49 protein-coding genes, 1 other RNA gene, 11 pseudogenes and 1 riboswitch (1 of these 62 only partly in view) are annotated in these 56,196 nt (G+C 70.6%); of the genes and pseudogenes, 32 read left to right on the top strand and 29 right to left on the bottom strand.

Annotated features, from left to right (window positions below):
• The 7 genes and pseudogenes from ABZU99_RS31860 to ABZU99_RS31830 form a co-directional block, all read right to left on the bottom strand.
• Positions 1-751 carry the 5' portion of an ATP-binding cassette domain-containing protein gene (locus ABZU99_RS31860; RefSeq protein ID WP_356048460.1) on the bottom strand. Its footprint begins 875 nt before the window's first position, so the window shows 751 of its 1,626 coding nt (coding positions 1-751); the start codon lies at positions 749-751; the stop codon falls past the left edge of the window.
• Positions 748-2,106 carry an energy-coupling factor transporter transmembrane protein EcfT gene (locus ABZU99_RS31855; RefSeq protein ID WP_356048458.1) on the bottom strand — a complete coding sequence of 453 codons (1,359 nt, stop codon included), beginning with the start codon at positions 2,104-2,106 and terminating at the stop codon, positions 748-750. Before ABZU99_RS31855 ends, ABZU99_RS31860 begins: the two co-directional genes overlap by 4 nt.
• Positions 2,103-2,783 carry an SCO2322 family protein gene (locus tag ABZU99_RS31850; protein ID WP_355951347.1) on the bottom strand — a complete coding sequence of 227 codons (681 nt, stop codon included), beginning with the start codon at positions 2,781-2,783 and terminating at the stop codon, positions 2,103-2,105. The genes ABZU99_RS31855 and ABZU99_RS31850 overlap by 4 nt, the downstream gene beginning before the upstream one ends.
• Positions 2,783-4,057: a prenyltransferase/squalene oxidase repeat-containing protein gene (locus tag ABZU99_RS31845; protein WP_355951344.1), complete on the bottom strand. Its 1,275-nt coding sequence runs from the start codon at positions 4,055-4,057 to the stop codon at positions 2,783-2,785. The genes ABZU99_RS31850 and ABZU99_RS31845 overlap by 1 nt, the downstream gene beginning before the upstream one ends.
• Before the next feature lie 170 nt (positions 4,058-4,227).
• Positions 4,228-4,352: riboswitch (cobalamin riboswitch) on the bottom strand.
• A gap of 4 nt (positions 4,353-4,356) precedes the next feature.
• Positions 4,357-5,640 (bottom strand): cytochrome P450, encoded by a 1,284-nt coding sequence (locus ABZU99_RS31840; RefSeq protein WP_356048456.1) that lies wholly within the window; start codon positions 5,638-5,640, stop codon positions 4,357-4,359.
• 123 nt (positions 5,641-5,763) lie between these two features.
• A pseudogene (locus ABZU99_RS31835) lies at positions 5,764-5,991 on the bottom strand (MBL fold metallo-hydrolase); the annotation flags it as partial.
• Positions 5,992-6,151: 160 nt separating this feature from the next.
• Positions 6,152-6,300: pseudogene (locus ABZU99_RS31830) on the bottom strand (IS5/IS1182 family transposase); the annotation flags it as partial.
• Between the two features lie 275 nt (positions 6,301-6,575).
• On the opposite strand from ABZU99_RS31830, the gene ABZU99_RS31825 reads away from it, so the two are divergent.
• The 3 genes from ABZU99_RS31825 to ABZU99_RS31815 all read left to right on the top strand — a co-directional run bounded on the left by ABZU99_RS31825 (position 6,576) and on the right by ABZU99_RS31815 (position 9,275).
• A complete protein-coding gene (locus tag ABZU99_RS31825; RefSeq protein WP_356048454.1) occupies positions 6,576-7,310 on the top strand; it encodes a glycosyltransferase in 735 nt (244 codons plus the stop codon).
• A gap of 256 nt (positions 7,311-7,566) precedes the next feature.
• Positions 7,567-9,021 carry an aldehyde dehydrogenase gene (locus ABZU99_RS31820; protein WP_356048452.1) on the top strand — a complete coding sequence of 485 codons (1,455 nt, stop codon included), beginning with the start codon at positions 7,567-7,569 and terminating at the stop codon, positions 9,019-9,021.
• Positions 9,021-9,275, top strand: a complete 255-nt coding sequence (locus ABZU99_RS31815) for a ferredoxin (RefSeq protein ID WP_356048450.1) — start codon at positions 9,021-9,023, stop codon at positions 9,273-9,275. The genes ABZU99_RS31820 and ABZU99_RS31815 overlap by 1 nt, the downstream gene beginning before the upstream one ends.
• A 268-nt stretch (positions 9,276-9,543) precedes the next feature.
• Here ABZU99_RS31815 and ABZU99_RS31810 read toward each other — a convergent pair whose 3' ends face one another.
• Positions 9,544-10,164 carry a response regulator transcription factor gene (locus ABZU99_RS31810; protein WP_355951330.1) on the bottom strand — a complete coding sequence of 207 codons (621 nt, stop codon included), beginning with the start codon at positions 10,162-10,164 and terminating at the stop codon, positions 9,544-9,546.
• Positions 10,165-10,359: 195 nt separating this feature from the next.
• Positions 10,360-10,974, bottom strand: coding sequence for a TetR family transcriptional regulator (locus ABZU99_RS31805; RefSeq protein ID WP_355951327.1), 615 nt, complete (start codon positions 10,972-10,974; stop codon positions 10,360-10,362).
• 398 nt (positions 10,975-11,372) lie between these two features.
• On the opposite strand from ABZU99_RS31805, the gene ABZU99_RS31800 reads away from it, so the two are divergent.
• The 3 genes from ABZU99_RS31800 to ABZU99_RS31790 all read left to right on the top strand — a co-directional run bounded on the left by ABZU99_RS31800 (position 11,373) and on the right by ABZU99_RS31790 (position 14,566).
• Positions 11,373-12,656: a glycosyltransferase family 4 protein gene (locus tag ABZU99_RS31800; protein WP_356048509.1), complete on the top strand. Its 1,284-nt coding sequence runs from the start codon at positions 11,373-11,375 to the stop codon at positions 12,654-12,656.
• Positions 12,657-12,725: 69 nt separating this feature from the next.
• Positions 12,726-13,469: a class I SAM-dependent methyltransferase gene (locus ABZU99_RS31795; protein WP_356048447.1), complete on the top strand. Its 744-nt coding sequence runs from the start codon at positions 12,726-12,728 to the stop codon at positions 13,467-13,469.
• Positions 13,466-14,566 carry a prenyltransferase gene (locus ABZU99_RS31790; RefSeq protein WP_355951321.1) on the top strand — a complete coding sequence of 367 codons (1,101 nt, stop codon included), beginning with the start codon at positions 13,466-13,468 and terminating at the stop codon, positions 14,564-14,566. The genes ABZU99_RS31795 and ABZU99_RS31790 overlap by 4 nt, the downstream gene beginning before the upstream one ends.
• Before the next feature lie 51 nt (positions 14,567-14,617).
• Here the strand turns inward: ABZU99_RS31790 and ABZU99_RS31785 are convergent, their stop codons facing one another.
• The 5 genes and pseudogenes from ABZU99_RS31785 to ABZU99_RS31765 form a co-directional block, all read right to left on the bottom strand.
• Positions 14,618-14,911, bottom strand: coding sequence for a hypothetical protein (locus ABZU99_RS31785; RefSeq protein ID WP_355951319.1), 294 nt, complete (start codon positions 14,909-14,911; stop codon positions 14,618-14,620).
• 67 nt (positions 14,912-14,978) lie between these two features.
• Positions 14,979-15,194, bottom strand: a pseudogene (locus ABZU99_RS31780) (LLM class flavin-dependent oxidoreductase); the annotation flags it as partial.
• Positions 15,195-15,339: 145 nt separating this feature from the next.
• Entirely contained in the window at positions 15,340-16,164 is an 825-nt protein-coding gene (locus tag ABZU99_RS31775; RefSeq protein ID WP_355951316.1) for a hypothetical protein, read from the bottom strand.
• Between the two features lie 162 nt (positions 16,165-16,326).
• Positions 16,327-17,247: an N-acetylmuramoyl-L-alanine amidase gene (locus ABZU99_RS31770; protein ID WP_356048444.1), complete on the bottom strand. Its 921-nt coding sequence runs from the start codon at positions 17,245-17,247 to the stop codon at positions 16,327-16,329.
• Positions 17,248-17,279: 32 nt separating this feature from the next.
• Positions 17,280-17,894: a class I SAM-dependent methyltransferase gene (locus tag ABZU99_RS31765; RefSeq protein ID WP_356048507.1), complete on the bottom strand. Its 615-nt coding sequence runs from the start codon at positions 17,892-17,894 to the stop codon at positions 17,280-17,282.
• A 326-nt stretch (positions 17,895-18,220) separates the two neighbouring features.
• On the opposite strand from ABZU99_RS31765, the gene ABZU99_RS31760 reads away from it, so the two are divergent.
• The 3 genes and pseudogenes from ABZU99_RS31760 to ABZU99_RS31750 all read left to right on the top strand — a co-directional run.
• A complete protein-coding gene (locus ABZU99_RS31760; RefSeq protein ID WP_356048442.1) occupies positions 18,221-19,705 on the top strand; it encodes an MFS transporter in 1,485 nt (494 codons plus the stop codon).
• A 351-nt stretch (positions 19,706-20,056) separates the two neighbouring features.
• The gene (locus ABZU99_RS31755; RefSeq protein WP_355951308.1) at positions 20,057-20,635 is read left to right on the top strand and encodes a class I SAM-dependent methyltransferase; all 579 of its coding nucleotides are present in this window, start codon (positions 20,057-20,059) and stop codon (positions 20,633-20,635) included.
• A 197-nt stretch (positions 20,636-20,832) separates the two neighbouring features.
• Positions 20,833-21,079: pseudogene (locus ABZU99_RS31750) on the top strand (short chain dehydrogenase); the annotation flags it as partial.
• 87 nt (positions 21,080-21,166) lie between these two features.
• On the opposite strand, the gene ABZU99_RS31745 reads toward ABZU99_RS31750, so the two are convergent.
• Complete coding sequence (locus ABZU99_RS31745) at positions 21,167-21,337, bottom strand: hypothetical protein (protein WP_355951305.1); 171 nt, start codon at positions 21,335-21,337, stop codon at positions 21,167-21,169.
• 706 nt (positions 21,338-22,043) lie between these two features.
• Positions 22,044-23,063 (bottom strand): annotated as a pseudogene (locus ABZU99_RS31740) (hypothetical protein); the annotation flags it as partial.
• 381 nt (positions 23,064-23,444) lie between these two features.
• On the opposite strand from ABZU99_RS31740, the gene ABZU99_RS31735 reads away from it, so the two are divergent.
• From ABZU99_RS31735 to ABZU99_RS31715, 5 genes and pseudogenes are all read left to right on the top strand, one after another.
• The gene (locus ABZU99_RS31735) at positions 23,445-24,284 is read left to right on the top strand and encodes a Nif3-like dinuclear metal center hexameric protein (RefSeq protein ID WP_356048439.1); all 840 of its coding nucleotides are present in this window, start codon (positions 23,445-23,447) and stop codon (positions 24,282-24,284) included.
• A 36-nt stretch (positions 24,285-24,320) separates the two neighbouring features.
• Positions 24,321-25,064 (top strand): C4-type zinc ribbon domain-containing protein, encoded by a 744-nt coding sequence (locus ABZU99_RS31730; RefSeq protein ID WP_355951476.1) that lies wholly within the window; start codon positions 24,321-24,323, stop codon positions 25,062-25,064.
• Between the two features lie 3 nt (positions 25,065-25,067).
• Positions 25,068-26,243, top strand: coding sequence for a bifunctional RNase H/acid phosphatase (locus ABZU99_RS31725; protein WP_356048437.1), 1,176 nt, complete (start codon positions 25,068-25,070; stop codon positions 26,241-26,243).
• 9 nt (positions 26,244-26,252) lie between these two features.
• Positions 26,253-26,396, top strand: a pseudogene (locus ABZU99_RS31720) (bifunctional RNase H/acid phosphatase); the annotation flags it as partial.
• Between the two features lie 28 nt (positions 26,397-26,424).
• Positions 26,425-26,565 (top strand): annotated as a pseudogene (locus ABZU99_RS31715) (DNA-binding protein); the annotation flags it as partial.
• Between the two features lie 42 nt (positions 26,566-26,607).
• Here the strand turns inward: ABZU99_RS31715 and eda are convergent.
• From eda to ABZU99_RS31700, 3 genes are all read right to left on the bottom strand, one after another.
• Positions 26,608-27,249, bottom strand: a complete 642-nt coding sequence (gene eda / locus ABZU99_RS31710) for a bifunctional 4-hydroxy-2-oxoglutarate aldolase/2-dehydro-3-deoxy-phosphogluconate aldolase (RefSeq protein WP_355951298.1) — start codon at positions 27,247-27,249, stop codon at positions 26,608-26,610.
• Positions 27,250-27,321: 72 nt separating this feature from the next.
• A complete protein-coding gene (gene yaaA / locus ABZU99_RS31705) occupies positions 27,322-28,128 on the bottom strand; it encodes a peroxide stress protein YaaA (protein ID WP_356048435.1) in 807 nt (268 codons plus the stop codon).
• Between the two features lie 64 nt (positions 28,129-28,192).
• The gene (locus ABZU99_RS31700) at positions 28,193-29,848 is read right to left on the bottom strand and encodes a glycoside hydrolase family 13 protein (protein WP_356048433.1); all 1,656 of its coding nucleotides are present in this window, start codon (positions 29,846-29,848) and stop codon (positions 28,193-28,195) included.
• A gap of 387 nt (positions 29,849-30,235) precedes the next feature.
• On the opposite strand from ABZU99_RS31700, the gene ABZU99_RS31695 reads away from it, so the two are divergent.
• Entirely contained in the window at positions 30,236-31,333 is a 1,098-nt protein-coding gene (locus ABZU99_RS31695) for a LacI family DNA-binding transcriptional regulator (RefSeq protein ID WP_356048431.1), read from the top strand.
• Between the two features lie 329 nt (positions 31,334-31,662).
• Positions 31,663-32,068: RNase P RNA component class A (gene rnpB, locus ABZU99_RS31690), an RNA gene on the top strand.
• A gap of 290 nt (positions 32,069-32,358) precedes the next feature.
• Here rnpB and ABZU99_RS31685 read toward each other — a convergent pair.
• Positions 32,359-33,147, bottom strand: a complete 789-nt coding sequence (locus tag ABZU99_RS31685; protein ID WP_356048429.1) for a condensation domain-containing protein — start codon at positions 33,145-33,147, stop codon at positions 32,359-32,361.
• Between ABZU99_RS31685 and ABZU99_RS31680 the strand changes: the two genes are divergently transcribed.
• From ABZU99_RS31680 to ABZU99_RS31655, 6 genes are all read left to right on the top strand, one after another.
• Positions 33,137-33,466 (top strand): hypothetical protein, encoded by a 330-nt coding sequence (locus tag ABZU99_RS31680; RefSeq protein ID WP_356048427.1) that lies wholly within the window; start codon positions 33,137-33,139, stop codon positions 33,464-33,466. The two genes, ABZU99_RS31685 and ABZU99_RS31680, sit on opposite strands and share 11 nt — an antisense overlap.
• Before the next feature lie 511 nt (positions 33,467-33,977).
• Positions 33,978-34,373, top strand: coding sequence for a DUF2267 domain-containing protein (locus ABZU99_RS31675; protein WP_355951278.1), 396 nt, complete (start codon positions 33,978-33,980; stop codon positions 34,371-34,373).
• Positions 34,374-34,721: 348 nt separating this feature from the next.
• Positions 34,722-36,734: an erythromycin esterase family protein gene (locus ABZU99_RS31670; protein ID WP_355951276.1), complete on the top strand. Its 2,013-nt coding sequence runs from the start codon at positions 34,722-34,724 to the stop codon at positions 36,732-36,734.
• A gap of 61 nt (positions 36,735-36,795) precedes the next feature.
• Positions 36,796-37,224, top strand: coding sequence for a DUF2267 domain-containing protein (locus ABZU99_RS31665; protein WP_355951274.1), 429 nt, complete (start codon positions 36,796-36,798; stop codon positions 37,222-37,224).
• A 164-nt stretch (positions 37,225-37,388) separates the two neighbouring features.
• Entirely contained in the window at positions 37,389-37,907 is a 519-nt protein-coding gene (locus ABZU99_RS31660) for a tyrosine-type recombinase/integrase (RefSeq protein WP_356048424.1), read from the top strand.
• Between the two features lie 2 nt (positions 37,908-37,909).
• Complete coding sequence (locus tag ABZU99_RS31655; RefSeq protein ID WP_356048422.1) at positions 37,910-38,248, top strand: GNAT family N-acetyltransferase; 339 nt, start codon at positions 37,910-37,912, stop codon at positions 38,246-38,248.
• A 26-nt stretch (positions 38,249-38,274) separates the two neighbouring features.
• Here ABZU99_RS31655 and ABZU99_RS31650 read toward each other — a convergent pair whose 3' ends face one another.
• Complete coding sequence (locus tag ABZU99_RS31650) at positions 38,275-38,748, bottom strand: TrmO family methyltransferase (protein ID WP_356048420.1); 474 nt, start codon at positions 38,746-38,748, stop codon at positions 38,275-38,277.
• An 84-nt stretch (positions 38,749-38,832) separates the two neighbouring features.
• Here ABZU99_RS31650 and ABZU99_RS31645 point away from each other — a divergent pair, with 84 nt between their 5' ends.
• From ABZU99_RS31645 to ABZU99_RS31630, 4 genes are all read left to right on the top strand, one after another.
• Positions 38,833-38,967, top strand: a complete 135-nt coding sequence (locus ABZU99_RS31645) for a hypothetical protein (RefSeq protein ID WP_356048418.1) — start codon at positions 38,833-38,835, stop codon at positions 38,965-38,967.
• Between the two features lie 438 nt (positions 38,968-39,405).
• A complete protein-coding gene (gyrB, locus tag ABZU99_RS31640; protein WP_356048417.1) occupies positions 39,406-41,457 on the top strand; it encodes a DNA topoisomerase (ATP-hydrolyzing) subunit B in 2,052 nt (683 codons plus the stop codon).
• 80 nt (positions 41,458-41,537) lie between these two features.
• Positions 41,538-43,649: a DNA topoisomerase IV subunit B gene (locus tag ABZU99_RS31635; RefSeq protein WP_356048415.1), complete on the top strand. Its 2,112-nt coding sequence runs from the start codon at positions 41,538-41,540 to the stop codon at positions 43,647-43,649.
• A 241-nt stretch (positions 43,650-43,890) separates the two neighbouring features.
• On the top strand, positions 43,891-44,853 hold the full coding sequence (locus ABZU99_RS31630; protein WP_356048413.1) for an SDR family NAD(P)-dependent oxidoreductase: 963 nt from the start codon (positions 43,891-43,893) through the stop codon (positions 44,851-44,853).
• A gap of 385 nt (positions 44,854-45,238) precedes the next feature.
• On the opposite strand, the gene ABZU99_RS31625 is transcribed toward ABZU99_RS31630, so the two are convergent.
• Positions 45,239-45,505 carry a hypothetical protein gene (locus ABZU99_RS31625; RefSeq protein ID WP_356048411.1) on the bottom strand — a complete coding sequence of 89 codons (267 nt, stop codon included), beginning with the start codon at positions 45,503-45,505 and terminating at the stop codon, positions 45,239-45,241.
• A 246-nt stretch (positions 45,506-45,751) separates the two neighbouring features.
• Between ABZU99_RS31625 and ABZU99_RS31620 the strand changes: the two genes are divergently transcribed.
• Both ABZU99_RS31620 and ABZU99_RS31615 read left to right on the top strand, forming a co-directional pair.
• Positions 45,752-46,189 (top strand): peptidase inhibitor family I36 protein, encoded by a 438-nt coding sequence (locus ABZU99_RS31620; protein WP_356048409.1) that lies wholly within the window; start codon positions 45,752-45,754, stop codon positions 46,187-46,189.
• Between the two features lie 52 nt (positions 46,190-46,241).
• Positions 46,242-46,337: pseudogene (locus ABZU99_RS31615) on the top strand (hypothetical protein); the annotation flags it as partial.
• Between the two features lie 271 nt (positions 46,338-46,608).
• Here ABZU99_RS31615 and ABZU99_RS31610 read toward each other — a convergent pair.
• Positions 46,609-46,902: pseudogene (locus ABZU99_RS31610) on the bottom strand (transposase); the annotation flags it as partial.
• A gap of 444 nt (positions 46,903-47,346) precedes the next feature.
• On the opposite strand from ABZU99_RS31610, the pseudogene ABZU99_RS31605 reads away from it, so the two are divergent.
• Positions 47,347-48,587: pseudogene (locus ABZU99_RS31605) on the top strand (IS110 family transposase).
• 302 nt (positions 48,588-48,889) lie between these two features.
• On the opposite strand, the gene ABZU99_RS31600 reads toward ABZU99_RS31605, so the two are convergent.
• Positions 48,890-49,306: an IS5 family transposase gene (locus tag ABZU99_RS31600; RefSeq protein ID WP_356048407.1), complete on the bottom strand. Its 417-nt coding sequence runs from the start codon at positions 49,304-49,306 to the stop codon at positions 48,890-48,892.
• Between the two features lie 230 nt (positions 49,307-49,536).
• Between ABZU99_RS31600 and ABZU99_RS31595 the strand changes: the two genes are divergently transcribed.
• Together ABZU99_RS31595 and ABZU99_RS31590 are read left to right on the top strand one after the other, a co-directional pair.
• Positions 49,537-50,079 (top strand): nuclear transport factor 2 family protein, encoded by a 543-nt coding sequence (locus ABZU99_RS31595; protein ID WP_356048405.1) that lies wholly within the window; start codon positions 49,537-49,539, stop codon positions 50,077-50,079.
• Between the two features lie 337 nt (positions 50,080-50,416).
• A complete protein-coding gene (locus tag ABZU99_RS31590; RefSeq protein WP_356048403.1) occupies positions 50,417-50,626 on the top strand; it encodes a hypothetical protein in 210 nt (69 codons plus the stop codon).
• A gap of 34 nt (positions 50,627-50,660) precedes the next feature.
• Here ABZU99_RS31590 and ABZU99_RS31585 read toward each other — a convergent pair whose 3' ends face one another.
• From ABZU99_RS31585 to ABZU99_RS31570, 4 genes and pseudogenes are all read right to left on the bottom strand, one after another.
• The gene (locus ABZU99_RS31585; RefSeq protein WP_356048401.1) at positions 50,661-51,740 is read right to left on the bottom strand and encodes an LLM class flavin-dependent oxidoreductase; all 1,080 of its coding nucleotides are present in this window, start codon (positions 51,738-51,740) and stop codon (positions 50,661-50,663) included.
• A 1-nt stretch (position 51,741) separates the two neighbouring features.
• Positions 51,742-52,230 (bottom strand): annotated as a pseudogene (locus ABZU99_RS31580) (aldo/keto reductase); the annotation flags it as partial.
• Between the two features lie 61 nt (positions 52,231-52,291).
• Positions 52,292-52,720: a heme-binding protein gene (locus ABZU99_RS31575; RefSeq protein ID WP_356048399.1), complete on the bottom strand. Its 429-nt coding sequence runs from the start codon at positions 52,718-52,720 to the stop codon at positions 52,292-52,294.
• Between the two features lie 57 nt (positions 52,721-52,777).
• Positions 52,778-53,992 carry an MFS transporter gene (locus ABZU99_RS31570; RefSeq protein ID WP_356048397.1) on the bottom strand — a complete coding sequence of 405 codons (1,215 nt, stop codon included), beginning with the start codon at positions 53,990-53,992 and terminating at the stop codon, positions 52,778-52,780.
• A gap of 293 nt (positions 53,993-54,285) precedes the next feature.
• Here ABZU99_RS31570 and istB point away from each other — a divergent pair, with 293 nt between their 5' ends.
• A complete protein-coding gene (gene istB, locus ABZU99_RS31565; RefSeq protein WP_355954227.1) occupies positions 54,286-55,020 on the top strand; it encodes an IS21-like element helper ATPase IstB in 735 nt (244 codons plus the stop codon).
• A 143-nt stretch (positions 55,021-55,163) separates the two neighbouring features.
• Here istB and ABZU99_RS31560 read toward each other — a convergent pair whose 3' ends face one another.
• The gene (locus ABZU99_RS31560) at positions 55,164-55,598 is read right to left on the bottom strand and encodes a VOC family protein (RefSeq protein ID WP_355954230.1); all 435 of its coding nucleotides are present in this window, start codon (positions 55,596-55,598) and stop codon (positions 55,164-55,166) included.
• Positions 55,599-56,196: the final 598 nt, after the last annotated feature.

Raw genomic sequence — 56,196 nt, 5'->3', positions numbered from 1 at the left:
ACGGCCACCCGGCGAGCCCGCCGAGGGCCACCACGGGCGGCTGGACGGGGGAGCTGCGCATGATCTCGGCCGGCGCGCCGACCAGCGGGACGGCGCCGGGCGAGGGCAGCAGGATCACCTGGTCCGCGTACTGCACCACCCGCTCCAGGCGGTGTTCGGCCATCAGTACGGTCGTGCCGAGGTCGTGCACCAGCCGCTGGAGTACGGCCAGCACCTCCTCGGCCGCCGCCGGATCGAGCGCGGAGGTCGGCTCGTCGAGCACCAGGACCCGGGGGTGGGTGGTGAGCACCGAGCCGATCGCGACGCGCTGCCGCTGCCCGCCGGAGAGCGCGGCGAGGGGGCGGTCGCGCAGCTCGGCGAGGCCGAGGAGGTCCAGCGTCTCCTCGACCCGGCGGCGCATGGTGTCCGGGGCGATGCCCAGCGACTCCATGCCGTAGGCGAGTTCGTCCTCGACGGTGTCGGTGACGAAGTGCGCGAGCGGGTCCTGCCCCACGGTGCCGACCACATCGGCCAGTTCCCGGGGCCTGTGGGTGCGGGTGTCCCGGCCCGCGACCGTGACCCGGCCGTGGAGCGTGCCACCGGTGAAATGCGGTACGAGACCCGGGACGGTGCCCAGAAGTGTCGACTTGCCGACCCCGGACGGGCCGACGAGCAGACACAGCTCCCCCTCGGGGACGGTCAGATCCACCCCGGCCAGGGCGGGCCGCGCCGCGCCGTCGTAGGTGACGGACACCTGCTCGAAACGGATCACTGCGTGGCCTCCTCGGAGTCTGCGTCGGGTTGCCCGTCCGGCGCGGCATCGTGCGCCGGCCGTTCCGTGGCCGTGCGGCCGGGGCGCGGACCGGGCCCGGCACCCGAGGGTTCCGGGCGCCGCCGCCCCCGCCTGCGTCCCGGGGCGGCCGGCGCGGCCGGGGTTGGTGTCCGGCCCGGAGCCGAGGACCCGGCCGGAGCCGAGGACCCGGCCGGAGCCGAGGTCCCGGCCGGGGCCGGGGGCGCCGGAGCCACGAGCGCCGGGACCAGCCCGATCAGCACCGCCGCCGCCGGCCACAGCGGCAGCGCCGGCGCCGTGAGCGGGACGACGGACGGCTGCAGGGACTGCGGTACGGATGACCCGGCCCAGATCATCAGCGCCGCGACCGCCGCTCCCGACCCCGACACCAGCCACGCGCGTGCGCCCCACGGGTCCGGCCGGTGGCGGCTGCGCACCGAGCGGCGGCCGCCCAGCCACAGCCCGCCGAGCGCGGCGACGAGCCCGGCGAGCAGCAGCGGCAGCCCGTAGCCGGCGCCCTGCGCCGCCAGCAGCCCGTACGTACCGCAGCAGACGCCGAGCAGCCCGCTCAGGGTCAGGGCGGTGGTGGTGCGGCGTACGGCGGGCGGGACCCGCGCGGTGCGGCCGTAGCCGCGCGCGTCCATCGCCGCTGCCAGGGCCACCGACCGTTCCAGCGCGCCCTCCAGCACCGGCAGCCCGACCTGCAGCAGGGCCTTCGCCCCGCGGTCGGGCCGCCCGCGCAACCTGCGGGCCGCGCGCAGCCGCTGGACGTCCGTGACGAGGTGGGGGGCGAAGGTCATCGCCACGACGACCGCGACGCCCGCCTCGTACAGCGCGCCGGGCAGGGACTTGAGCAGCCGGGCCGGGCTGGCCAGGGCGTTCGCCGCGCCGACGCAGATCAGCAGGGTGGCCAGCTTCAGCCCGTCGTACAGCGCGAAGACCAGCCCCTCGGCCACGACCCGGCCGCCGATCCGCACCCCCCGCGCCCAGTCGGGAACCGGGACTTCGGGGAGCGTGAACAGCACGCGGGTGCCGGGGATCGGCGAGCCGAGGAACACCGCGAAGATCAGCCGGATCCCCAGCACCACCAGGCCGAGCTTGAGGAAGGCGGTGTACGAGCGGGCCCAGGGCGCGTCCGTGCGGCGCACCGCCACGACATAGCCCGCGACGGCGATGAGCAGCCCGAGCAGCAGCGGATTGGTGGTCCGGGACGCGGCCGTGGCCAGCCCGAGCGCCCACAGCCACCAGGCGCCGGCGTGCAGCGCGTTGCCCCGGGTCGGGGTGCGTGCCGTGACGCGGCGCGTGGCGTCGGCGGTCCGCGGTGCCGCCGTGCTCATGTCCGGCGGCGGCGCGTCTGCCACACCGCCGCGGCCCCGAGCCCGACGACGAGGGCCAGACCGCCGAGCAGCCCCGCCGACGGGCCGCCGCTGTCGCTCTTGTCGCCGCTCTCGCCGCTGTTCTTGCCCCCGCTGTTGCCGTCGGCCTTGCCGTCGCTCTCGCCGATCTGCTCGCCGCAGCCCGACGTCGGGTATCCGGCGATGGCGCACAGCAGCGCGGCGGAGTTGTAGCGCAGCGGCTTGGCGACGGCGGCCAGCGCGTCCCCGGCCGTCGCGCCCTCACCGACCCGCGCGCACTCCGTACGCGCCTTCGGCGGGGTCGCGCCACCCGGCGCGTCGGCCTTCGTGCCGAAGTCCAGGACAACCGCGACCCGCTTGGTGCCGCCCTTGGCGGGCGTATCGGTACAGATCGCCTTGAAGTCGGCCGAACCACGCGGCCGTACGGCGTCCTGGGAGTCCTCGCTGACCGCGAAGCGGAAGCCGATCATGTCGCCATCGTCCGGCCGCGCCGACGCGGGCCCCTGCGTGGCGTACGTCCAGCCGCCCCCGCCCCGCTGCCAGAACGACCAGTAGCGATACCCCTCGGCGGCCTGCGCGGGGGCCGCGCCCAAGGCGGCCAGCAGCAGCGCGGCGGGGAGCGACCGGGCCGCGCACCGCACGACGTGCCCGAGGATCATCAGAACTGCTGCTTCTTCCGGCCGCTGAGCAGGAAGCCGATGCCGATGCCCGCGGCCGCGCCGGCGCCCACGAACCACCAGACGTTGGTCATCCCGCCGTCGTCGTCCTTCTTGGCCTTGGTGCTCGACTCGGCCCCCGAGCCGCCGACCGCTTCGGGCTTCGGCCCCGTGGCGTTGAGCTGCCGCACCAGGTCGACGCCCCCGAAGCTCCGCGGATCGCTGCCGGTCGCGTATGCCGCGAGGATCAGCTTGCCGAGGGCCCCCGGGTCGCCCTTCGCCCACGCCACCGCGCCGCTGTTCTTCCGCCGCAGCCACTGGAGCGGCTTGCCCGCGGCGGCGCTGTGCTTCCCGGCGGCGAGCGCCATGACCGCGTCGGCGGTGGCGCCGAAGTCGGGCTGGTTCTTGGCGCCGGGCATCGTGGACATCAGGTGTCCGTCGTGCTCGGACAGGGCGGTGGAGAGATGGCCGAGGGCGGCCTCGGCCGCGTCCTCGGGCGTACCGGCCCCGCCGTCCCCGCCCTCGCAGTCCATCGGCTCCGGGCTCTTGCGGGTGTCGTCGCCGACGGGCTCGAAGACGAAGCCCTTGCCCTGGGCGGCCAGCGCGGCGCTCACGGTGGCCAGGGTGTTCGCGGCGAGCTTGGCGTTCTTCCCGGTGTTCCCGCTCTTGTCCGGCTGGTAGGCGAAGGCCCCGCGCTCTCCCGCCTTGGCCGCGCATCCCAGCTGCAGCCCGAGCAGGGCGTCGTACGGGCTCTTGCCGCCCTTCTCGGCGGTGATCTTCGACGGGTCCTTCACGGCAGCGGCGAAGGCGCCGACCGCGACCGAGGTGGAGTTCGCGTCGGTCGGCCCGCCGGGGTTCATGCCCCAGCCGCCGTCGTCGTTCTGGTTCCGCTTCAGCCAGCCGATGCCCTTCTCCACCGCGTCGGACTGCCCGCCCACCGCCGCCAGCGCCTGCACGGCCGCCGAGGTCGCGTCGGTGAACTCACCCTTCTTCGGCTCGCACGCCTTCGCGGTGTCCGCCCGGTAGGCCCCGAAGCCGCCGTCCGCGCACTGCTGACCGGCCAGCCAGTCGACAGCCGACTTCGCCGGGGTGACGCCCACCGCGTCCTGGGCGAGCAGCGCGAGCGACTGCCGCCACACGCCGTCGAACTTCGGGTCCTTGGCACCGTATAGCCCCTCCGGGCGCGCCGGGCCGTCGGCGAAGGCGGCGGGCGCGACGACTGCGCCGCACACGGCGGCGGAGACGGACAGAGCCGCCACACTGCGGCGTAGGTTCATGGCTGTGGTGCCTCTCGATCGTTGTCGCCGCGGTGGGACGGACCGCCTACGGGCGCGGCCGCGCACGGCTGACCACCCACGCGCGGAGCGATCCGCCCCGCCACGACACGATGACACCCGGCTCAGCTCCGCATCCCTCGACGGTGCCGCCCCGGTGCCCGGGACGACGGGAGCCTGCGTCGCGCCCGCCCTGGTGTTCCGGCTCATACGTCCCCGAGGGCCGTACTCACGGTTGCGGGTCAGCGTCGGATTCCCACCGACTTCCCCCGAACGGGCGCGAATGAAGTTTTACGGATACCTTATCCGGCGGCCGCCTGCCGCCCGCCCGCCCCCCTGTCCGCCTCCGCGCGCAGCAGCACCGGCAGGCTCCGGTGGCCGTTGGAGATGAAGGTCGGTGCGGGTTCGAGGGCCTGCGGCGGGACGGCGAGCTCCAGGTCAGGGAAGCGGTCGAACAGCGCGGGGAGTGCGATCCGGGCCTCCAGCCGGGCCAGCGGTGCGCCCAGGCAGTAGTGCATGCCGTAGCCGAAGGCCAGGTGCTCCTTGTCCGCCCGGGTGATGTCGAACCGGTCGGCGTCGGTGCCGTGCAGCCGGGGGTGGCGGTTGGCCGCCGCGTAGGACGCCAGGACCGCGTCGCCCTTCTTGATGACGACGCCCTCACCGGCGTCGACGTCCTCCACGGCGAAGCGCAGCGGCAGATGCGCCAGCGGGGGCTGTGCCCGCAGCGTCTCCTCGATCACGTCGTCCCAGGACGCCTTGCCCCGGCGGACCAGGGCGAACTGCTCCGGATGGGTCAGCATGGCGTGGATCGCGTTGTCGAGCAGTTGCACCGTCGTCTCGTAGCCGGCGGCGATGAGCAGCCCCACGGTGTCGGCGAGCTCCTGCTCGTTCAGCCGGGAGCCGTCCTTGTCGCGTGCGGCGATGAGATCGCTGACGATGTCGTCGGCGGGTGTGCGCCGCTTGAGCGCGACGAGCTCGCGCAGGATGCGCTGATGGCCCTCGTTGGCGGCGATGACCTCCTCCGGTGCCGCGTTCGTCCGGAACATGGTGTCCACGAACGCGCGCTCACGCTCGCGCATCTCGCCCTCGGGCAGGCCGATCAGCTCGCAGATGACCCCGATCGGGATCGGGTAGCAGTACGCGGCCTTCACATCCACCGCGTCCCCGGGCGCGGCGGCGGCCCGCTCCGCGAGGCCGTCCAGCAGATGTGCCACGAGGAGTTCGATACGCGGCCGGAGCACGGCGGTGCGGCGGCCGGTGAAGCCCTTCGCGACGAGCCTGCGGAGCCGGGTGTGGTCGGCGCCGTAGGCGGTGAACATGTTCTCCACGGCGACCCAGGTGATCAGCGGCCACGACAAAGGGATCTCACCCTTGATGAACCGCGGCCAGTGCCGGTGGGCGTCCTTCGATATGCGCGGGTCGGTCAACAGCTGTTTGAGGAGCTCGGGGTCGGTGACCGACCACGCCGTCACCCCTCCCGGGAGCTCCACCGGCGTCGCCGGGCCCCGTTCCCGGAGCCGGGCGCCTTCGCCGTGGATGTCGCGTCCTGTGGGGTCGAGAACGAAGGGCGGGAGCTGGGCTTCCATGCGTCGCCTCCATTGTTCGCGCCGTCCGTGGCGCCGTCTGCGCTGGGGGTGGGGTGGTTGTCCCGTCAAGTGATGTGCCACCCGGTGAAGTTGGCTATCCGGAAACCGCCGGAGATGTTCGTCTCAAGCGGCCGGAGTCAGGGCCCGATCCGCGACCGGGTCCGTGCCCGGGACCGGCTCCGCCCTGCCCAGCTTCACCAGACGGCGCAGATGCGCCTCCGCCTCGGAGACCGCGATGGTGCGGGAGCCGTAGGGGATCCGGTCCCAGGGGCGGTTCCACTCCATGGTCTCGGCGAGCCGCCAGGGGGTGAGCGGGGTGGTGAGGAGGGCGAGCAGACCGGTGAGGCGCTTCCCGTCTCCGCGGCCCCCGCGGGCCGGTGCGGCCATTGCCCATTATAGCGAGAACTGATTACCCATCAGGGATACCGGTGACGACTTCGCTCGACCTGCGCTGACCAGCCATCAAGGTGCCGTCACCGGCCGTTGTTGGCTGCCCTTGGGCCCCTCGGACCGGCCGCGGACGGTCCGACCGGATGCGTGGGCGGCGCAGGTGGTCGCGGATCGCGCGTGAGGAGGGTGTGCGCGGTCCGCGATCACGGCCTTTGGCCGGGTCCGGGGCCGTCCGAGACCGGTCCCGGGGACCCGGGCGCGGGCCATCAGGAGCGCCCGAGCGCGTGGTTGGCGGGTTCGGCCCGGCCGGGTGCCCATTTTTCGTGCTCGGCCGACGTCACGCAGGGCCGAAATTGAGCAACAGCTCCCACAGCAATCGCCTGCCGGGGCGTTCGTGAAGTGATGGACGATCAGGTATCGCGGTCCCCATGGCTCATCGGATGGCTCAGGGCCCATGGATGGCAAAAACACCAGTACATCTTTGGCCATTGCTGGTTATCGTGATCACTTGCGGCCCGAGCCGGCCTTTTGGAGAGGAACGCCCCGTGCCCACGATCAGCATCATCACCTCTGTACACAACGGCGGCCATCGCTACATTGACGAGACTTACGAATCCCTGCGCGAGCAGAAGCTTCCGGGCGGCTGGGAATGGCAATGGTGCGTCCAAGAGGACGGTCACCCCGGAATCACCGCCGACATCCTTCCCCAGGATCCCAGGATCTCGGTCGAATCCGGACTACGAGGGCGCGTGGCGGTGGCACGCACACATGCTCTCGCACGTGCGACAGGCGAGTTGATCCGGACCCTGGACGCCGATGACGTGTTGTTGCCAGGAGCCCTCGAACGCGACATCGAGACACTGGAGCGAGTTCCGTGGTGTGTTTCCGCGTGCCTTGACCTTCACGAAGACGGCGGCAGTACATCACCGGGACCCAACGACCCTCCGGGCGGCCCCGTCGAGCCTGGCAGGTTCTTCGACGAGGTGGTGGAAGGCCGTCTGTCCGTGCAGACGACAACGTTTGCCGCACACCGTCCTCTCGTGCTTGCACTCGGCGGTTGGCCTGCACTGACCGGCGCCGAAGGGGTGGCCCTGCTGCTTGCCGCGGAAGTAATCGCCCCCGGTGAGTTCATCGCGGAGCCGAGCATCCTTTACCGGAAACACCCCGACCAGACCACCGCGGCTCATCGCTACTGGGATCCGGCGGAGGCAGCCACTCGAATAGAAGCGGGCATACGGCGGGCCCGGGCAATGCGGGAGGTCGGTTGGGCATGGTCGTGAGATCCTCTGCGCTCGCGGAGCAGTGCGCCGCGCCTGCGGCGCACTGAGGAGATCTGACCGCGCGGGCCCGGTCACCGTTGTGGGGCGCAGGGCAGCTGCGAGTGGGCCCAAAGCTCCGGCGGTCGGGGTCAAAGCCACTGGTGGATCCCATTCCGTCACGAGACTGGCTTAGTTTGTCGAGAACTGGTATCAGTTCTGATGCGGCGTCAGGTGTACGGAGCGCTGGGATGGTGCTCCTGGGCGGGAGGCATCAGCGATGGGCGACCTCATCGAGCACGGGCAGCTCTTCATCGGCGGGGCGCCGGCCGAACCGGCGGGCACGGACACCATCGAGGTCGTCTCGCCCCACACCGAGGAGGTCATCGGACGGGTGCCGCACGCCTCGCGGGCGGATGTGGACCGGGCGGTGGCGGCGGCGCGTACGGCGTTCGACAGGGGGCCGTGGGCCCGTACGAGCCTGGACGAGCGGATCGTGGTGGTCACCCGCATCAAGGACGCCATCGCCGCACGGCATGAGGAGATCGCCCGGGTCATCAGCGCGCAGAACGGCTCTCCCTACTCCTGGAGCGTGCGCGCCCAGGCGCTCGGCGCGGTGATGGTCTGGGAGTCGGCGATCGCGGTCGCGCGCGACTTCCCGCACGAGGAGCGCCGGGCCGGGCTGGGGCCGCTGCTGGTGCGGCGTGAGCCGGTCGGGGTGGTCGCGGCCGTGGTGCCCTGGAACGTGCCGCAGTTCGCGGCCGCGGCGAAGCTGGCGCCCGCGCTGCTGGCGGGGTGCTCGGTGATCCTCAAGCCCTCGCCGGAGACCCCGCTGGACTCCTGCATCCTTGCCGAGATCGTGGCGGAGGCGGGGGTGCCGGAGGGGGTGGTGTCGATCCTTCCGGCGGGCCGCCACGTCAGCGAGTATCTGGTCGGGCACCCGGGGGTGGACAAGGTCTCGTTCACCGGGTCGGTGACGGCCGGAAAACGGGTGATGGAGGTCGCCTCGCGTCAACTGACCCGAATCACCTTGGAGTTAGGCGGCAAGTCCGCGGCGGTCATCCTGCCGGACGCCGATCTGGAGGCGGCGGTCGCCGGCATCGTGCCCATCGCGTGGATGAACAACGGGCAGGCCTGCGTGGCCCAGACCCGTGTCCTCGCGCCGCGCGCCCACTACGACGAGATCGCCGAGCGCCTCACGGCGGCCGCCTCCGCCCTGGTCGTCGGCGATCCGCTGGACCCCGCGACACAGGTCGGACCGCTGGTCGCGCGGCGGCAGCAGAAGCGGTCGCTGGACTACATCGCGCTCGGGCAGCGGGAGGGCGCCAAGGTGCTGACGGGCGGCGGGCGCCCGGCGGGGCGGGAGCAGGGCTGGTACGTCGAGCCGACGCTGTTCGGGGACGTCGACAACGCGATGCGGATCGCCCGTGAGGAGATCTTCGGCCCGGTGGTCTGTCTGCTGCCGTACGGGGACGAGGAGGAGGCGGCCCGTATCGCCGACGACTCCGAGTACGGCCTGTCCGGCAGTGTCTGGACGGCGGACGTCGGGCGCGGCGTCGAGTTCGCCCGGCGCATCCGCACCGGCACCTACTCCGTCAACACCTTCGGCCTCGATATGTCCGGGCCCTTCGGCGGCTACAAGAACAGCGGCATCGGGCGGGAGTTCGGGCCCGAGGGGTACTGCGCATACCTGGAGCACAAGACGATCCATCTGCCGCGGGGGTGGGACGGCTGATGGGGGACCGCTGGCGGATCGGGGTGGACGGCGGGGCGTGCGTCGGCTCGGGGATGTGCGTGTCCACCGCGCCCGGTGGGTTCCGGCTGGAGGGGGCGCGGCAGTCGTGGCCGGTCGCGACGGAGGCGGACGCGTCCGAGGCGGTGCCGGCGGCGGCCGAGGCGGTGCCGGCGGCGGCCGAGGGGTGTCCGGTGGAGGCGATCGCCATCCGGCTCCTGGGAAGCGGCGAACCGGTGTTTCCCCCGGACGAGTAGCTCCGCCCCCGGACGAGTAGCTCCGCCCTCGGACGGTCCGCGGGTCCTCTACCTTTCGGACCTGGCCCGTTGCGAATTATTCGTGCGCATTGCACGACCTCTTCATGACACTTGTGACTGTTCGGCTTCGCTCGTGGCGTGGAAGTCTTCGTGTACACCGCGAACCGGCGGTGCCCCCCGGGCCTTGACCGCCGATCCGGGCACCCGGTGCGCGGGCAGGTGCCGGCCGACCGCCGGCCCCGGCCCGCGCCTGTGTCTCACCCTGTCCTCAGACCCACCCCTCGCCCCGGGAGATCCGTATGGCGTCCACACGGTTGCGTGCCCCGGTCTTGCGCGTGATCGCGGCCAGATAGTTGCGGATCGTCCCGTTGGACAGATGCAGAGTCCGGGCGATCTCCGGGATCGAGGAGCCGTCGGCGGCCAGGGACAGTACGCCCAACTCACGGTCGGTCAGCGGGATTTCGGCGGCCTGGAGAAAGCCGTAGCCCAGCGAATCATCGACGAACCGTTTTTTCTTGGCCACCTGCCGAATGCCGTCCAGAAGACGCTGTGGCGGGGCGTTCTTGTCGATATAGCCGAGGGCCTGGGCCTCATGGGCGCGGCGCAACGGGCCGGGCCGTCCGGCGTGGGCCAGCACGAGCAGTCCGCACTCACCGTCCTCACTGGAGGCCAGGCTTACGATCTTCGCTAGATCACCCTTGCGCGCCACCCCGTCGGGACCCGCGGAGTCCGTGTCCACCACGCAGACATGCGGCTGCGAGGAACGGGCTCTGCTGCGCGCGTCACGCCAGGAGGACGCGACCACGTCGATGTCCGGCTCGGCCCGTAACAGTGATGCCAGCGCCGAGCGCAGCAGGCATGAATCGTGCACCAGAAGTACCCGGATCACGAACTTCTCCACCCCCATTGATGTCCTGCTTCCGTCGCACGCGGTTGTCGCTCTGTCGCGCGCCGTTCATGAATACCGGGATTGCCCATGCCGTGAACGCGGAATTCAAGCCAACGGGGGGCGTGCGGGCGCACAATCAACCGCTCCCGCGCTACATGGGGCGCGATGAGCGCCGCATGCGCCCCCGTGCGCCGGCTAGTGGGACGGAGCCGGAGCAGTGAGATCGATGAGGCGGCAGACCGTCTCGATGTCAATCTTGACCTGGGCAATCGAGGCGCGTCCCGAGAGCCAGGTGATCAGCGCCGAGTGCCAGGTGTGCTCGATGACGCGGACGGCGGAGAGCTGCTCGGCCGTCGGCGGGCCCTCCAGCCCCATCGCGTCGAGGATGATCGCGGTGGTGAGCCGGGAGACGGTGTCCACCTCCGGGCTGACCGATCGGTCGGCGAAGGTGAGCGCCCGCACCATCGCGTCCGCCAGATGGGGCTCGCGCTGCAGCGCGCGGAAGGCGCGCATCAGGGTCTGCGCGACCCGGGCGGCCGGGTCCTCCTCGGTCGGCGGGTGCTTGCGCAGCGTTTCGTGCATGTGCTGCAGCTGGTCCTGCATGGTCGCGACCAGCAGATGGACCTTGGACGGAAAGTAACGGTAGAGGGTGCCGAGCGCGACACTGGAGCTCTCCGCGACCTCGCGCATCTGGACCGCGTCGAAGCCGCCGCGGCTGGCCAACCGGGCGCTGGCGTGCAGGATGCGCCGGCGGCGCGCCTCCTGCCGCTCGGTCAGCTGCAGGGAGGCCGGCTTGACTTCTGCGGTCATGTGCCCCACTTCGGGTGTGTTGCGTCTGCGGGTCGTCGACAAGTGGACATCGTGCATGATGGCAGGGTCGGCCTGGTCGTGCGAGTTACTGAAACTCGTTCTAGGCTAGCGCGGCGGACGGCCGCCGCGCCCCTGTCTGCGCAGTTCGTAGCGGTATCGCCGCGGTCGCCGTACGGTCCCGGACCGGCCCCCGCTACCGAGTGGTAGGGATCACCCGTCCCGGCCCTGGAGCGGGCCGCCGGGGCGGGTATCTTCGATTCCTCTCGGGGGGATCCGATAGTGAAACTTGTTCTAGATAATCGGAAGCGGTTACGCTCCCGCTGAACTGCACCAAGGAGGGGGCGCGAGTGACCGCAGAGGCCGCGCAGGAGACCGGGGCCGACCACCTTCGAGGCCCGCTGCCGACGGCGCCCCCCGCCGACACCGACGGACCGCTGCGCATCGCACTGCTCAGCTACAAGGGGAACCCTTTCTGCGGGGGCCAGGGCGTCTATGTGCGCCATCTCTCCCGGGAACTCGCCCGGCTCGGCCACACCGTCGAGGTCATCGGCGCCCAGCCCTATCCGGTGCTCGACGCCGAGGCGGGCGTGACCCTCACCGAGCTGCCGAGCCTCGACCTCTACCGCCAGCCCGACCCGTTCCGCACGCCGGGGCGCGAGGAGTACCGGGACTGGATCGACGCGCTGGAGGTCTCCACCATGTGGACCGGCGGCTTCCCCGAGCCGCTCACCTTCAGTCTGCGCGCCCGCCGCCATCTGGCCGCCCGCCGCGAGCAGTTCGACGTGGTGCACGACAACCAGACCCTCGGCTACGGACTGCTCGGCCTGGAGCGGCTCGGCTTCCCCCTGGTCACCACCATCCACCACCCGGTCACCGTCGACCGGCAGCTGGAGCTGGACGCCGCGGACGGCTGGAAGCGCCGCGCCTCCGTGCGCCGCTGGTACGGCTTCACCCGCATGCAGAAGCGGGTGGCCCGGCGGCTGCCCTCGGTGCTCACCGTCTCCGGCTCCTCCCGCCGGGAGATCGTCGACCACCTCGGGGTACGGCCGGGACGGGTGCACGTGGTGCACATCGGCGCGGACACCCGGCTGTTCTCGCCCGACCCCGCCGTACCGCACATACCCGGCCGGATCGTCACGACATCGAGCGCCGATGTGCCGCTCAAGGGCCTGGTGTATCTCATCGAGGCGCTCGCGAAGGTCCGCACGGAGGCCCCCGAGGCGCACCTCGTGGTCGTCGGCAAGCGGCCGGAGGAGGGCCCGGTGGCCGCGGCCATGTCCCGCTACGGGCTCACGGGCGCCGTGGAGTTCGTCAAGGGCATCAGCGACGCCGAGCTGGTGGACCTGGTGCGCGGTGCCCAGATCGCCTGTGTGCCGTCGCTGTACGAGGGGTTCTCGCTGCCCGCCGCCGAGGCGATGGCCACCGGCACCCCGCTGGTCGCCACCACCGGTGGCGCCATCCCCGAGGTCGCGGGCCCCGACGGCGAGACGTGCCTCGCCGTCCCGCCCGGCGACGCCGGGGCGCTGGCCGCGGCCCTGTTGCGGCTGCTGAACGACCCGGACCTCCGGCGGCGGCTCGGCACGGCGGGCCGTGAGCGGGTGCTGCGGCGCTTCACCTGGGAACAGGCCGCCCGTGGCACCGTCGAGCACTACCGCGCGGCCATCGGCGCCCGGCGCCCCTGACCTCCCGATCCGCCTCGTCTCTCTGCCTCAACCCACCCCCACGATCCCGCCTGACGAAAGCAGACCCCCGTGCTGACCGTCGATTTCTCCCGCTTCCCGCTCGCCGCCGGCGATCGCGTTCTCGATCTGGGCTGTGGCGCCGGCCGGCATGCCTTCGAGTGCTACCGGCGCGGTGCCCACGTCGTCGCGCTGGACCGCAACGGCGAAGAGATACGCGAGGTCGCCAAGTGGTTCGCCGCCATGAAGGAGGCCGGCGAGGCCCCCGCCGGTGCCACGGCCACCGCCATGGAGGGGGACGCGCTCGCGCTGCCCTTCCCCGACGACAGCTTCGACGTCGTGATCATCTCCGAGGTGATGGAGCACATACCGAACGACAAGGGTGTGCTCGCCGAGATGGTGCGGGTGCTGCGCCCCGGCGGCCGGATCGCGGTCACCGTGCCGCGCTACGGCCCCGAGAAGGTCTGCTGGGCGCTGTCGGACGCGTACCACGAGGTCGAGGGCGGCCACATCCGGATCTACCGCGGCGATGAACTCCTGGAGCGGATGCGGGAGGCCGGGCTGCGGCCGTACGGCACCCACCACGCCCACGCCCTGCACAGCCCCTACTGGTGGCTGAAATGCGCCTTCGGAGTCGACAAGGACGGGGATGCGGCGCCGTTGCCGGTGCGCGCGTACCACAAGCTGCTGGTCTGGGACATCATGAAGAAGCCGTTGGCCACCCGGGCGGCCGAGCGGGCGCTGAACCCGCTGATCGGCAAGAGCTTCGTGGCGTACGCGACCAAGCCGAACGCGCCGCGCGAGGCCCGGGCGTGACGGCGTACGACCGCCGCCCCGGCCCCCGTACCGAACGGCTCGTCCTGCCCGGGGTCCTCACCGCCGAGGAGGCGCTGCGCACGGTCGAGGGCATCGCCGCCGTCCAGCGCGAGGACGGCGCCATCCCGTGGTTCCGCGGCCACCACCTCGATCCGTGGGACCACATCGAGGCCGCGATGGCCCTGGACACGGCGGGCGAGCACGAGCGCGCCGAGGCCGCCTACCGCTGGCTGGCCGACCACCAGAACCCCGACGGCTCCTGGTACGCGGCCTATCCCGACACGGCGAGCGGAGTGGCCGCCGCCGCGCCCACCGACCGCGCCCGCGAGACCAACTTCTGCGCGTACATCGCCGTCGGCGCCTGGCACCACTACCTGGCCACGGGCGACGACGCCTTCCTCGACCGGCTGTGGCCCACCGTCTACGCGGCCGTCGAGTTCGTGCTCGGCCTCCAGCAGAGCGGCGGCCAGGTCGGCTGGCGGCGCGCCGCGGACGGCACCGCGGACCCCGACGCCCTGCTGACCGGCTCGTCCTCCATCCACCAGGCGCTGCGCTGCGCGCTGGCCATCGCCGACCACCGCGAGGAGCCGCAGCCCGACTGGGAGCTGTCGACCGGGCTGCTCGGCCATGCCATACGGCACCACCCCGAGCGCTTTCTCGACAAGGGCCACTACTCGATGGACTGGTACTACCCGGTCCTCGGCGGCGCCCTCACCGGCGCCGCGGCCAAGGAGCGCATCGAGGCCGGCTGGGGCCGCTTCGTGGTGCCGGGGCTCGGGGTGCGCTGCGTGTCCACCAACCCCTGGATCACCGGGGGCGAGAGCTGCGAACTGGCGCTCGCGCTGTGGGCGATGGGCGAATCCGACCGCGCCGTGGACATCCTGCGGTGGATCCAGCCGCGGCTGCGCGCCGAGGACGGCATGTACTGGACGGGGTACGTCTACGAGGACGACGCGGTGTGGCCGGAGGAGCGGACGACCTGGACGGCCGGATCGCTGCTGCTGGCCGTGGCGGCGCTGGGCGGTGACGAGGCGACGACGGCCGTCTTCGGCGGCGAGCGCCTCCCGTTGGGGCTGGACTCGGACTGCTGCGGATAGGCCGGAGCTCCGCCCCGGAGCCCGGGGCGGAGCCGAGCGGGTTTCACGGGGTCAGCCCCGTCGGATGCGTCCGGCCAGAGCGTGTCCGATGAACAGGTAGACCAGCGCCGGCAGGCCATAGTTGAGAACCGTCCTCAGCCACTCGACGTCCATCGTGAACAGGTCGTACGACCAGCTCGCGAGCCAGCGCGCGGCGTCGTGGACGAAGTTCACGAGGTCGTTGGCGCGGTTCGCGTCGAGGAGCGAGAAGAGTATCCACAGGCCGAGGATGAATGCGGTGACGTCCGCGACGACCGCGACGACGGTCGCCGCCTGATTGTTTCTGTTGCGATAACTTGGCGACATGCCGCTCGTGTTGCCGCCCTGGACCGACCCAAACCGATAGGGTCCGGCCTCACGCGGTCCGGCCTCACGCGGTCGCGCGGGCGGCCATCTGCGCGACCGCCGTGCCGAGCCGGATGCGGCTGGTGTGGGCGGCGAGCCAGGTGAGCGGGGCGAAGGCGTCCGAGCCCCAGGGCTCGGCGGTCCACACGCAGTGGTAGCCCAACCGCTCGGCCTCCTAGGCGAGTTCGAGACGACGGGGGTCGGGGCCGCGGCCCCAGTAGCCGAGCGCCAGGCCGAGCCGCATGATGAGCCCCCCGCTCCTCGCCGGTCGGTGCGTGCGCGAACCCGGCCGGACTGTACGGGCGGGGTGCGGGAATGACAATGGCCCCTCCTCCGGCTCCGAAGAACCGGACGAGGGGCCGAACGACGTCAGGCGTCAGCTGTCGGCGTCAGCCGCGCTGAATCCCCGTGGTGTCCTGCAGCACGCCACGGCGGCCGTCCTGGGTCTGGGCGACCAGCGCCTGACCGCGCTGCTCGACAGCCAGGTACCAGGTGCCGGGGGCCAGTTCGGCGATGGTGCTCGACGAACCGTCCTCGGCGTACAGCGGCCGGGCCACCGGAACCGCGAACCAGAACGGGGCGAAGTCGCCGCCGCCCGCAGCCGGAGCCGCCGGGGCCGGCTGCTGGGCGCCGAAGGACTGCGGACCGGACTGGGGCTGGCCGGGCTGCGCACCGTATGGCGCCGGGGCGCCGGGCTGGGCGCCCGGACCCGGGTAGCCGTAACCCGGCTGCGGGGCCTGGCCGCCGTACGGGGCCGCGCCCGGACCGGTGGCGCTCATCAGCGGGGCCTTCAGGGCCGGGACGCGCTGGGTGAGCAGCGCGACGGCCGCCATCGCCAGGGTGGCGATCAGGCCGAGGATCTGCCCGACGCCCTTGTCGAGCTGGTCAGGGCCACCGATGATCGTCCACAGCGAGCTCCACGCCGCGAACACCGCGAGCGCGGTGCCCCACTGATCGAGCGTGAGCCCGAACAGATTGCGGCCCGCGGGCTGGAAGCGCGCGGAGACGATGAGCACCGCGGCGATCACACCGGCGAGGAAGATCGAGGGCAGTACGGGGAAGAAGTCGGACTTCCATCCGTTCTCGCCGGTGTTGTCAGGGCAGAAGTCACCGCTGCAATCGATGGTGTAGAAGTCGAGGAAGGAGGCGATGAACAGCAGCACCGCTGCTCCGATCACCACGCCGTCGCCTCGAGTGAGCGAGCGGATGTTCAACGTGAGGTCCTTTGTCGGTTTCGTCGGGTCTAGCGCTGCCGCCAGGCGCGTGGCGCGAAGGCGTCGGGGGTGGGCCCCATCGTACGGGTGAATCAAGAGGCGGAGACGGTGGGTGTCCCATCGGTATCCCGGTCGTGACCTCCCGTTCGGGTCGCCGGAGTGCTACTCGTTCAAGAAGTCCGTAATGCCCTGTGCGATACCGCCGGCCGCGCGCTCGCGCCACTTCGCGTCGGTCAGTTGCGCCGCGTCCTTCGCGTCCCGCATGTTGCCGCACTCGATGAACACCTTCGGCACGGTGGAGAGGTTGAGCCCGCCGAGGTCGCCGCGGACGTTCAACCCGCTGCCGTCGCCGATGTAGTCGGCCGGTTGGCTGCCGGTGGCCTTGGTGAACCGGCTGAGCAGCCGCTCTCCGAGACGACGGGACGGGGCGGCGATCGCCGAGGTGTCCGCGCCGCCGCCGTGCACCGACTTGGGCAGGATCACATGGAAGCCGCGCTCCCCGGCGGCCGCGCCGTCCGCGTGGATGGAGACCACCGCGTCGGCGTGTGCCGTGTTCCCGATCCGTGCCCGCTCGTCCACACACGGCCCGTACGGCCGGTCGCCGTCCTGGGTGAACGTCACCGTGGCCCCCCGCGCTTGGAGCAGGGCACGGGCGCGGCGTGCGACATCGAGCGTGAACGACGCCTCCGCGTAACCCGAGTCGGTGGCCGTGCCGGTGGTGTCGCACTCCTTCTTGCTGGTGCCGATGTCCACCAGGCGCCCGATCCGGGACGGGTGATCGCGGTTATGGGGGTTGTGGCCGGGGTCGAGCACCACGACCTGCCCCTTGAGGGGCTTGCCGGACGACGATCCTCGCGAGGTCGGCGAGGCCGGCGAGGCCGGCGACGACGGTGGCGGCGGGGACGAGGTCGAGGACATCGTGGGCCCGCCGGACGCTCCCCGGCCGCCGTCCTGCCCCTCGTCCCCGCCCGCCGAGCTCCACAGCAGCCAGCCGGCGAAGCCGACGGGTATCAGCGCGGCCAGGACGATGGCGAGAGTGCCGCCGCGGCGACCGGGCTCGGAGAAGAAGCTGCCGTTGGACACTCTGGCGATGGTAGCCGTGCGAGGGGCGCCGCTCAGGCGCCGGGACCCTTACCGGCGGTTGCCGTACCCCCCGTACGGCGCAGTACGCGCAGCGAGCGGACCGCGGAGACCTCGGCGAACGCACCCGAGGCGAGGGCGCGGCGGTAGATCCGGTACGGCGCCTGACCGCCGTCGGCCGGGTCGGGAAACACGTCGTGGATGACGAGCAGCCCGCCGGGCGCGACATGCGGCGCCCAGCCCTCGTAGTCGCCGCTCGCGTGCTCGTCGGTGTGCCCGCCGTCGATGAACACGAGCCCCACCGGGCGCCCCCAGACCGCCGCGACCTGCGGGGACCGCCCGACGGCGGCGATGACATGGTCCTCCAGACCGGCCCGGTGCAGGGTGCGCCGGAAGGTGGGCAGCGTGTCCATCCGCCCGACCTCGGGGTCGAACACATCCGGATCGTGGTACTCCCAGCCCGGCTGCTGCTCCTCGGAACCCCGGTGGTGGTCCACGGTGACGGCGACCGTCCCGGCGGCACGGGCGGCGTCGGCCAGCAGAATCGTCGACCGCCCGCAGTACGTGCCGACCTCCAGCAACGGCAGCCCGAGCCCGGCGGCCACCTCGCGGGCGGCGGCGTACAGGGCGAGCCCCTCGTCGAGCGGCATGAAGCCCTTCGCGGCCTCGAAGGCGGCGAGGGTCGCGGGGTCGGGGGTCTCGGAGGCCGTGCGGGCGGCGGCAGGCTGGGTCACCGGGCCATCGTGCCGCATGGCCTGGCCGGCCGGACTCGGGGGAGGGGCTTCGGCACGAGCGCCCCCGCCGCGCCCGCGCGCCCGCAGCCGCTTCTACGTACGGCACCCCTTTGTATTTCAGCGCGGCGCCGCGCCCGCGCGCCCGCAGCCGCTTCGGGCCGGAGTCCTACGCCCGGTGCGGTCCGTCGGATGCGCCGAAATGCCGATGCGGCGGGCAGGTCGCTGATGCGAGCATCATGAGCATGACCGCCCGCACTCCTTACCCCTCCCCGCCCGGTACGGAACCCGCCGCCGCCCCGCGCGGCGCGCCGCCCGCCTGGGCGGTGCTGCTGGCGGCCTGCTCCGGGCAGTTCCTCGTCGTGCTCGACATCTCCGTGGTCAATGTCGCGCTGGCGTCCATCCGCACCGACCTGGGGCTCGGCGAGACCGGGCTGCAGTGGGTGGTCAACGCGTACGCGATCACCCTGGCCGGGTTTCTGCTGCTCGGTGGGCGGGCGGCGGATCTCTTCGGGCGCAAGCGGGTCTTTCTCGTCGGGCTCGCCCTGTTCACCGCCGCCAGCCTGGCGGGCGGGCTCGCACAGCAGCCGTGGCAGCTGCTCGCGGCCCGTGCCGTGCAGGGGCTGGGCGCGGCCGTGCTCTCACCGGCCACGCTCACCATCCTCACCACCACCTTCCCGCACGGTGCGGCCCGCAACAGGGCCATCGGCACCTGGACGGCGGTCGGCGCGGGCGGGGGAGCGGCGGGCGCGCTCGTCGGCGGGCTGCTCACCGACTACCTCTCCTGGCGCTGGGTGCTGCTGGTCAATGTGCCCGTGGGCGCGCTGGTGCTGGTGGCCGCGGCGCTGTGGCTGACCGAGAGCCGGTCCGGGGCGGCGCGCCGCCTCGACGTGCCGGGCGCGGTGCTGGTCACGGCGGGCGTCGCGGCGCTCGCGTACGGCATCGTGCAGACCGAGCCGCACGGCTGGGGCGCCGCCGAAGCGCTCGTACCGCTGCTCGGTGGGGTGGCGCTGCTGGGTGGATTCCTGGCCGTCGAGGCCCGTACGCGGGAGCCGCTGATGCCGCTGCGGCTGTTCCGGATCCGGGCGGTCACGGCGGCGAACGCGGTGATGGTGGTGTGCGGCGGCGGTATGTTCGCGATGTGGTACTTCATGTCGCTGTATCTGCAGAACGTGCTGCACTACAGCCCCGTCAAGGCCGGTCTCGCCTTCCTCCCGCACAGCTTCTCGATCGTCCTCGGCTCGAAGCTCGCACCCCGGCTGATGGTGAGGTTCGACGGGAAGGCGCTGGCGATGGCGGGTGGGTCGCTGGCCGTCGTCGGCTACGCCTGGCAGAGCCGGATGGAGGCCGACGGGACCTTCCTGGGGACCGTTCTGGGCCCGGCGATCGTGATGTCGCTGGGGGCGGGTCTGATGATGACCCCACTGGCCGCGGCCGCCACCTCGGGCGCGGCCCCGTCCGAGGCCGGGCTGGTGGCGGGGCTCGTCAACACCTCCCGGCAGATCGGCGGCGCGCTCGGCCTCACCGTGCTGGCGACGGTCGCGGCCGAGCGGATCGCGGCCGGCACCCGTGGTGGTGCGCGGGCCGAGGAGGCGCTGGCGGCCGGCTACGGGCAGGCGTTCACCGTGGCCACGGGGATCATCGCGGGGGCGGTGCTGCTGATGGCGGCGCTGTTGCCGCGCACACCGCCCGGCGGCGCCGCGAGCGCCGACGACCGCTCCTCCTCATAGCCCTTGAGAAGCCGTATCCCAACCGAACATGATCCCTTGATTTCTGCGGTCAGGCATGGTTTCGCTGGTAGCGAGGGAGGCGTGTGGCGTCTTGTGTCCGCTTCGTGATCGAGGGGTGCGCGGTGGCGTCGGTGCTGGGAATGCTGGAGGAGCGGGAGGCGGCTGCCCGGGTGCGTGTGGGGGGGCTTGCGGGAGGTGCCCTGGGATCGGAAACACCACTAGCGTGGAGGGGTGGTCAGGCCGATGAAAGCGGATGAACGTAGGACGCGGGTCAGCGAGGTACGCCGTCGGCTCGCCCAGGAGGGGCCACCGTGGACGCGGGATGGTGAGGCAGACTTCGAGAGGGTCACCGTGCCCGAACGCGATTGCGACCTGCTGCGCGACCTGCTGGTATCCGAGGGCGCGCAGACGGTTGTCGAGGTCGGTCTCGCTTACGCCAGTTCCGCGCTCGCGATCGGTGAGGCGCTGGTCACCGTTAACCCGCCGCATCCCCGGCACGTCATCATCGACCCGTTTCAAGAACGTGTTTGGTCTAATGTCGGCTGGGACCTGCTGCGCTCCGCGGGGCTGGAATCGATCGCCTCGCTTGTGCTCGCTCCTTCGTCGATCGCGCTCCCGCAACTCCTCACCGAAGGTCTCTCCGCCGACGCGGCATTCGTGGACGGGAGTCACCGTTTCCATGAAGTCTTCGTCGATCTCTACTTCTTGCGCAAGATTGTCCGGCCCGGCGGACTGATCGTCCTCGATGACGCCTGGGCGCCGTCAGTGCTGAGCGCCGTCCACTACTACGAGCGAAACCTGGGGTGGACGGTGATTCCCGACGCCTTCCCGGCCGCTGATCCCCGGGCCAAACCAGTGACTCGCTGCAAGGCTATTCGCTTGCCCGACCCCTCGTTCGAGCCGTCCTTCGAGGAGTTCACCCCGTTCTGAGCTTCAGCTGAGAGGCGGGACGCGGCGCCGTTGACGAGAACGGGACTCAGGACACGATCCGCTGCCGGAGCAGCGCGTCTCTGGGGCTGAGCGGGGGGCGACTTGCCGGTGGCAGGCCGCCCCCGGCCGCTGCTACGTCGGTTCGTGGCAGGAGCAGGGCCCGGACGGCACCGGCCGCATCCAGGTGACGGCGGGTCGTGACCGGCGCCGGACGTGGACTGGGCCGCGCCGAGGCCCGTGAACTGGGGCATCTGGGAGCCCAGGTGGTCGTCAACGACCTCGGGCAGGGCTGCCGCGACGGTTCGGGCGAGGCGTCCGGCCGGACCCGCGGAGGCGTCGGCCGGACCCGCGGAGGAGGTGGCCGAGGAGATCCGGGCCGCCGGCGGCCGGGCCACGGCCCATGCCGGCGATGTGGCCGACTTCGCGCAGGCGCGGGAACTCGTGGCGCCCGGTCCCAAACGCCGGACGGGCCGGATCTTCCAGGAAGATCCGGCCCGTCCGGCGATCGAGGACACCTCGGGGGTGTCGTGGTCACGCCCGCACGGCCCCGTTTTCGCCCGGGCGGCGGTGGCGGCCGTGGACCGGCGCCTGCGCCTCCTCGGACGCTGCCTGCCCCCGGTGCTTGCCCTGACCGGCATCGGCCTGGGCCGCGGCGGCGTCCTGCGGGCGCGCCTGGGTCGTGTCGATGTGGGTTTCGGACATAGGTGGGAAGTCACCCCATCAAATCGCTCCGTACTGTGCGAGAGGGGCTGGCCAGGATGTCACTACGCACCACCGCAAAAACGCCCCGCGAGTGTACGGAACGCATGGCTGCGCAGCCCCCGCCCGAAGTTTAACCAGGATGCTGATCTCTCACCCACCGGGGTGGGCGGGGCTGCCGGGGCCGGGCGAGCGGCGCCTGCTGGAGCGGTACGGGCCGCAGAGCGGCCGCGGACCCGGCCCCCGCCGCGACGGGCTCCGGGCCGGTGCCCGGGTCGGGCCCGGTCTCCTGCTCGACCCCGGCCCATGACCCGGTCCCGACCCAGGGCTCGACCCCGGACCCGGCGTCCCTCGCCGACCCGGGCCCCGGCGCCCGGTCCGGCAGCGGCGTCGGGACGGCGCCGCCCGCGAACCCGGATGCCGTACCGCCCTCGACCCTGGTCCACGGGGTGATGCCGACGGTGGGGGCCGCCCGGGGTGCCGTGCGGGGCGACGGTGCGACGGGCGCCGTACGGGCGGCCAGGGCACGAGGCATCTGGACGACCCTCCGCGCCGGAACCCGCACCGCCGCCGGAACGCGCACGGCTACCGGAGCCGCCATCGGAGCCGCCGTTGACGCCGCCTCCGGCGCCGCTCCCGGGGCCTCCGATGCCCCTGTCGCTCCGCTCACCCCTGCCACCCCTGCCACCCCTGTCGCCCCCGCCGCGCCCGGCGGCCGCACCCGCGCCAACCCGCACGGCACCTGACGCGTCGTGTACGGCAGCCGCAGCTCGCCGTACCGGGTCCACAGACCCGCGCCCGCAAGCCAGCCCTCAGGCGCCGAGAACTGGCGCAACTGCCGCTCCGCCGGGCGCCATACGCCCACCCACGGCCGTCCGGTCCCGGCCGGGCCGTCGATCCGGAAGGCGACCCAGCACCCCTCCGGCGTCAGCACCTGCCCCGGCTGCACGGCGAACGGCGTGGCCTCCGACTGGGCCGCCGGCCGCAGGCAGTCAGGGAACCGGACCGGCCGGGCGGAGCCGAGGACGCCCCACCCGAGCCGCTCGTCGCCCGGCGCGTCGGACCGCAGCAGCAGCAGACCGCTGTCGGGGTCGGCGAGCAGCAGCCGGTCGTTGCTCCGCTCGGTGATCTGCAGCAGCGGGCTGGTCTCGCCCCCGCGCCGCAGATCCACGACGACGGTCTTGGTGCGGCCGTCGAGCTCGCGGTCGAGGGCGAGCAGCCGCCCCGTACGGTCCAGCCAACTGCCGCCGGTGCAGCGGCCGGGCACCTCGGCGAGGTGCTGGGGGCCGAGGGCGGCGCCGTGCACCAGCCACACCGAGGTGGACCGCGGCCCGCGCGCCAGTGCGAAGGCACACAGGCCCCCGGGGGCGGGCGGCAGCAGCGAGACATCGGCCCGGTCGAGGGAGCCGAGCGGCCGCTCGCCGGTACCGGGCCCGGTCGGGTAGATCAGCGAGAACGCGTGGTGGCCGGCCACCCGGCGGTGGATCAGCACCTGCCCGTCGGCGAGCGGCAGCAGCTCGCTGTCCGGCTCCTCGGGCTGGGCGGCGGGCAGGGGCACCGCGTAGGGCTCGGGTCCGTCCAGCGTCCAGCGCTCGGGGAACCAGCAGCCCGGCTCTCCGCCGAGCGCGAGCCGCGCGCCGTACGAGCGGTCCGAGGCGATGGTGAAAACCCCTCGTGGCCGGGCGCTGACGCCCGCGGTGATGGCGGCGTCGAAGGCACATGCGGTCATCGTTCAGTCACCTCCGGCCATTGAACGTAGGTTTCGCACTCCCTGCGCATGGGCGGTAAGGGGGTTGATCCACCCGTACGTGTGGCTGTTGCCCGATTCGCCTGAGAGGTCGCGGATGAATGTGCTGTAGGCAACGGCGCGGCCCTGGACCGCGGCGCCGAAGCCGACGCGGTCTCGACCCGTACGAGAAGAAGGCGCGGACGCTCGGCGGGGACATCGGCCCCACAAGCCGACCGTGACGACTTCTGGTCCACTGATCCGCGGCTGCCGGAGAGGCTTTCCGGGGCCGTCGCGGGGCCGTCGCGGGGCCGTCGCGGGGCCGTCGCGCGGAGTGAAGGTGTAGGCAAGGCTTCCCGGTGATCCGGGAGGTAGCCTTGCCCCGTGCCCGCACTCAACGACGTTCTCGCCGCCCTCGACGCACTCTGGCTGCCCGAGCGGGCTGAGCAGTGGGACGCCGTGGGCACGGTGTGCGGCGACCCCGGAGCCGAGGTCTCCCGGGTGCTGTTCGCCGTCGACCCCGTCCAGGAAGTCGCCGACGAGGCGGTGAAGCTCGGGGCCGATCTGCTGATCACCCACCATCCGCTCTATCTGCGGGGCACGACGACGGTCGCCGCCTCCACCTTCAAGGGGCGGGTGGTGCACACCCTGATCAAGAACGACATCGCGCTGCACGTGGCGCACACCAACGCCGACACCGCCGACCCCGGCGTCTCCGACGCCCTCGCCGGCGCGCTCGATCTGCGGATCACCGGCCCGCTGGTGCCCGATCCGACCGATCCGGCGGGCCGCCGGGGCCTCGGCCGGATCTGTGAGCTCGACCGCCCCGAGACGCTGCGGGAGTTCGCCGGGCGCGCCGCCGCCCGGCTGCCCGCCACGGCCCAGGGGATCCGTGCCGCGGGCGACCCGGACCGTACGATCCGTACGGTCGCGGTCAGCGGCGGCTCCGGCGACAGCCTCTTCGACGCGGTGCGCGCGGCCGGGGTCGACGCGTATCTCACCGCCGATCTGCGCCACCACCCGTCCTCGGAAGCACGTGAGCGCAGCGATGTCGCGCTGCTGGACGCCGCGCACTGGGCCACCGAATGGCCCTGGACCGAACAGGCCGCGGCCCAGCTCGACGAGATCTCCGACCGACACGGCTGGGATCTGCGGACCCATGTCTCCCGTACGGTCACCGACCCGTGGACGGCCCACGCGGCGGCCCCCGCCCCGTCCGTCTAAGTCCTCCGTTCCTCCACCATCCCTGGGAGCCCCAAGCTGAACGCCGCGCCCGCCGACCAGATCCGCCTCCTCGACGTCCAGGCCCTCGACGTCCGGCTCTCACAGCTCACGCACAAGCGCCGGACGCTGCCCGAGCACGCCGAGATCGAGACCCTGACCGCCGACCAGACCCAGCTGCGTGACCTCCTCGTCGCCGCGCAGACCGAGGAGAGCGACACCGCCCGCGAGCAGACGAAGGCGGAGCAGGACGTGGACCAGGTGCGCCAGCGCGCCGCCCGCGACCAGCAGCGTCTCGACTCCGGAGCCATCACCTCCCCCAAGGACCTGGAGAACCTGCAGCACGAGATCGCCTCCCTCGCCAAGCGCCAGGGTGACCTGGAGGACGTCGTCCTGGAGGTCATGGAGCGGCGCGAGTCCGCGCAGGAGCGGATCACCGAGCTGACCGGCCGGCTGGAGTCCCTCCAGACGAAGATCCGCGAGGTCACGGCGCGGCGGGGCGCGGCGGCCGAGGAGATCGACGCCGAGATCGCGACCGTCACCAAGGAGCGCGAGGTCGTCTCCAGGACCATCCCCGCCGATCTGCTGGGGCTCTACGACAAGCTGCGCGAGCAGCAGGGCGGCGTCGGCGCGGCCCGGCTCTACCAGCGGGCCTGCGACGGCTGCCGCCAGGAGCTCGCGATCACCGAGCTCAACGAGGTGCGAGCGGCCGCCCCCGACGCGGTGGTGCGGTGCGAGAACTGCCGCCGCATCCTGGTTCGTACGCCCGAGTCGGGACTGTAGGCGATGGCACGGCGCTTCATCGTCGAGGCGGACGGCGGCTCCCGGGGCAACCCGGGCCCGGCCGGCTACGGCGCCGCCGTCCTCGACCCGCAGACCGGCGAAACGCTCGCCGAGGCGGCCGAGTACATCGGCACCGCGACCAATAACGTCGCCGAGTACAAGGGCCTGATCGCCGGCCTGCGGGCCGCGTACGCCCTCGACCCGGAAGCCCAGGTCGCGGTGCGGATGGACTCCAAGCTCGTCATCGAGCAGATGTCCGGCCGCTGGAAGATCAAGCACCCGGACATGCGGCCGCTCGCCGCCGAGGCCAAGTCGGTCTTCCCGCCCGGCCAGGTGACGTACCAGTGGATCCCGCGGGAGCAGAACAAGCACGCGGACCGGCTCGCCAACGAGGCCATGGACGCGGGCAAGCGCGGCGAGCAGTGGCAGCCGAAGGTGCCGCCGGGCGGCACGCTGGCGACGGCCGCGCCCGAGGCCCCCGCCCCCGCCGACGACGCTCTCGCCGAGCCCGCCGCCACGGCCTCCCCCTCCGTGGGCTGGGGCTCCGCCGACCTCGGGGCCCCCACCACCTTCGTCCTGCTCCGGCACGGCGAGACGCCGCTCACCCCCGAGAAGCGCTTCTCCGGCAGCGGCGGCACCGACCCCGAACTGTCGGAGATCGGCCGCCACCAGGCCGAGCGCGTCGCGTCGGCCCTCGCCGCACGCGGCACCATCCAGGCCATCGTCACCTCCCCCCTGCGGCGCTGCCGCGAGACCGCCGACCTGGTGGCCGCCCGCCTCGGCCTCGACGCCCGCGTCGACGAGGGGCTGCGCGAAACGGACTTCGGCGCCTGGGAGGGCCTGACCTTCGCCGAGGTCAAGGAGCGCTACCCGGACGACCTGGCAGCCTGGCTCGCCTCTTCCAAGGCCGCCCCCACCGGCGGCGGCGAAAGCTTCGCGGCGGTGGCCCGCCGGGTCGCCCTCTCCCGCGACAAACTGATCGCCCGCTACCCGGGCCGCACGGTGCTCGTCGTCACCCATGTGACGCCGATCAAAACCCTGGTCAGGCTGGCCCTGGGCGCTCCGCCGGAGTCCTTGTTCCGGATGGAGCTGTCGGCGGCGTCGCTGTCGGCGCTGGCGTACTACGGTGACGGCAACGCGTCGCTGCGGCTGCTGAACGAAACGTCACATCTGCGGTAGCAACCCGACACCCTGGTGAGGCTGGCTCTGGGCGCCCCGCCGGAGTCCTTGTTCCGGATGGAGCTGTCGGCGGCGTCGCTGTCGGCGCTGGCGTACTACGGCGACGGCAACGCGTCGCTGCGGCTGCTGAACGAAACGTCACATCTGCGGTAGCAACCCGACTCGGCAGCAGGTTCTCCGTCTGCGCGGCCCCGAGTACGCGATCGACGCGGCCGTGGTGGTGATCGCCCTCAAGCCACAGCGTCCCGTCGTCATGCTGACCTCCGACATGGACGACATGACCAAGCTCTGCGGCGACCGGGTCCGGCTGGCCGCGGGGTAATCGCGGTGTGAGGCAGTCGCAGCCCGGTGGTCGCAGCCGGTGTCAGGCGCGGAGCGCCGCCGCCTCGTGGGCCAGGGACTCGATCCGCGCCCAGTCGCCCGCCTCCAGGGCGTCCGGCGGGAGCATCCAGGTGCCGCCCACGCAGGCCACGTTGGGCAGGGCCAGATACTCCGGGGCGCGCGAGGCGTTGATGCCGCCGGTGGGACAGAAGCGGGCCTGGGGCAGGGGTGAGGCGAGGGAGTTGAGGTAGGCCGTACCTCCGGCGGCCTCCGCCGGGAAGAATTTCATGTCGGTCACCCCGCGCTCCAGCAGCGTCACGACTTCCGACGTGGCCGAGACCCCCGGCAGATACGGCACGCCCGAGTCACGCATCGCGCCCAGCAGCCGGTCCGTCCACCCCGGGCTGACCAGGAAGCGCGCTCCGGCCGCGACGGCCGTCTCCACATGGTCGGGGGTCAGCACGGTTCCGGCGCCGACCACTGCCTCCGGGACCTCGTCGGCGATCGCCCCGAGCGCGTCCAGGGCGGCCGGGGTGCGCAGGGTGACCTCGATCGCGGGGAGCCCGCCCGCGACCAGGGCGCGGGCCAACGGTACGGCGTCGGCCGCGTCGTGGAGGACGACGACGGGGAGGACGGGGGCGAGGTCGAGCGGGGAGGAGGCGGCGCGAGAGGTCACGGCGCTCATCCTGTCGCCCCCGCACGCTATGCGCAACGATCGTTGCGCGTGATGCAATGCGCCTCAAGGCTTGCCCATCGGCTACAGCTCCGTCACCACCACATCCAGCGCCCATGGCCGGCCCGTCCGCTCCGGCGCCGTGGCCTCCACCGCGTACCCCAGCTCCCGCAGCGCCTCCACCAGCTCGCCCGGTCCGCTCGGCGTGGCCCCGGTGAGCAGCAGGTCCCGTACCAGCCGTCCCTTGGTGGCCTTGTTGAAGTGGCTGACGACGGACCGCTTCTCCACTCCGTTCACGATCGCCGACTGCAGCACCCGCACCGTCGCAGTCCGCTCCGCGGTCTCCCCCTTCGGCTTCCACGCCGCCGCGTACGCCGCCGACCGCAGGTCCAGCACCAGGCCCTTTCCGGCGGCCTCCGGCACGACGTCGGCCAGCGGCGTCCGGGTCCGCCAGTACGTGCCGAGCGCGCCCAGCCCCGGGAGCTTCACGCCCATCGAGCAGCGGTAGGAGGGGATGCGGTCGCCGATCCGTACGGCGCCCCACAGCCCGGAGAACACCAGCAGCGAACGCCCCGCCCGGCGCCGGGCGGCGGTGGGGAGCGTCGCCAGGCCGAGGGCGTCGTAGAGCACACCGGTGTAGATCTCCCCGGCGGGGCGCGTCCCGGCTTCCCGCAGCGCCGCGTTCTTCGCGACCTCACCGCGCAGCCCCTCGCTCAGCCCCAGCACCTCCGCGGCCTTCGCCTCGTCGCCCGAACACAGCGCCACCAGCTCGTCCAGCACCTCCGCCCGCGCCTCGTCCAGGCGCGGCAGCGACAGCGAGCCCAGGTCCAGCGGGGCGGACCGGGGGCCTCCCGTGGCCTTTCCCTCGGACGGCGGCAGCAGGACGAGCACGGGTTCTCCTCACAGGTCGGTACGGGGCGGGTCCGGAGGCGGGCCCGCCCCGCGCAGCCTACGGCTACCGCAGCCACACCGTCGTATGCGATGGCACCTCGTCACCGGTGAGCGGCCCGCTGCTCAGCAGCACCTCACTTCCCGCCGGCAGCGGGACCGGCCGCGCCGACAGATTGCTGAGACACTGCCAGCCGCTGGAGCGACGGAAGTGCAGCACACCGGCGTGGGGACCGTCGATCGAGTCCAGCCATTCCAGCCCCTCGTCCCCGAGCAGCTGCCCGCGCAACCCCAGCGCCTCCCGGTAGAGCTCCAGCGTGGAGCCCGCCACCCCCTCCTGGGCCTCGACGGAGAGCTCGCCGAAGTAACCCGGCTGGGGAAGCCAGGACCCGCCGTCGCCGAATCCGTAACTCGGCCCGGAGCGCGTCCACGGCAGCGGCACCCGGCAGCCGTCCCGGCCCTTGATCTGGTGGCCGCTGCGCTCCCAGGTCGGGTCCTGGAGCGCGGAGCGCGGCAAGTCGGCGACCTCCGGCAGCCCCAGCTCCTCACCCTGGTAGAGATATGAGGAACCGGGGAGGGCCAGTATCAGCAGGGTCGCGGCGCGGGCGCGACGCAGCCCCAGTGCGCGGTCGGCCACCGGCTCACGGCCGTCGACCAGCAGCCACCTCTCGCGGTCCGTCCTGCTCAGCTCGTCCGGGAGCGCGAGCCGGCTGGCGTGCCGGATCACATCGTGGTTGGAGAGCACCCAGGTCGCCGAGGCGCCCGCCTCGCGGGCGGCGGACAGCGCCCCGTCGATGACGGCGCGCAGCGCGGGGGCGGCGGGCGGGGCGTTGAGGAAGTCGAAGTTGAAGGCCTGGCCCAGCTCGTCGGGGCTGGCGTACGGCGCCCGGCGGGCGCCGCGCACCCATGCCTCGGCCACGCCGATCCGCGGCGGATCGTACTCGTCGAAGACCTTGCGCCACTCGCGGAAGATCCCGTGCACCTCGTCGCGGTCCCACAGCGGATGGCTGCCGTCCTCGGGCAGGTCCTCCGGGTCGTAGCCGCTGACCTCCCCGATGTCGCGCAGCGGGTCGACGAGGTCCTTGGCCAGACCGTGGGCGACGTCGACCCGGAAGCCGGCCACGCCGCGATCGGACCAGAAGCGCAGCGTGGTGAGGAAGTCGGCGCGCACCTCGGGGTGGTCCCAGTTGAGGTCGGGCTGTTCGGGGGCGAAGAGATGGAGGTACCACTGGCCGTCGGGCAGCCGGGTCCAGGCGGGGCCGCCGAAGCAGGAGACCCAGTCGGTGGGCGGCGAGGCGCCGTCCGGTCCGCGCCCCGCGCGGAAGACATACCGGTCGCGGGCCGGGTCGCCGGGTGCCGCGCGCAGGGCCTCCTGGAACCAGCGGTGGTCGCTGGAGGTGTGGTTGGGGACGATGTCGACCATCACCTTGAGGCCCAGCCGGTCCGCCTCGGCGATCAGCCGGTCGAAGTCGTCGAGGGTGCCCAGGCGCGGATCGACATCACGGTAGTCGGCCACGTCATAGCCGCCGTCGGCGAGCGCGGACGGATAGAAGGGGCTCAGCCAGACGGCGTCGACGCCCAGATCCGCCAGATAGGGCAGCCGGGACAGGACACCGGGCAGGTCACCCACGCCGTCCCCGTCGGAGTCGGCGAAGCTGCGGGGATAGATCTGGTAGAAGACGGCCTGCCGCCACCAGTGGGGGTCGGTGGGCTGAACGGTCACGAGGTCCTCGCGGTGGTGTGTGTACGGATGTGAGGGACGGCGCGCGTCGGATCAGCTCCCTTGGGCGCCCGTTCCGCCTCGGTCAGCAAGTCGTCCAGGTTGCTGGTCCCGCACGCGGTGGTGGGACCGGCGGTCATGGCGAGGCTGCCCGCGCCCGCGAGCAGCGCCCTGCGGCTCAGGGCCAGCGCTCTCCTCCCGTTCCGTCAGGGCTGCCGCTGTGACAGCGTTTGCAAGCTATGGGTGACGGCTAGGGGTGTCAACGGTCGGTTCACTAAAAGTTGCGAGGAAGAACGCGAGCGATTACTGATGACAGCGTTGCCACAATTTCCTGTCGCCGAAGCCGCCAGCACGTGTCGGATGGCCGTGGGCGCGTGCTACCGTCCCGCCATGTCCGCAGCTCCCGACGGCCTCGCCGGCCATGACGGCGAGGCCACGATGGCCGATGTCGCCCAGCGGGCCGGCGTCTCCGTCTCGACCGTCTCCCGGACGCTGCGCGGTCTGTCCAGCGTCTCCCCGCAGACCCGGAAGCGGGTCGAAAAGGCATCCCGCGAGCTGTCGTTCGCCGTCTCGCGCAGTGCGTCCAGCCTGGTCACGGGAAAGACGCGGCGAGTGGCGGTCCTGACACCCCACCTGGACTCATGGTTTCTGGGCGCCGCCCTGTCCGGGGTGAGCCAGGTGCTCCGCGAAGCCGATCTCGATCTGCTCGTCTACAGCGTCCCCGACCTGGCCGAACGCACCGCCTTCTTCGACCGGCTGCCCGCCCGGCGCAACGCCGACGCGCTGCTCGTCGTCTCCTTCGATCTCACGCCCCAGGAGCGCGCCCGGCTGGACGAGCTCGGGATGCCCGTGATCTTCATCAGCCAGCACGCCCCCGGCCGTCCGAGCGTCTACATCGACGACGCCGACGGGGCGCGGCGCGGTATGCGCCACCTGCTCAACCTCGGCCATCGGCGCATCGCCTTTCTCCAGTCCAGCGACGACACCGGCTTCTACTGGAGCTCCCAGGCGCGGCTGACCGGCTACCGGCAGGCCCTCGAGGAGGCCGGCCTGGTGTACGACGAGGACCTCGTCCACTACCCCGTCGCCCGCCAGCGGCGCGGCATCGGCGAGGCCGTCGGTCATCTGCTGAGCCTGCGCCACCCGCCCACGGCCGTCTTCGCCGAGTCGGACGAGGTGGCGATCGAGGTGATCAGCGTCCTGCGGGCGGCCCGTATCGACGTCCCCGGCCATATGTCCGTCCTCGGCTTCGACGACCACCAGCTCGCCGAGTGGCTGGACCTGACCACGGTCGCCCAGCCGGTGGTGGACATCGGACGCGCCGCCGCGGAGCTGGCCCGGTCCATCATCGAGGACCCGGACGCCGACCCCGCCCGGCACCGCGTCTTCCCCACGCGCGTCATTCCGCGGGGCAGCACCGCCCCGGCCGCCCCACCGGCGCGGGGAGCGCGACCGGAAGCAGGCGCGGCCCGTCCGCACGACATCTGACGGCACGGACGCGTACGCCCCGGCTCCCCGGCCCCGGCCCCGGCTCCGGCTCCGGCTCCGGCCCCGGCTCCGGCCCCGGACGGGGACCACGAGGACTGCCTTTCCGTTCCCCCTCTACCGGCTCGTCGACCGGGTCTACCGGCTCGTCGACCGGGACAACAGCGACATGACGCTCCTCAGCGACCCCGAGGGCGCCGACTATCGCCGGAACGTCACGATCCCCTTCGGTAAGCAGCTCGACCTGTCCGCGCCGTTCTCCTTCGCGCTGGAGGCGACCGACTTCGTCCGAGCCGCCCCCGACCGGCGGGTATCATGGTCGTTACGGCGGACGAGCCGGCCGGGCGGCCGCGTCGGGGCCCTCCGAGGTCCCGCCGAGGAACGTCCGGGCTCCACACGGCAAGGTGGTGGGTAACGCCCACCCGGGGTGACCCGCGGGACAGTGCCACAGAAAACAGACCGCCGGACGCCGCAAGGCATCCGGTAAGGGTGAAACGGTGGTGTAAGAGACCACCAGTGCCCAGGGTGACCTGGGCAGCTAGGTAAACCCCACCTGGAGCAAGGTCAAGAGGAGCCGCCCCACGGCGGCTCTGCGCGGACGATCGAGGGCTGCCCGCCCGAGTCCGCGGGTAGACCGCACGAGGCCGGCGGCAACGTCGGCCCTAGATGGATGGCCGCCTCCCCGCGGGCCGCAAGGCCCACGGGAGACAGAACCCGGCGTACAGGCCGACTCGTCCGCCATTGCGGCCCTGACCAGTACAAACGCCCTGGTTAGGGCCATCGGCCGCCCGTTGGGCTTCCCTTCCTGACCTGCGATTTCCCGGAACTTCCCCCCTGACCTGCGATTTCCCGGGACTTCCCCGCGAATGTGCATCCGTTGTGCACGCGCGGGTCGCGGCCGTCAGGGCAGGGCTTCGGCGTAGTCGTGTGATGTGCGTTTTGTGATCACGTGAGTCCGAGTAGGGCGAGTGGGCGGCGTGGGTCGCGGGCGTTGCGGCGGAGGGCTGCGGCGATGTTGGTGGTGCCGTTCAATGGGGACTCCGGCGTGCCGCTCCGCATTGTCCCGGGTACGCGCGACACGACGGACCGCTTAAGGAGGGGCGGCCCGTCATGTCGGGCCCGAGCAGGAGCAGATCCTCGTACGGCCCAAACGCCGTCCGCGCGGACGCCGACGGGCGACGGTCCACGGGGATGCCGAACACCACGTCGTGCCGACCCGTCCAGCGCGCCAGCAGCACGGTGAAGGCGACCGCCGGTACCGCCCACACGGGTACGCCTTCCTCGTGGGCGAGCCGTCGTAGGACCTCGGCGTGCGGGGCGTCGAGGAGCAGCCTGCGGACTGTCGCCCGGTGGTTCGGCGTCCTCGGCCGGGCCCGGTCGAGCGGCAGGTCGAGCGGCGGGATCGCCTCCAACCACCGGTTCCAGTACGGCAGTCCTTCGTCCGGGCCCTGCCGCTCCAGGGCCGTCCGGTCCGCGTACGAGGGCGGCAGCTGCGCCGGGCCCTCGATCAACGCCGCGTAATGGGAGGCCAGTTCATGCTCCAGCACAGTGAGCGAGGCCCGGTCGGCGACGATGCGGTGCGCTGTGAGCAGCAGCACGTGCCGCTCCTCGCCGGTGCGCACCAGGGTGGCACGCAACGCGGGCCCGCGGTCGAGGACGAAGGGCCGGGCGCTCTCACCACGGTGGTCAACCCCAAACACGGGCAAGCCGTGGACGTCGGACAACAGCCGCAACAAGGTGTGCGGGAACTGGACGAAGCCGCCGCTGAACGCTTCGGTGGGGACCGTGGACTGCGATGAGTTCGCGATGGCCTCCACCCACGAGAGCGGCGGGTTCCCCGGCAGTGTCAACCAGGTCGCCAGCGGCGACGAATGCGCGCAGCTCCTCACCGACAAGGTGAACAGTGGGAATTCCGCGTTCGGACTTCTGGCCGACACGCGGGTAGATGTGGACGGTCCGGCGGCTCAGCCGAAGTGCGACCGGGCTGCTGTTCCGAGCACGCAGAATCAGCAGGCGTTCAAGAGGTTCCCGGCTCCTGCGTGGCGGCTTTTGGACGGGGACGGGTTCTTCCTGTCCAATCCGGGGTTCGATCACTGCCCGGGCACCGAGGCGACGTGTGCGTGGAAGAAGGTCTGATGTAGCGGCCTGAGACACAGAGTGAGGGGGCATTCTGGGCTGCCCCCTCGTTTGTTTCTGCGTGCGCTGTCAGGCTGTCAGGGGGGTCCAGAGATGTTCGTCGTCGGGGTTGATCATGCTGCCCCAGATGAGGGCGCCTGCGACGAGTGGTGCTCGGCAGCGGCGCCGCGCCACGACGATGCCCGCCGCGCCCGCGGCGCCCTGACCGCCCGACGGCCTCGCTCGTCGCCGGACGGCCACAAGCGTCGTTGAGAGCGCATCCGGCACTGGTGTGCCTTTGTATAGGAAGTGTCGCCATGTGCGTCGCGTCAACGGGAGAGGAGTGATCAATGATGCTCATGCGAGCCGATCCCTTCCCGGGGGGTGGACAGGCTGACGAGCAGGTGCCGGGTACCGCAGCGAGGCCGACGGCTCCCAGCGCAGGCGAAAGCGCGGAAGTCGCGACGACGGACTGACGGCCGGGCCCGCCCGCGCGGGGGACGCGCCCCGCAGCAGAGGAAAGGGGACCGTGATGGTGATGCAGTGGGACACGTTCGTGTCAGCCGTCAAGGAGCGGGGCGAATACGAGACGCCTCAGGAGGCCGAGCGAGCGATCCGCGTCGTGCTCGCGCTACTGGGTGCGCACTTGGTGGGCTCCGTACGGGCCGACCTGGCGGCCCGGCTGCCCGAGACCTGCGCACTCGTGCTGCTCAATCCGCTCCAGGCGCACGAACCGCTGGACCCCGAGCGGTTCGTGCGGGCCACCGCGGCGTGGATCGAGGGAGCCACCGACGAGACGGCGAAATGGGACGTGAGTGCCGTGTTGAGCGTCGTAGCCGACGCCGCGGACCAGGAGTTGACGCGCCGTGTCCTCCTCCAGCTCCCACCAGGTTACGACGTGCTCTTCGGCCGGCCCCAGCAGGTCTGACAGCCGGCGACGCCTGAGCCGGCACTTGGCGGGTTCTTGGCGAGTTCCTCAAGGCTACGCGGCCGTGACTCTGTGCTGCTCGCCCCCGCCTGTTCCTGCGGTCCGCGCGCCCGGTCGTCGGCGAGCTGATCCGGCTCGTTCCCGCCTGATGCGTGGAAGGACAGTACTGGGGGCCGTATCGCCGTCTGCGCCTCCACGCCCGGCGGTCCGGTCCATTCGAGCGCGCGGAACCGCAGGGGTAAAATTAGGCCACGGTTACCCACATGTCACCCACATGCCACCTATATGCAGGTAAATGCCCGAGGGTGAAGTCCTCGGGCGCACGTTCACCGGGCAGGGAGGGTAGAGATGCCGGACCGTCTGTTCCGAGACCGAAAGGATGCCGGCCAGATCCTCGCCGGACTCCTTGAGCATTACCGGGAGGACCCCGACGTCATCGTCCTGGGCCTGCCGCGCGGCGGTGTCCCGGTGGCGTACGAGGTTGCCACGGCCCTCGACGCCCCGCTCGATGTCTTCCTGGTCCGCAAGCTCGGAGTGCCGGGCCGCGAAGAGGTCGCGATGGGGGCGATCGCCGACGGCGGTGTCGTGGTCCTCAACGACGATGTCATTCGAGGCATGGACATCCAGCCCGAGACGCTGCGGCGCGTGGCCGAGCGAGAGGCCCGGGAGCTGCTGCGGCGCGAGCAGGCGTACCGCGAGGGGCGGCCCCCGCCGGAGCTGGAGGGCAAAAAGGTCATCCTGGTCGACGACGGCCTCGCGACGGGCGCGAGCATGCGGGCCGCCATCCAGGCCCTGCGGAAGCACCGGCCCGCGAGCATCGTCGCCGCGGTACCCGCCGCGCCCCAGTCGACCTGCCGGGAGCTGGCGGCGATGGTGGACGAGGTGGTGTGTGCCACCACGCCGTCGCCGTTCTTCGCGGTCGGTGCCTCCTACTGGGACTTCACCCAGACCACGGACCAGGAGGTACGGGACCTGCTGCGCGCGGCGTCGAGGCGGCCGGCCGCACCGGGCCCGCAGGGGCCCAGCGAGGTGGCCGTCATCGCAGCCGAGGCCGTGCCGGTCGAGGAGGGCGTGCCGAGCGACGAGGCGCTGTTCGACCTGGTGGGCGACGCGCACTTCGTCCTGATCGGCGAGGCCTCCCACGGCACCCACGAGTTCTACGCGGCCCGCGCGCGCATGACCCGGCGCCTCATCGAGGAGAAGGGCTTTTGCGCCGTCGCGGCCGAGGCCGACTGGCCCGACGCGTACCGGGTGAACCGCTATGTGCGCGGCCGCAGCACCGACGCCGTGGCCGAGGAGGCGCTCCGCGGCTTCGAACGCTTCCCCACCTGGATGTGGCGGAACACCGCCGTGCTGGACTTCGTCGGCTGGCTGCGCGAGCACAACGAGCGGTCCGGGGGCGAGGAGCGGGAGAAGGCCGGCTTCTACGGCCTCGATGTGTACAGCCTGTACCGGTCGATCCAGGAGGTCATCTCCTATCTGGAGCGTGTCGACCCCGCCGCCGCGGCCCGTGCCCGGGAGCGCTACGCCTGTTTCGACCACTACCGAGCCGAGGAGGACGCCCAGGCCTGGGGCTTCGAGGCGGCGTTCGGGGCGGGCGAGACCTGCGAGCAGGAGGTGGTGGACCAACTGGTCGACCTGCAGCGGAACGCGGTGGAGTACGCGCGGCGCGACGGGCTGCTCGCCGAGGACGAGCACTTCTACGCCGAGCAGAACGCCCGCACGGTGAAGAACGCCGCTGAGTACTACCGCACGATGTTCGGTGGTCAGGTCTCCTCCTGGAACCTGCGCGACCGCCACATGGTCGACACCCTCAATGCCCTGGCCGATCATCTCGGCCGTCAGCGGGGCGAGCCCGCGAAGATCGTGGTGTGGGAGCACAACTCGCATCTCGGGGACGCCCGGGCCACGGAGACCGCGTCCCGGGGCGAGTTCAACGTCGGCCAGCTCGTACGCGAAGGGCACCCTGGCGACTGCCGTCTGCTGGGCTTCACCACCTACGCCGGCACGGTGACGGCGGCGGACGACTGGGGAGGGCCGGCCGAGCGCAAGAGGGTGCGCCCCGCCCTCGCCGACAGCGTCGAGGAGTTGTTCCACGAGGTCGGCCAGAAGGACTTCCTCATCCCCTTCGCCCATGCGCCCCGTGCCGCCGAGGCGCTGCGCTCGGCACGTATGGAGCGGGCGATCGGCGTCATCTACCGCCCGCAGAGCGAGCGGCAGAGCCACTACTTCCAGGCACGGATGGCCGACCAGTTCGACGCGGTGATCCACATCGACGAGACCCGGGCGGTCGAGCCGCTGGAGCGTACGGCCAGGTGGGAAGCGGGCGAGGCGCCCGAGACCTACCCCGTCGGTGTCTGACCTGTGCGGAGGAGGCCCACCCGGCTACGTCAGAGGAAGAATGAGCGGAAGGACCGAGCGCATGGCACAGACAGGGTTCCCCTCCTTCAACACCACGGTGGACAAGACCAACCACATCCTCAAGGAAATCGAGCAGGCCTACGGGTGGCCGAAAGAGCGCAGAAACCAGTCGTACGCGGCTCTGCGGGCCGTTCTGCGGAATCTGCGGGACCGCCTGACGGTGGACGAGATCGCGCAACTCGGCGCGCAATTGCCGATCCTCGTGCGGGGAATCTACTACGAAGGCTGGGACCCGTCCCACGCGCCCGTGAAGATGGGCCGAGAGGAATTCCTGGAGCGGGTACGGGAAGAGTTTCCGTATGCGGTGGAAGGCGGAACGGAACGGCTCGTCCACACGGTTCTGCAGGCCGTGCGCCCGCACATCAGCGAGGGCGAATGGGAGGACATCAAATCCGTCGTGCCGAAGGATCTGGCGAGCCTTCTGGACTGACCGGGCACGCACCTGGGCCCTTCAGTGGAGGCTGCCGGCGCGGAGAGATCGGGGGTGCCGGCCGGTTGAGCTGTTGTGTCCCGCCGGTTGAGCCGTTGTGTCCCGCCGAGCCCGTCCCGGGGTGGTCGCTCCGGGAACAGTTGCGTCTGTACGCGCATGACGACGTGCCCGAGGCCGGAGAGGGCACAGACGATGGCGAGTTGCTGTACCACCTGTGTCTGCGCATCGACGCCGCGCTCGGCGCGCGCGTCGAGAAATTGGGGTACGACAAGGGACACCACACCCTGGAGGTGCGGGTCAAGGGCGGCACCTGGGTCACGAAAGCCGTGCCACCGTTCGTCTGGCACGCCATCCAGGTCCTCATCGCAGGTCGCACCGAGGGCTTCACCTTCTCCACCATTACCGGCAATTGGCTCGACGAGCTCTCCCAGTGCCGCGCCATCAAGGCCACCGCCAAGCACGCGGGCCTCCCGCAGAAGAAGCACGGCCCGCGCTCCCTCAAGCACAGTACGATCACCCACGCGTACGACAGGCCCGGCGCCCGCCCGGAAAAAATCCAGCACTGGGCCGACCACAAGGACCCGCGGACGACGCAGCGGTACAACCAGCGCCGTGGCGCGCTCGAGGGAAGCCCCGCGTACGACGCGGCCGCGTCCATGGCCGAGGGACTGGAGGCCCCGTAGCGATGCCGTTCGACCCCGAGCGTCCCGCCCCACCGGACGGGATGAAGCACCGCACCGCCCACGGCTACATCATCGCCGGACCTGACGACCGCGGATGCTGCGTGATCCACGAAATGTGGGTCGCCCCTGGGCAGCGCGGCACCGGCGAAGGGCGCGCTTTGGTTGAGTCCGTCCGTACGTGGGCGCGTACTGAGGGCCTGTGGCCGCTCGTGGTCCACTGCTCGCCCGGCAATGAAAGTGGCCGGGCCTTCTACGAGGCCCTTGGCATGCGGGCTGTCGCCATCGTTTACCAGGACGACCTGGACAACTGCTCCACCCGCAGCCCTTCCCGATCGCGGTAGCGCGAACGGTCTGCCGTGCGGCCTACTCAGCCCTTGTCTGCCCAGTAGTCGGCCAGCATCTCGCCAGGCCAGGCGGGCTCGTGGATTCGGCCGCGCGGGCCCATCTCTTGAAAGTAGGGAGACAGGTCGTAGATCTTCGTGCCGACCACGGCGTCCAGGTCGGTCACGTGCAATCTGAGCCCGTCGACCTTGAGTAGCCGGGGGAAGCTCTGCGCGAGCTGGTTGGGGCGCCGGTGGTTGCGATGGGCGAACGTGCCTGTTGCCGGCCACTGCGGGTTTCCGCGCGGGCTGCGGGCGTGGTACTCCACATCGTCGGGCGATGCCTGATCGAAGTGCCACACGACCACCAGATGGGAGAACTCCTCCAGGCCCTGCACGGAGTCGCGGGGGAACTCGGCCTCGTCGAGCTGGATCACCGACTCGACGCCACCCCAGTAGTCATCGGCGACCTCGATACGGCCCGCGACTACTTCCCCGATCGGCTTGATCTCCAAAGCCATGGCCCCAGCCCTTCGACTCGGTCTTAACGACACGTGTGATCAATCATCAGGCGCCGTTCCGAGTACGCCCCATACGACGCCGCCGTGGTGACCGCCGGGGCCTTGGACATCCCGCCTGCCTGGCGCGAGCAGCTGACCGAAGGCGGCCGGCTCGTCGTCCCGCTGCGCATCCGGAACCTGATGCGCACGTATGGCTTCATCCGCCAGGGTGACCACTGACGGCTCTAGTTGACACATAACGGCGACAACTGTCATCAGATCGCCAACGTCGGACCTGACGGGAGGCCGGGGGCTGGCGGCCTGACGCAGCGCGACTGGTGACCGCGGAGGGTCACGCCAGAAATAGTGCCTGCGGCTCTACGCGGCAAGGCGCCAAAAAAGCCCCTGAACGTCTCTCTGTCGCACTTTCAAGGGGTCAAGGCAGGGGGGATTGGCTTGGCTGGAGCAAGGGCCGCACGGTGGCGCATGGAGGCGTTCTCGCCCCTCCGGTAAGGGGCATCTCCGGTATCCTGAACGGCGTCCCGGCAGTCAACGGTCCCAAGGCCGGTGAGCCTCCGGGGCCTTGTTTGGGCTGCCTGCCCTGTCTCCGCCAGCTGTCCGGCCGCTCCCGCACCGTGGTGCGGGAGCGCGGTCTGCCATGCCCGAAAGAGAGCATCTGTGACCACTTACGACACTCGCGCCGCCACCGGCACCCCCGGATCCCAGCAGCCCGGCCATGTGGGGGCGGCGTCGTACGACGCCAACGCGATCACTGTTCTGGACGGCCTGGACGCCGTGCGCAAGCGGCCCGGGATGTACATCGGCTCCACGGGAGAGCGGGGGCTGCATCACCTGGTGCAGGAACTCGTGGACAACTCCGTGGACGAGGCACTCGCGGGGGTGGCCGACCGGATCGACGTGACGGTCCTGGCCGACGGCGGGGTGCGGGTGGTCGACAACGGTCGCGGCATCCCGGTGGGCATGCACCCGCTGGAGAAGCGACCGGCCGTCGAGGTGGTGCTGACCGTGCTGCACGCGGGCGGGAAGTTCGGGGGCGGCGGGTACGCAGTCTCCGGCGGTCTGCACGGTGTGGGCCTGTCGGTGGTCAACGCCCTGTCGACCCGGCTGTCGGCGGAGATCTGGACCGACGGCCACCGGTGGACGCAGGACTACAGGGACGGCGCTCCCATCGCCCCACTGGCCCGCCACGAGGCCACTCCCCGGACGGGCACCTCGCTGACGTTCTGGGCGGACGGCGACATCTTCGAGACCACCACATACTCCTTCGAGACGCTGTCGAGGCGTTTCCAGGAAATGGCCTTCCTCAACCGCGGGCTCACCCTGACCCTCACCGACGAACGGCCCTCCGCGCGCGCGACGGCCGCGGTCGACTCGGCCGACACGGCCGACTCGGCCGACACGGACCCGGCAGCGAAGACGGTCTCCTACCGCTACGACGGCGGCATCACCGACTTCGTCGCCCACCTCAATGCCCGCAAGGGCGAGCCGGCCCATCCCTCGGTCATCACCATCGCCGCCGAGGACACGGAACGGCTGCTGTCGGTCGAGGTCGCCCTGCAATGGAACGGCCAGTACACCGACAGCGTGTACTCCTACGCCAACGCGATCCACACCCATGAGGGCGGCACCCACGAGGAGGGCTTCCGCACGGCCCTGACCACCGTGGTCAACCGCTACGCGCGGGAGAGGAAGCTGCTGCGGGAAAAGGACGCCAACCTCTCCGGCGAGGACATCCGCGAGGGCCTGACCGCGATCGTCTCGGTCAAGCTCGGCGAGCCGCAGTTCGAGGGCCAGACCAAGACCAAACTCGGCAACACCGAGGCGCGCACCTTCGTACAGAAGATCGTCCACGGGCATCTGACCGACTGGTTCGACCGCAATCCGAACGAGGCCGCGGACATCGTGCGCAAGGCCGTCCAGGCGGCCACGGCCCGGGTCGCGGCCCGCAAGGCGCGCGACCTGACCCGCCGTAAGGGCTTGCTGGAAACGGCGGCGCTGCCGGGCAAGCTGTCCGACTGCCAGTCGAACGACCCGGCGATGTCGGAGATCTTCATCGTCGAAGGAGACTCCGCCGGCGGCTCGGCCAAATCCGGCCGCAACCCGCAGTACCAGGCGATCCTCCCGATCCGCGGCAAGATCCTGAACGTCGAGAAGGCGCGGATCGACAAAATTCTGCAGAACCAGGAGATCCAGGCGCTCATCTCCGCGTTCGGTACGGGTGTGCACGAGGACTTCGACATCGCCAAGCTCCGCTACCACAAGATCATTTTGATGGCGGACGCCGACGTCGACGGCCAGCACATCAGCACCCTGCTGCTGACCTTCCTGTTCCGCTTCATGCGGCCACTGGTCGAGGAGGGGCACGTCTACCTCTCCCGCCCGCCGCTGTACAAGATCAAGTGGAGTCGGGACCACGTCGAGTACGCCTACTCCGACCGCGAACGCAACATGCTCCTGGAACGGGGCCGACGGGACGGCCGCCGGATCAAGGACGACTCCATCCAGCGCTTCAAGGGTCTGGGCGAGATGAACGCCGAGGAACTGCGCGTCACCACCATGGACCCCGACCACCGGGTCCTGGGCCAGGTCACCCTCGATGACGCGGCCGTCGCCGACGACCTCTTCTGCGTCCTGATGGGCGAGGACGTGGAAGCCCGCCGCCACTTCATCCAGCGCAACGCCAAGGACGTCCGCTTCCTCGACATCTGACCCTGGGCACTGCTCCCGCCCCTCCCGGACGCGTGACCCGAAGCCCCACCACTACCCTCTGTTGCCCAGGAGAGCACTGCGTGAGTACAATCCCCGCCCCGGCCGCCGGCAGCCGCCCCCAGGACGGCTCCGACTACACCGCACGGCACCTGATGGTGCTCGAAGGGCTCGAAGCCGTGCGCAAGCGCCCGGGCATGTACATCGGATCCAGCGACAGCCGCGGTCTGATGCACTGCCTGTGGGAGATCATCGACAACTCCGTGGACGAGGCCCTGGCCGGCGCCTGCGACCACATCGAGGTCATCCTCCACGACGACGGCTCCGTGGAAGTCACCGACAACGGCCGCGGCATCCCCGTGGACACCGAACCCCGCACCGGCCTGTCCGGAGTCGAGATCGCCTACACCAAACTCCACGCCGGCGGAAAATTCGGCGGCGGCTCCTACGCCGCCTCCGGTGGCCTGCACGGCGTCGGCGCCTCCGTGGTCAACGCGCTGTCCGCCCGGCTGGACATCGAGGTCGACCGCCACGGCCGCACTCACGCCATCAGCTTCCGCCGCGGCACACCCGGCACCTACACCGGCCCCGGACCCGACGCCCCCTTCACCCCCGCCCAGGGACTGCACCGGACCACCAAAATCCCCAAGTCGCGGATCGGCACGCGCGTGCGTTACTGGGCCGACCGCCAGATATTCCTCAAGGACGCCAAGCTCTCCCTGGAGAACCTGCACCAGCGTGCCCGCCAGACCGCGTTCCTCGTGCCCGGCCTGACCATCGTCGTCCGCGACGAGTACGGCCTCGGCGAGGGCGGCAGCAAGGGTGAGGAGTCCTTCCGCTTCGAGGGCGGCATCAGCGAGTTCTGCGAGTACCTGGCGAACGACAGGCCGGTCTGCGACATCCTCCGTTTCAGCGGACAGGGCGCCTTCAAGGAGACGGTCCCGGTCCCGGACGAGCACGGCCAGATGACGCCCACGGAGGTCACCCGCGAGCTCGGCGTGGACGTCGCGCTGCGCTGGGGCACCGGATACGACACCACGGTGCGTTCCTTCGTCAACATCATCGCCACCCCCAAGGGCGGCACCCACGGCGCCGGCTTCGAGCAGGCCGTCGTCAAGACGTTCAACGAGGTGCTGCGCGCCAAGAAGCTGCTGCGCGTCGCCGAGGACGACATCGCCAAGGACGACGCCCTGGAGGGGCTCACGGCGGTCATCACGGTCCGCCTCGCGGAACCGCAGTTCGAGGGCCAGACCAAGGAGGTCCTCGGCACCTCGGCGGCCCGCCGCATCGTGAACAACGTGGTCAGCACGGAACTCAAGGCGTTCCTGACCTCCACCAAGCGCGACGTGGCCCAACAGGCCCGTGTCGTCACGGAGAAGGCCGTCGCCGCGGCCCGCACCCGCGTCGCCGCCCGCCAGCACAAGGACGCGCAACGCCGGAAGACGGCACTGGAGTCCTCGTCCCTGCCGGCGAAGCTCGCCGACTGCCGCAGTGACGACGTCCACCGCGGCGAGCTGTTCATCGTCGAGGGTGACTCCGCGCTCGGTACGGCCAAGCTGGCACGGAACTCCGAGTTCCAGGCGCTGCTGCCGATCCGCGGCAAGATCCTCAACGTGCAGCGGTCGTCCGTGACCGACATGCTGAAGAATGCCGAGTGCGGTGCGATCATCCAGGTCATAGGAGCGGGTTCGGGCCGTACCTTCGACATCGATCAGGCCCGGTACGGCAAGATCATCATGATGACCGACGCCGATGTGGACGGCTCCCACATCCGGTGCCTGCTGCTCACGCTCTTCCAGCGCTCCATGCGGCCCATGGTCGAGGCCGGCCGGGTCTTCGCCGCGGTGCCGCCGCTGCACCGCATCGAACTGGTCCAGCCGAAGAAGGGCCAGGAGAAGTACGTCTACACGTACTCCGACCGCGAGTTGCGCGACAAGCTCATGAAGTTCCAGAGCAAGGGCATCCGGTACAAGGACTCGATCCAGCGCTACAAGGGTCTGGGTGAGATGGACGCCGACCAACTGGCCGAGACCACGATGGACCCGTGCCACCGCATCCTGCGCCGGATCAACCTCACCGACCTGGAAGCCGCGGAAGACGTCTTCGATCTGCTGATGGGCAACGACGTCGCACCGCGCAAGGAGTTCATCGCCAGCTCCGCTGCCACGCTCGACCGCTCCAGGATCGATATCTGAGAACTGCGCGGCCCACCCAGGCGGCCCCCGCCTGCTCTGTTGCCCGGACCAACGCCCGATTGGCCAACTACTGGACGACAAAATGGCCAACTAGAAAGCGACTCAGCGGCCTGACCAGTAGGAATCAATGCGTCACTGGTCACCTAGCGGTCGACGCCACAGCCGGGAAGGAGATCTCTTGCCTTTACGGTTCGGGGCTCCGCTTGACTTCGAGTGCACACGAATTCGTAGCCTTCCAGACATGATCACTGCACAGGTCAAGATCGGATCCGGTTTCGGCGCCACCAGCACTGCCGACGACGTCCTGCAGGGCATCGACCTGGCCGGAAAGCTCGCCCTCGTCACCGGCGGTTACTCGGGCATCGGCCTGGAGACCACCCGCTCGCTCGTCAAGGCAGGTGCCCAGGTGGTCGTGCCCGCCCGCCGCCCGGTCACCGCCGAGCAGGCGTTGGCCGATATCCCCGGCGTCGAGCTGGACGAACTGGACCTCGGCGACCTGGAGAGCGTGCGCGGCTTTTCTGAGCGGTTCCTCTCCTCCGGACGGAACATTGACATCGTGATCGACAGCGCCGGGATCATGGCGTGCCCGGAGACCCGGGTGGGGCTTGGCTGGGAGGCCCAGTTCGCCACCAACCACCTCGGTCATTTCGCCCTCGTCAACCGTCTGTGGCCCGCGATCGCACCGGGCGGTGCCCGAGTCGTCTCCGTCTCCTCCCGCGGCCACCACCTCTCCGGCATCCGCTGGGACGACATTCACTGGCGGCAGAACTACGACAAGTGGAAGGCCTATGGCCAGGCAAAGACCGCCAACGTCCTGTTCGCCGTCCAGCTCGACAAGCTCGGCCGCGACGCCGGCGTCCGCGCCTTCGCCCTGCACCCGGGCGGCATCATCACCCCGCTGCAACGGCATCTGCCCAAGGAGGAGATGATCGAGCGCGGCTGGATCGACGAGGACGGCAACGCGCTTGACCCCGAGGGCTTCAAGACACCGCCGCAGGGTGCGGCCACCCAAGTGTGGGCGGCGACCTCGCCGCAGCTGGACGGGCTCGGTGGCGTCTATCTGGAGGACTGCGACATTGCCGAGCCCGCGCAAGAGGGCGACGAGCGCGTTGGGGTCAAGGACTGGGCAATCGACCCGAAGCAGGCGGCTCGGCTATGGGAGCTGTCGGCAGAACTGACGGGCGTCAACGCATTCGCCGCCTAGAATTCCCGCCATGAATCCGCCGCGAGGTGCACGTCGCCCGACGGTCTTTCGAGTACTGGACCAGCTAGAGATCTTCAATGGCTGAGGTTACGGCGGTTGGAAGTCGTGGCCGGTCTTGGCGATGAGGCCGTCGACGAGGCCGGGCCGGTACTGCATCCGTTTGAGCCGGGTCTTCACCAGCGCGGTGGTCGAGGCTGTGTCCGGTGAGGCTGGCCAGCGACCTCTTCAGGTGTGACCACACACCCTCGACCGGGTTGAACTCGGAAGCGTACGCCTTGCCGGGCAGGGCGGTGCGCCCCGGGCAGGGCACCCATCGGCAGCTCGGCGCGCGGCCGTGGCAGCGGGGGCGTACGGCCGTCGTGGATGTCAGGGGCAGGCCGTACACCTACATCAGGCAGGAGGGCGCCCGGAAGGGTCCGGGTTCGGTCGGCCGCTGGTGTAGCGCGGGGAGGCGGTTCCATCGACGGTCGGCGGCCGTGCGCCCCTTGGGCTTGCCCGCGGGTTCGGGCCGGTGCTGCTCCAGCCAGTAGTCGAGCGGCGCCCGCCCCTGGCGGGACACAGTGCCGGCGGGGACGAGCTGCGCGACGACGTCCTCGACCCACGCCTCGGCTGCGGCCCCGCGCTCCCTGCGCTGTTCCTCCCACTTCCACATGAGTTCGGCGAGCGTCAGGGCCTCGAGTAGACGGCGAGTCGGAAAATCGGTTGATCGGAGACGGATCGACTTCTTAAAGTCCTAACCGGTCTCCTTCGGTCACACCATGCGCAACTGGAGCCACTTCCGAAGGTGCCCAATCCAGGAGTTCCGCCGCCCATCGGCCGCGGCGCTCCGTCCGGAGCCGCCCGGCAACGCGGCGACAGCGGCACCACCAGTGCCTCATGACAAGGTTGGGAGCAAGACATGGCAGGTTCAAAGACGAAGGCCCTCGTGGGCCGCCTCGGTCGCGGCGCGGCCCTCGGGTTCGCCGCGACGACCGCGATCGTCGCCCTCGGCGCCGTCCCGGCTCACGCGCAGGAGGGCACCGCGGGTGAAGCCGAGGGCTGGAGCTGCGACTCCGGCCGCATCTGCATGTACGAGGACGCCAGCTACACCGGCAGCAAGTACGTCAACTGGAAGCCCACCGGCACCAACCAGAAGTACCAGATAGACGGTTGGGACGGTGACAACGAGATCACGTCGCTGATCAACAACACCGGCTACAACATCCGGATCTACGACAACGACGACTACTCAGGCAACTCGATCTGCGTCGCGCCGCGCACGTCCATCAACAACCTGAAGGTCGGCTGGATCTTCAACGACAAGGCCGAGAGCGCCAAGACCGTCGCCCGCTGCTAGGCAGTTTCGTTTGGATCAGTCGGTCGTTGGTCTGGGGGTGCCGTTAACAGACATGCGGTGGGCGCGGATCGAGCTGTTGCTCCCGGACAGGACACCGAAGCGGTGTGGCCGGTGGACGGACCACCGGGAGGTGATCGACCCGATCGCCTTCAAGTTTCAGACCGGAACGCAGTGGGTGCACCTGCCGCAGGAGTACGGCAATTGGAGAGTGTCTACAACCGGCTGCGGATGTGGGCTGTCGATGGCACCTGGGAGCGGGTGTTCACCGCGCTGATGGCTCAGGCCGATGCCGATCAGGATCTGGCCTGAGCGGTCTCGGTGGATTCGACGGTCGTGCGGGCTCACCAGCACGCGGCCGGGGCCCGCAAATAGGGGCCCCGGCCGCCGAACCGGCCGACCACGCCATCGGCCGGTCCTCTTTAGACGGGCTGGAGGCTGCGGAGCCAGATGACGGCTCCGCGTAAGTGGAGTCCGGCCAGGTAGCTGGCCGGGGTCTTGTCGTAGCGGGTGGCGAGCCCGCGCCATTCCTTGATCTTGTAGATGCAGCGTTCGGCCGTATTGCGCTCCTTGTACAAGGCCGCATCGTGGCTGACGGGGCGTCCGCCACGTGAGCCGCGCTTCTTGCGGTTGGCGGCCTGGTCGGTCTTCTCCGGGATCACTGCCCGGATCTTGCGTCGGCGCAGGTAGGCGCGGTTGGCGCGGGACGAGTACGCCTAATGGGCAGTGAAGCGGGGCACCGCCAGGCCCACCCCGGCCTTCGAGGCCCTGAAAGAGACGGCGGGCCCCGCTTCAGCAAGTGCCATACATCGTGGTGGTGATCGGCGCCGGGAAGCCGCAGAGTACGCCCGGGCCCTGGAGCCGTTGGACAAGCACCGGACCCCGGCACCGTTCACCACCACGAGACCGACGCAACTACCGCATCCAGCCCGACGACCGGATCGTTGAAGTCCGTGGTCCGAGCCGCCTGCGGGGATCACCTCTCATCAAGCCTGGAGCCCTTGAGCTCCTGAGCAGACCGAGGGCCCCCGGGCCGCTGGGGGTCACGAACGGCTAATCGGATGCTGGGCCATCGAGCCCTTCCATTAGGGAGACGCGTGCCCCCGCACGGCTGCGACCAGCAGCAACACGCCCCTGACCGAGAGGACGAAAACGACACGATGACCGTCACCTGCGGGATCGACTGGGCCAGCGACCACCACGACGTCGCCCTGGTCGACCACGAGGGAACCTTGTTAGCCCGGGCCCGGATCACCGACGACGCCGCGGGCCTGCAACAGCTCTTGGAGCTTCTTTCCACCCACGGCGACAGCGAGAACACCCCGATCCCGGTGGCGATCGAAACCTCCCGCGGCCTGCTCGTGGCCTGCCTTCGAGCCACCAAGCGTCCCATCTACGCGATCAACCCGATGGCAGCTGCTCGCTATCGCGACCGGCACGCGGTCGCCCGCAAGAAGTCCGACCACCTCGACGCCATGGTGCTGGCGAACATCCTGCGCACCGACCGGGCCGTCCACCGATCGCTGCCCGACGACAGCGAACTCGCCCAAGCCGTCGCCGCCTGGCCCGCGCCCAGCAGGACGCCGTCTGGGACCGCACTCAGGCCGGCAACAAACTCCGCTCCCACCTGCGCGAATACTTCCCCGGCTTCCTCGCGGCTTTCCAGCCCAGACGCGAAGGGCTGTGCTCGAAGACAGCCCGTGTCGTACTGGCCGTCGCGCCCACCCCGGAACAGGCCGCCAAGCTCACCCGCACCCAACTGTGCTCGCTCCTGAAGAAAGCGGGCCGCCAGCGCGGTATCGAGGCGGAAGCCGAGCGGCTCCGCCAGGCCCTCCGGGTCACGCAGATGCGGCAGCTTCCACAAGTCGAACAGGCCATGGGCCGCCAGACCATCGCTCTGCTGAGACAGCTCGACGCCGCCTGCACCAGCGCAGACGATCTGACCACTGCCGCGGTGGAGTCTTTTGAAGCACACCCGGACGCCGAGATCATCACCAGCTTTCCAGGGCTCGGGTCTCTCACCGGCGCCCGGGTGCTCGCCGAGATCGGCGACGACCGATCCCGCTTCACCGACGCGAAGGGACTCAAAGCCTTCGCCGGGGCCGCACCGGTCACCCGGGCGTCCGGCAGAAGCCTCGCGGTCATGGCCCGCAGGGTCAAGAACCAGCGCCTGGCCTCGGTCGGCTACGTGTGGGCCTTCGCCGCGCTGACCGCCTCATCAGGCGCCCGCGCTCACTACGACCGTCGACGGGCCGGCGGAGACCGCCACACCGCTGCCCAGCGCAACCTCTTCAATCGCATGCTCGGCTGCCTGCACCACTGCCTCACCAAACGAACCCACTACGAGGAAGCCACCGCTTTCCCCGTCCCCCAAGCCCCTCAACTCTCCGTCGCCGCTTGACAGATCAACCGCACCGGATGTCTTGTCCGCGGCGACCGCGTCGGGGCGGGTGCGGGGGCGGCCCACCGGCCCGCGCACCTTGATGCGTTCCAGAACGGCGGTGAAACGGGGACTGTCGGCGGCCTGGCCGGGCGTGAGGACGAAGGACAGCGGGTGGCAGCGGCGGTCCGCCGACAGGTGCACCTTGCTGGTCAACCCGCCACGGGAACGGCCCAGTTTGGCAGCGCGGAGACGGGCCTTGCGACGCCGGCGCAGACGCCGACGCTCCTCACGGGCCTCGTCTGGCGCCTCGTCCCGGTCGACTATCGAGGCGTTTTGCCCCTTTGGAGAAGCCCCTTTTCGTCGGCGACGGCCTTCTCCAGCGTCTCCAGCAGTTCCGGGTCCAGCATCATCCCGGCGGCGTGGTGGTGGACCCGGGCAGACGTGGAGTCCACGCTCACCAGCCCGAGCTCCGCCTGCCCTCGGGCGGCGGCCTCAGCGATCACCGCTTCCATCAGCGCCTGGAAGACCCCCGCACCGGCCCACAGGTGGAACCGCCCGTAGACGGTGGACCAGGACCCGTATCGCTGGGGCATGTCCCGCCACGGACTGCCCGTACGGAACCGCCACATCACGCCGTTCACCAGTCGCCGCAGGTCAGGAGTCGGACCGCGCTCGCCCAGCGGCAGCAACGGCTCAATCACCGCCCACTCGTCGTCCGTGAGATCACACCGAGCCATCCCGCCTGTCTGCCGCCCCGGAGCCAGCCAGGGCAGCAGAACGTCCAGACTCGTGATCCGAACTCGGTAAACGCCAAAGAGTGCGCGCGGACCCACACCTGCCTATCCTGAATCTGCGGTGTCTTCCTCGCGTCCAGAAGAAGGGGATGCGGCGCAATTTGCAGCGGCGTATGGCTATCCCGAGACCCGAGATACCCGCACAGCCGAGACGCCTACTGTCAGGAGCGGGCATGGCTGATCGCGCAACGATGGAGCGTATCTGGGAAGCCCACACCGCCGGCGAGTTCGTGGCGCAGGACGTGGAGGCCACGATGGCCACGATGGACGACGACCCCATCGTCGTCCATGTGCCGACCGCCATGGGCGGTAGTGGGTACGACGGCGTCAAGGACTTCTACGCACGCTGGTTCATTGGACGGAACCCGGACGATTTCACTGTGCGTTCGATATCCCGCACGGTGGGAGACGACAGCCTCGTAGACGAAATGATCGTGTCGTTCACCCACGACATCGAGGTGCCCTGGATTCTGCCTGGATTGGCACCCACCGGGCAGCAGGTCCGCATACCCGTCATCGCCGTCGTGGACTTCCGAGGCCCGCGTGTGCGGAGCGAGCGCATCTACTGGGATCAAACGGCGGTGCTCGCGCAGACGCAGTTGCTGAACGACGACATCCTCCGGCGCCTGCCCGTGGTCACCACACCGTTGGACGTACTGGACGGCAGGGTCCCCCTCAACCAGCTGACGTCGCCCCGCCTCGATGTCGAACCGTGAAGGTCAATCCCCTCGAACCCGGAACCGGTCGTAGATCGTAGCTGCGCAGGTCAGGGATCGGCCCACGTTCGCCCAACGGCAGATGCGGCTCGATCAACTCCCATCCCTGAGCGGAACAGAACCCGGCGTAGAGGCCGACTCGTCCGCCCTTTCCCCATCCGCCCTAGTCAGCGCTGTGGGCGTGTGATCAGGTACGGCCCCTGTCGTCGAGTTGGCCGATAACAGTTCAGCCAATCGAGGTATGTAACTGTCGGCGAGTGCGCGAATACGCCATGCTGTCAGTGTCATGGGCCACACTGGCAGGCCCAGAGACAGCCTGGGGGGGTACACGATGAGTGTGACGATCAACGAGCAGTGGAAAACAGATCACGACGACGACGTGGTGATTGTGGTCTCCGATGAGGAGTACCAGGCCGCTGCGCGGCGCTCGTTGGATGAGCTGGGCCTGACGTACGCTCAGCTTGAGGAGCAAGCGCGCAACGGCTACTTCACGTCCGCGCAGGCCCACGCCCTGTGGGTGTCGATCGGCGGCACGGTTGACCTCTGAGCTTGAACGACAGGCTCGCGCATTTGCTCAAGAGTTACAGAAGGCACTTAACGGGACAGTGTGCCAGCACGTACGTATTGCGGCCGTGCTCCGACCTCGCTCCGAGGTGGGTCCAGTGTTCACTCTTGGCCACGGCCTGTCCCGCGGCAACCCGACCCAGCCCCAGGCATTTCCGCTGCGTGTGGACAACAAGAGCCCTCGCGCTTGGATGAGTCTGTCTTTTCAGCTGCGCCTCGATGACGAGAACTCGTATCTGACAGTGCACTCGTCGTATTGCGCGATCTTCGCTGACCAAGGGTTGGAATCGTGCCTCTGTCATTTTGACTATGAGCGGGAGAAGGACAGGTACACCAGCGCGCACGTCCAGGTCTACGGCACTTCGCCGGCCCTCGAAGCACTGAACGGCAAAGATGATCAGAAGCGCACCCTCGACAAATTGCACATACCCGTAGGCGGGAAGCGGTTTCGGCCATGCATCGAGGATGTCATCGAGTTCCTGATCAACGAGCGGCTTGTCGATGCACACGAGGGCTGGGAACAGAGAGTCGAGGAAGGTCGAGCCCGGTACCGGAGAAGCCAACTCAAGGCCGCCATGCGACGCCATCCGGACGTCGTGGAGGAGTACTTGCGGGATAGGGAGCGTGCGGAGTAGGGGAGTTGAAGACCAGGCTGCTTCGTACGGCAGGGTCGGCGTGGCCTGTGGGACGTCGAGCGGCGTTTCAGCCTGTCGCCGGCCTGTCTGGACCTGAGTTGCCTCTCGCTCCGCGGCCGATGAGTGTCCGTTCTCGGTCAAATGCCGGTCGGGGGTGAGGCCGAGGTGCCGGAGGTCGAGGCCCTGGGCCGGGGGCAGGGTGGACCAGGCCGCGCGCAGTGTCTCGACACCGTGGCGGAAGCGCTCACCGCGGTCGGCGAACTCCAGCCCGAAGAGGGGGCATTCCACGGGCCGGTCGCCGCCGGCCAGGCCGAGGATGAAGCGCCCGCCGGACAGGACGTCCACGGTGGCGGCCTTGGCGGCCAGCAGGGGTTGGCGCAGTGGGAGGACGACGGCCGCGGTGCCGAGTACGGCGTGCTCGGTGATGGCCGCGAGGTGTCCCAGGTGGGTGAAGGGCCACACCGCTGTGCTCCAGCACCCGCTCCAGGTGCGCGGGCTGGAAGTTGGACACGCCGATGGCGCGGGTCTGGCCGTCGGTCGGCGGCTTCTCCAGCGCGCGCCAGGTGTCGAGGTAGAGGTCGCGGGCGGGCGTGGGGCAGTGGATGAGGTAGAGGTCCACGTAGTCCGTGCCGAGCTTGGCCAGGCTGGCGTCGAAGGCCGCGAGGGTGGAGTCGTAGCCCTGGTCGGCGTTGGACAGCTTCGTGGTGAGGAACACCTCGTCGCGGGGACGCCCGAGGAGGCGAGGGCGCGTCCCACGCCCGTCTCGTTGCCGTAGATGGCCGCGGTCTCAATGCTGCGGTGACCGCCCCGCGGTGTCGGTGCCGCGGTAACCGGCCTACAGGGCGGAGAGGACCGCTCCGGTGGTCTGCTCGTCGTCGACCTGGAAGACGCCGAAGCCGAGCTGCGGGAGCTGGAGAGCGTTGTTGAGGGTGAGGTGCGGTACGGAGGTCATGGTGTCCTTCGTCGGTTCCGTGGGGTGCTTGGGCGTGTGTTCTCTTGCGAGGGGGGCGTGGTCAGCCGAGGGTGGCCACCGCGGCCGTGGCGAACTCGTGGTCCTGCTCCGGGGCGCCGCCGCCCACGCCGATCGCGCCGATCAGGCGGCCGTCGCGCCGCACCGGTACGCCACCGGCGATGAAGAGCAGCGGGCGGTCGAGGGCGGTCGGCAGGGTGTGGAAGGGGCCGCCGGGCTGGACGTACTCGACGAGGTCCGCGGTGGGGGCGTTCAGCTGGAGCGCGGTGAATGCCTTACGGGTGCTGGTCTCGCCCGCGATCAGGACGGCCCGGTCGTCGCGGCGGAAGGCGAGCAGGTGGCCACCGGCGTCGAGGACGGTGATCGCGACCGTCGCCCCGGCCGCCTCGGCGGCGGCGCGGGCGGCCTCGACCAGGGCCTCGGCGTCCTGGGTGCTCAGCGGGGCCACGGTGGCGGTGTCAGTGGTGCTCATGTCGGGCGGTACTCCTTGCGGTGATGGCGCTGCGTGCTGTTGCGGTGACGGTTGGCTTCAGTGGCGGTCGGCGGGGACGCCGACCGGCTCGGGGGTGGCGGCGCCGACGGCCCGGCCTTCGTGGTGGGCGTGACGGCGCTCCAGGGCGGCGGAGAGGACGGCGAGCACGAGGGCGGAACCGGCCAGGATGGCGCCGACCCAGTTCGGGGCGGTGTAGCCGAGCCCGGCCGAGATCACGAGGCCGCCGAGCCAGGCGGAGAGGGCGTTGCCCAGGTTGAAGGCGCCGATGTTGACGGCGGAGGCGAGGGTGGGGGCGCCTGCCGCGTGGTCCAGGACGCGCTTCTGCAGGGGCGGAACGGTCGCGAAGCCCAGGGCGCCGACGAGGGCGATGGTGACGGCGGCCGCGATCTTGTTGTGGGCGGTCAGGGTGAAGAGCGCCAGGACGAGGGCGAGGGCGCCCAGCGATACGTACAGCATCGGCATCAGGGCGCGGTCGGCGAACTTGCCGCCGATCAGGTTGCCGCCGACCATGCCCACGCCGAAGAGGACCAGCAGCCAGGTGACGGACGAGTCCTGGAACCCGGCCACCTCGGTCATCATCGGCGCGATGTAGGTGATCGCGGCGAAGACGCCGCCGAAGCCGAGGACGGTCATCGCCATGGCGAGCAGCACCTGTGCGTTGCGGAACGCGGCCAGCTCATGGCGTAGATGCACACCCTCGGGCTTGGGGATCTCCGGGACGAGCCGGGCGATGCCCGCCAGGCCCACCACGCCCAGCGCGGCGACCAGGTAGAAGGTGGTCCGCCAGCCCAGCGACTGGCCGATGGAGGTGCCGAGCGGTACGCCGACGACGTTCGCGATGGTCAGACCGGTGAACATCATCGAGATGGCGCCGGCCCTCTTCTCGGGGGCGACCAGGTCGGCCGCGACGACCGATCCGATGCCGAAGAACGCGCCGTGCGCGAACGAGGCGACGATCCGCCCCACGAACATCAGACCGAAGACGGGTGCCAGGGCCGAGAGCAGATTGCCCACGATGAACAGGCCCATGAGCAGCATCAGCATGCGCTTGCGGGAGATCCTCGTACCGAGAGCGGTCATCAGCGGCGCGCCGACCATGACGCCGAGCGCGTAGCCGGTCACCAGGAAGCCGGCGGTGGGGATGGACACGCCGAAGTCGCCGGCGACTTCGGGCAGCAGCCCCATGATCACGAACTCGGTCGTTCCGATCCCGAAGGCCCCGATGGCCAGTGCCAGCAGTGCGATGGGCATGAGGGTTCACTCCAAGTGATTGCAACTGCGCCTTACGGGCGTCCACAATACTTGCATGAGAATTAATTGCAAGCGCGCTATATTTCTGGTGCTGAGCATCACGCTCCGGCCGGCCCTCCCCCGGCCCTCCCGCGCCTGACCGCCCGCACCTGGCCCCAAGGAGGAACCCCGTGACCACCACGGACATCGCATCGCCGAGAGGTTCCGCATGACCGACACCACCGCCCTCGACGTCGGGGTCCCGCAGCCCCGCAAGGACGCGGCCGCGGCCGGCGCGGTCGAGACCGTGACCGATGAAGCCTGCCGGACCCTGCACCTGCCCACGATCCGCTCCCGCTGGGAGGAGCTGGCATCCACCGCGCCGAAGGAGCGGGCCCACCTTCAAGGACTTCCTGGTCGACCTGCTGGAAGCGGAGTGCCTCCAGCGCGAGGAAGGCAAGAAGGCCCGGCTGGTCAGGGAGACGAACTTCCCCCGCCCTAAGCGGTTGGAGGACTTCGAGTTCGAAAAGAACCCGAACATCGTTCAAGAGCAGGTCAACACCCTCGCCGACCCGGCCTGGGTGAAGGCTGGTCTTCCGCTCTGCCTGATCGGGGACTCCGGCACCGGAAAGTCCCACCTGCTGATCGGGATCGGCACCGCGATCGTCGAGGCGGGCATGCGGGTCCGCTACACGACCACGGCCAACCTCGTGAACGAGCTCGCCGAGGCCGCGGACGAGAAGAAGCTCGGCCGGACTCTGGCCCGTTACGGGCGCGTTGACCTTCTCTGCCTGGACGAGTTCGGATATCTCGACCTGGACAAGACCGGCGCGAAGCTGCTGTTCCAGGTGTTCACCGAACGCGAGGAACGACGGGCGATCGCCGTCGCCTCCAACGCTCCGTTCTCGGAGTGGAAGCAGACCTTCACCGACCCGCGGCTCTGCTCGGCAATCGTGGACCGGGTCACGTTCAACGCGCACATCATCGAGACCGGCACCGACAGCTTCCGCCTGGCCCAGACCCAGGAGAAGCGCCGCCGCAGGACCTGATCAGCGAAAGGCAAGCGAAGATCAGCCAGGGCGGCCAGCGAACGAGCAAATAGTCCGGCCGCCCTTGGCCGCTCAGAGTCGGCTACTGGGCGATGAGCGGATCATGCCGGTCGGCGGCGGGGTGATCCCGCACCCGGGCAACGTCAAGCCGAGGCGGCGGCAACGCAGAACTCATTGCCCTCCGGGTCGGCCATCACCACATGGTGCCCCTCAAACTCCTCCAGGACGACCCCTCCCGCCTTAACCAGCCGCTCGGACTCCGCCCTGATCCGCGCCCACTTCTCACCGGGGCTGCCGTGTCCCGGCACCCGGATGTCGATATGAAGCCGGTTCTTCGCGGTCTTCGGCTCGGGGACCTTGAGGATGCTGAGCCGGGGGCCGGCGCCGTCAGGATCGCAAAGCCACGCGCCGTCGTCCGCGGAATCGTCCTCTGGAAGGTCGAACTGAGCGAGCCACTCCTCGCGGGTTCTGAAGGGAGCGGGCGGCGGCTCGTCCACATACCCCAGGGCCGTCTTCCAGAACTCGGCGAGGAGCTTCGCGTCTGCGCAATCAAGGGTCAGATCGATTCTGGCTGCCATAGCAGAACCGTATTGCGCACCTCTGACAGCCGCGGCTGAGTCGGAGGAGAGACGGCTGCTGATACGCCGTGACTGGTCGGACACTGTCAGACGCGCTGCGGCCGACAGCCCTACGAGAGCTGCCGGCCACAACTTTGCTCAGCCCGGACGTTCTCCGCCGCCCGAGCCAACGCCCGCATCCGTCGTCCACCGCGGATCGGAGAATCCGACGGTCCCGGATCGAACACGGGTCGAGATCCTGCGGTCCGTCAAGCCTGTCGGGGGCCCTCCGTCCGGTCCGGATCCGATGCGTTTCACGCTACCGCCCCGGCCCCCCACCACCGCCAAACAACCCACCCGAACGGGGTGGAGCCAAAACAACTTGCCGGAGCCAGGTTGACGCCCCTCACCCGGCCCTCGTCACACCCCAAGTGGAGCCACTTCCAGTGTCGAAGTGGAGCCAAAACAACCTGTCACAAACAGCCCGGGGGTCCGGTCCCTCCGCCCGGGGGTCGGGTCTCCCCGCCCGGGGGTCCGGTCCCTCCGCCCGGGGGTCGGGTCTCCCCGCCCGGGGGTCCGGTCCCTCCGCCCGGGGGTCGGGTCTCCCCGCCCGGGGGTC

The organism is Streptomyces sp. NPDC005266 (assembly GCF_040607655.1).
Classification (GTDB): Bacteria; Actinomycetota; Actinomycetes; order Streptomycetales; family Streptomycetaceae; genus Streptomyces.
This window is presented reverse-complemented; position numbering and strand designations above follow the sequence as displayed.

Bases quoted from the DNA above. Each gene is read 5' to 3' on its own strand.
- ABZU99_RS31855 (WP_356048458.1), bottom strand. From the start codon at position 2,106: ATGAGCACGGCGGCACCGCGGACCGCCGACGCCACGCGCCGCGTCACG.
- ABZU99_RS31850 (WP_355951347.1), bottom strand. From the start codon at position 2,783: ATGATCCTCGGGCACGTCGTGCGGTGCGCGGCCCGGTCGCTCCCCGCC.
- ABZU99_RS31845 (WP_355951344.1), bottom strand. From the start codon at position 4,057: ATGAACCTACGCCGCAGTGTGGCGGCTCTGTCCGTCTCCGCCGCCGTG.
- ABZU99_RS31840 (WP_356048456.1), bottom strand. From the start codon at position 5,640: ATGGAAGCCCAGCTCCCGCCCTTCGTTCTCGACCCCACAGGACGCGAC.
- ABZU99_RS31820 (WP_356048452.1), top strand. From the start codon at position 7,567: ATGGGCGACCTCATCGAGCACGGGCAGCTCTTCATCGGCGGGGCGCCG.
- ABZU99_RS31815 (WP_356048450.1), top strand. From the start codon at position 9,021: ATGGGGGACCGCTGGCGGATCGGGGTGGACGGCGGGGCGTGCGTCGGC.
- ABZU99_RS31805 (WP_355951327.1), bottom strand. From the start codon at position 10,974: ATGACCGCAGAAGTCAAGCCGGCCTCCCTGCAGCTGACCGAGCGGCAG.
- ABZU99_RS31785 (WP_355951319.1), bottom strand. From the start codon at position 14,911: ATGTCGCCAAGTTATCGCAACAGAAACAATCAGGCGGCGACCGTCGTC.
- ABZU99_RS31765 (WP_356048507.1), bottom strand. From the start codon at position 17,894: ATGCCGCTCGACGAGGGGCTCGCCCTGTACGCCGCCGCCCGCGAGGTG.
- ABZU99_RS31760 (WP_356048442.1), top strand. From the start codon at position 18,221: ATGACCGCCCGCACTCCTTACCCCTCCCCGCCCGGTACGGAACCCGCC.
- ABZU99_RS31745 (WP_355951305.1), bottom strand. From the start codon at position 21,337: ATGTCCGAAACCCACATCGACACGACCCAGGCGCGCCCGCAGGACGCC.
- ABZU99_RS31725 (WP_356048437.1), top strand. From the start codon at position 25,068: ATGGCACGGCGCTTCATCGTCGAGGCGGACGGCGGCTCCCGGGGCAAC.
- eda (WP_355951298.1), bottom strand. From the start codon at position 27,249: ATGAGCGCCGTGACCTCTCGCGCCGCCTCCTCCCCGCTCGACCTCGCC.
- ABZU99_RS31695 (WP_356048431.1), top strand. From the start codon at position 30,236: ATGTCCGCAGCTCCCGACGGCCTCGCCGGCCATGACGGCGAGGCCACG.
- ABZU99_RS31680 (WP_356048427.1), top strand. From the start codon at position 33,137: ATGGCCTCCACCCACGAGAGCGGCGGGTTCCCCGGCAGTGTCAACCAG.
- ABZU99_RS31675 (WP_355951278.1), top strand. From the start codon at position 33,978: ATGGTGATGCAGTGGGACACGTTCGTGTCAGCCGTCAAGGAGCGGGGC.
- ABZU99_RS31670 (WP_355951276.1), top strand. From the start codon at position 34,722: ATGCCGGACCGTCTGTTCCGAGACCGAAAGGATGCCGGCCAGATCCTC.
- ABZU99_RS31665 (WP_355951274.1), top strand. From the start codon at position 36,796: ATGGCACAGACAGGGTTCCCCTCCTTCAACACCACGGTGGACAAGACC.
- ABZU99_RS31655 (WP_356048422.1), top strand. From the start codon at position 37,910: ATGCCGTTCGACCCCGAGCGTCCCGCCCCACCGGACGGGATGAAGCAC.
- ABZU99_RS31650 (WP_356048420.1), bottom strand. From the start codon at position 38,748: ATGGCTTTGGAGATCAAGCCGATCGGGGAAGTAGTCGCGGGCCGTATC.
- ABZU99_RS31630 (WP_356048413.1), top strand. From the start codon at position 43,891: ATGATCACTGCACAGGTCAAGATCGGATCCGGTTTCGGCGCCACCAGC.
- ABZU99_RS31625 (WP_356048411.1), bottom strand. From the start codon at position 45,505: ATGTGGAAGTGGGAGGAACAGCGCAGGGAGCGCGGGGCCGCAGCCGAG.
- ABZU99_RS31620 (WP_356048409.1), top strand. From the start codon at position 45,752: ATGGCAGGTTCAAAGACGAAGGCCCTCGTGGGCCGCCTCGGTCGCGGC.
- ABZU99_RS31600 (WP_356048407.1), bottom strand. From the start codon at position 49,306: ATGGCTCGGTGTGATCTCACGGACGACGAGTGGGCGGTGATTGAGCCG.
- ABZU99_RS31595 (WP_356048405.1), top strand. From the start codon at position 49,537: ATGGCTGATCGCGCAACGATGGAGCGTATCTGGGAAGCCCACACCGCC.
- ABZU99_RS31575 (WP_356048399.1), bottom strand. From the start codon at position 52,720: ATGAGCACCACTGACACCGCCACCGTGGCCCCGCTGAGCACCCAGGAC.
- ABZU99_RS31570 (WP_356048397.1), bottom strand. From the start codon at position 53,992: ATGCCCATCGCACTGCTGGCACTGGCCATCGGGGCCTTCGGGATCGGA.
- istB (WP_355954227.1), top strand. From the start codon at position 54,286: ATGAAGCCTGCCGGACCCTGCACCTGCCCACGATCCGCTCCCGCTGGG.
- ABZU99_RS31560 (WP_355954230.1), bottom strand. From the start codon at position 55,598: ATGGCAGCCAGAATCGATCTGACCCTTGATTGCGCAGACGCGAAGCTC.